This window comes from Mesorhizobium sp. M0991 (genome assembly GCF_040318915.1).
GTDB lineage: Bacteria > Pseudomonadota > Alphaproteobacteria > Rhizobiales > Rhizobiaceae > Mesorhizobium.
The window spans coordinates 169355-226070 of record NZ_JAMYNE010000007.1 but is presented as its reverse complement, the minus strand read 5'-3'; the positions used below and the strand labels follow the sequence as shown (position 1 = coordinate 226070).

Here is a 56716-nt window from a genome sequence, read left to right as displayed (position 1 = left end):
GCTCCCGCCAGCGGACGCTGCCCGGCAAGGGCAAGGAGTTGCGCGAGCGTTTTGCTTCGGCCGCGGCGGCCCGCAAAAAAGGCTAGCCTAACGGAACTCGGCGACAAGCTCAATTTGGCCGACGATTGCATCGTTGAAGGCGGACAGGTCTTCGGCCGGGATCCAGTATTCCAGATGCGCCCGGCTGCCGGCATGCTGGACGCTGTAGCGGTTCAGAAAGCTGCGACGCACCTCGAAACGCGTCACGAAACCTGATCCGCTCGCGGGCACGTTCCAGTCCCGGGCGATCTGGGTGGCATAGGCCTCGCTTGTAACCGGATAGAAGATCGGCTGATCGGCGAGTCGAGGCGGAAAGGCGCGCATCCCTGACTTCTGGATCAACTCCAGTTCGCGTGGCCCAACCGGACGCCAAAGCGTCACCGTCTCAATTCGTTCGTTCATAGCCGCATCGTGTCTTTGACTGATTTCAGGAGCCGTTGAGCCGAGATAGGATACATAAGCGGAGAAACTGAGCAATTGCAGTAACCTGATTGCAAGTGGGCCCTGTCATGGTGCATCTGTGCAGGATAGTCCGGCTGATACCGGACGAAATGGAATGTGATTTTTCGCGGCAGCCCGGCAGTCTCTAAATAGCGCCGGGTTTGAGGTCGGAATCGGGGGCAAGCGCCATGTGCGGTATCGTTGGAATTGTCGGTAACTCGCCGGTCGCGCCGCTTATCGTCGATGCGTTGAAAAGGCTCGAATATCGCGGCTATGACTCGGCCGGCGTCGCCACGATCGAGCACGGCAGGCTTGACCGCCGCCGCGCCGAGGGCAAGCTGGTCAATCTCGAGCGCCGGCTGAAGGACGAACCGCTCGACGGCATGATCGGCATCGGCCACACGCGCTGGGCCACGCATGGCGTTCCGAACGAGAGCAATGCGCATCCGCATTTTTCCGACGGCGTCGCCATCGTCCATAACGGCATCATCGAGAATTTCGCCGAATTGCGCGACGAGCTGATGCGCGACGGCTACAGCTTCGCCTCGCAGACCGATACCGAAGTCGTCGCGCATCTGGTGGCGCGCGAACTGGCCAAGGGGCTGAAGCCGGTTGAGGCGGCGCACCAGGCGCTGAAGCGGCTGGAAGGCGCCTTTGCGCTCGCCATCATGTTCAAGGGCGACGAGGATCTGATCGTCGGAGCCCGCAACGGCCCGCCGCTCGCCGTCGGTCATGGCGACGGCCAGATGTTCCTTGGCTCCGACGCCATTGCGCTTGCCCCTTTCACCAATTCGATCACCTATCTGGAAGACGGCGACTGGGCGGTGGTGCGCCGCAACGAGGTCGATATCTTCGATATGGGCGGCAACAAGGTCGACCGCAAACGCCAACAGTCGCTCAGCACGAGCTTCATGGTCGACAAAGGCAACCGCCGCCATTTCATGGAAAAGGAGATCCATGAACAGCCGGAAGTGATCTCGCACACGCTGGCGCATTATGTTGATTTCGTGGGCGGCGTCTCGAAGCCGCTCGACCTGCCGTTCGATTTCGCCAAGATCGACCGGCTGGCGATCTCGGCCTGCGGCACCGCCTATCTCGCCGGGCTGATCAGCAAATACTGGTTCGAGCGCTATGCGCGGCTGCCGGTCGACATCGATGTCGCCTCGGAGTTCCGTTACCGCGAGATGCCGCTGTCGAAGACTGATGCCGCTTTCTTCATCTCACAATCGGGCGAGACCGCCGACACGCTGGCGTCGCTACGCTACTGCCGCAAGGCCGGCATGAAGATCGGGGCGGTCGTCAATGTGCGCGAATCGACCATGGCGCGCGAATCCGACGTCATCCTGCCGACGTTGGCCGGCCCGGAGATCGGTGTCGCTTCGACCAAGGCGTTCACCTGCCAGCTTTCCGTGCTGGCCTCGCTGGCGGTGCGGGCGGGCGTGGCGCGCGGAACGATTTCGCATGAGCAGGAGAAAACGTTGATACGCGAGCTGTCGGAAGCGCCGCGTTATGCCAACCAGGTGCTGAAGCTCGACGGACAGATCGAAAAGATCGCGCGCGACCTCTCGCACTACAAAAACGTGCTCTATCTCGGTCGTGACACCAATTTTCCGCTGGCCATGGAAGGCGCGCTGAAGCTCAAGGAGATTTCCTATATCCATGCCGAGGGCTATGCCGCCGGCGAGCTGAAGCACGGGCCGATCGCTCTGATCGACGAGAACATGCCCGTAATCGTCATCGCCCCTCATGACCGCATCTTCGAAAAAACGGTGTCGAACATGCAGGAGGTGGCGGCGCGCGGCGGCAAGATCATCCTGATCACCGACGGCAAGGGCGCGGCACACGCTACGGTGAAGACGATGGAGACGATCGTTTTGCCGGACGTGCCGGAAATCATCTCGCCGATCATCTACGCGCTGCCGATCCAGATGCTCGCCTACTTCACCGCCGTGTTCATGGGCACGGACGTCGACCAGCCTCGCAACCTGGCGAAATCGGTAACGGTGGAATAGGTCTCGTTTAAAAACTTCGCCATTCCAAAGCGCCTTCGGGTTCAGTAGTGTCGCGCTGCAAACACACGCTGCGGTGAACCATGTCGGATGCTCTCAAGACCTCAGGCATGACCCGGCTGAGAAACTATTTCCTGACCGGCTTCGTCGTTTGCGCGCCGCTCGCGATTACCGCCTACATTGCCTGGTCGCTGATCGGCTGGGTCGATTCCTGGGTGAAACCCTACATTCCGGTACGCTACAATCCGGACACTTACCTGCCGTTTCCAGTGCCGGGTTTTGGGCTGATCGTTGCCCTGATCCTCATCACCTTCATCGGGTTTATGACCGCCAATATCGTTGGCCGCGCCATCGTCAATTTCGGCGAGCGCCTGCTTGGCCGCATGCCGCTGGTGCGCGGCATCTACCGTTCGCTGAAGCAGATTTTCGAGACCGTGCTGTCGAACAAGGGCGACATGTTCCGCCAGGTCGGGTTGGTCGAATATCCGCGCAAGGGGGTCTGGTCGCTGGTTTTCGTCGCCAGCGAGAAGGAAACCGAGATCAACCAGAAGCTCGACCGGGAAGGCGATCCGCTGATTGCCGTATTCATGCCATGTACGCCCAACCCGACGACGGGCTTTCTGATGTATGTGCCGAAATCCGACATTGTGCTGCTCGACATGACAATCGAGGACGGAGCCAAGCTGATCGTGTCGGCCGGCCTGGTGGCGCCGGCGGTCAAAATGGTGACCGTGAACGGCGAGCAGATCCACGGCGCGCTTGCCAATCCTCCGCTCGACGCGATGCCTCAGCCGGCACGCAGGAGCCGCACGGCCTCATCGCGGCCGAACAGATAGAGCAGCAGGCGCAGCGCCGCGCCGCGTTCGGACTGCAGTTCGGGATCGCGCGACAGGATCAGCCGCGCATCGTCGCGAGCGGCCTCGAGCAGGTCGGCATGCGCCTCGATGCGCGCCACCTGGAAGCCCGGCGTGCCGGACTGGCGGGTGCCGAGCAACTCGCCTTCGCCGCGCAGCTTCAGATCCTCTTCGGCGATGCGAAAGCCGTCCTCGGTCTCGCGCATCACCGACAAACGGCGTTTTGCCGTCTCGCCAAGCGGGTCCTTGTAGAGCAGCACGCAGGACGATGGCTTGTCGCCGCGCCCGACCCGGCCGCGCAATTGGTGCAACTGGGCAAGGCCAAAACGCTCGGCATGCTCGATGACCATGATTGTCGCGTCCGGCACATCGACGCCGACCTCGATCACTGTGGTGGCGATCAGGATGCGCGTCTCACCCTGCTTGAAGGCGCGCATCGCCTCGTCCTTATCGATGCCCTTCATGCGGCCATGCACCAGGCCGATCCGATCACCGAACAGCGGCTTCAGCGAGGCAAAACGGTCCTCGGCCGACATCAGCTTGATCTCCTCGGATTCTTCGACCAGCGGACAGATCCAGTAGATTTTCTGGCCATCGGCGACGGCGTTGAGCATGCGTCCGATCAGTTCGTCGAGCCGTTCAAGCGGCAAGGTGACGGTGCGGATCGGCTGGCGGCCCGCCGGCTTTTCCGTCAGCTTCGACACGTCCATGTCGCCAAATGCAGTCAGCACTAGCGTCCGGGGTATCGGCGTTGCCGTCATCACCAGCATGTCGGGCGCATCGCCCTTGGCGGTGATCGCAAGGCGCTGGTGGACGCCGAATCGGTGTTGCTCGTCGACGACGGCGAGCACGAGGTCATGGAACGTCACCGTTTCCTGGAACAGCGCATGGGTGCCGACGACGATGTCGATGTCGCCATTGGCCAGCCCGGTCAGCGTGTCGGCGCGCTCGCGGCCCTTTTCGCGGCCGGTGAGGATGGCGACGCGCAAGCCGGACCGTTCCGCCAACGGCGCAATCGTTGCGAGATGCTGGCGCGCCAGGATTTCGGTCGGCGCCATCAATGCCGCCTGGCCGCGGGCCTCGACGGCACGCGCCATGGCAAGCAGCGCGACTACCGTCTTGCCGGAGCCGACATCGCCCTGCAAAAGGCGCAGCATGCGTTCGGGGTCGCTGAGATCGGCGTTGATTTCGGCAAGCGCCATTTCCTGCGACATGGTCAGCGAATAGGGGAGTACCGCGCGCAGTTGTTCGACTATGCGGCCGTCGCCGACGAGTGGCCGGCCCGATAATCGGCGGACCTTGGCCCGCACCAGCGCCAGCGATACCTGGCCGGCCAAGAACTCGTCATAGGCAAGGCGCCGCCACGCTGCGCCGTCGACAGAGACGTCGATCGGGTCGGCAGGATTGTGGATGCGGTTGAGCGCATCGCTGAAAGCAGGAAAGGCATGGCGGCGCCGGAACTCACCGTCCTGCCATTCGGGCAGCACCGGCAGGCGGGCCAGCGCCTGGCCGATGGCCCGGCGCAGCACCTTGCCCGAGAGCCCGGCGGTCAGCGGATAGACCGGCTCGACCAGCGGCAGGTTTTCCGCGTCGCCGGCAAGTGCGATATGGTCGGGGTGAACCATGGTCGGGCGGCCGTTGAACCATTCCATGCGGCCTGAGACGACGACATGCTCGCCTACGGGCATTCCTTTTTCGAGATAGGCGGCATGGGCATGGAAGAAGGTCAGCGCGATCTCGCCGGTGTCGTCATGGGCGTAGACCCGGTACGGGACCGACCTGTTGCCGCGTGGCGGCGGCTGGTGGCGGTCGATGCGGACGTCGAGCGTAACGATGGCGCCTTCCGCCGAGCCGGCGATGCCAGGCCGGTTGCGGCGATCGATGACAGTATGCGGCAGCACGAACAAGAGGTCCCCGGCGCGCGCTGCCCGGTCGCCGAGATCCGCCGCCACGACTTTTTCGATCAGGGCGCCAACTTTTGGCCCGACCCCGGCAAGCGAGGTGATCGGGACAAACAGCGGATCGAGGAGGGAGGGACGCATGATGTCAGCTTATGTTGCGGCGACTGTAGCGCAAGGCTGACACCGCCTTCTATCCACGCTATATGCGCCGCCTGGGCAAGGATGTTGCAAGATGACGGGAACGAAACGATCAAGCGAGGGCCTCGATGCCCGCCGCCGCAAGCTTCTGTTTCGTTCGTGGCACCGCGGCATGCGCGAGATGGACCTTATCCTCGGCAGCTTCGCCGATGCCGAGATCGGCGCCTTGACCGGCGACGAAATCGACCAATATGAGAGGCTTCTCGACATTCCCGACACTGAATTCCTGCCCATCGTCACCGGCGAGTGCCCGGTTCCGGCGGATATCGCCTGTGCCGTCCTGCAAAAAATCCTGGCTTCGCGCCGGGCGATGACCTTCTGAACAACGTGTAGCCATGAGCCTTATTCCTACGATCGGTCTGCCGAAAGGCCGCGCCGGCCAGTTCATCGTCGATGGCGTCGCCGACGGCTACGAAGCCTTTGCGCTGGTGCAGGCTGCCCACGAAATCGCACCGGACAAGTCGGTGCTGTTCGTGGCACGCGACGGCCAGCGTCTGCCGGCGATCGTCGAGGCGCTTGCCTTTGCCGCGCCGGGCCTGCCGGTGCTGGAACTGCCGGCCTGGGATTGCCTGCCTTACGACCGCGTCTCGCCCGGCGCTGACGCCGCCGCAAGGCGGCTCGATGCGCTGGCAGCGATGATCGCGCTGGCGAAGAAGCCGCACCGCGCCGTCATTCTCACCACCGCGAATGCCTTGCTTCAGCGCATTCCGCCGGCGGAACTCGTCGAGGCGCAGACCTTTCACGCCAAGCCCGGTAACCAGATCGACATGAACATACTGGTGTCGCGGCTGGAGACTTCTGGCTTCGAGCGGGTGCCGACGGTGCGCGGCATCGGCGAATTTGCGGTGCGCGGCGGCATTCTCGATCTCTTCGCGCCGGGATGGGCGGAGGCGCTGCGCCTCGATTTCTTCGGCGATACGCTGGAATCGATCCGTGTCTTCGATACGGCAACACAGCGCACCACCGGCCAGCGCAAGTCGATGGCGCTACAGGCGATGAGCGAGGTGGCGCTGACGCCAGAGACAATCAGCCGCTTCCGTCGCGCCTACATCGACGCCTTTGGCGCGCCCTCGCGCGACGATGGGCTCTATGCGGCGGTCAGCGAGGGCAGGCGGTTTGCCGGCATGGAGCACTGGCTGCCGTTCTTCTATGAGCGGCTGGAAACCGTGTTCGATTACCTGCCTGATGCGCCCGTGGTTTTCGACCATCTGGCGCATGAGGCACTGGCCGAGCGCCATGCGCTGATCCTCGATCATTACGAGGCGCGCAAAAAGCAGGCCGACGGCGCCTTGAAGGATGCCGTGCCCTACAAGCCGGTGCCGCCGGATTTGCTTTATCTGTCGCCCGAGAACCTGATTGCCTCCCTTGGCCCGCGGGAAGCGATCGACTTCACCTCCTTCGACGCGCCCGATGCCGGCGCGAAAAAGGTGTTCCATGCCGGCTCGCGCCATGGTCGCAGCTTCGTCGAGGAGCGCGCCGACCCTAACGCCAACGTCTTCGACGTCGTCGTAAAACACATTTCCGACGAGCGCGCTGCAGGCCGCCGTGTCATCGTCGCCGGCTGGACTGAAGGTTCGCTCGACCGGCTCGGCCAGATCCTGGCCGAGCATCACCTTGGCAACCTGAAGCCGGTGGCGACGCTTGCCGAAGCCGAAAAGCTTGAGCCAGGGCAGGCGGGACTGGCCGTGCTGCCGCTCGAATCCGGCTTCGAGATGGAGAAACTGGTCGTCGTCGCCGAGCAGGACATTCTCGGCGACCGGCTGATCCGGCGCTCGAAGCGCAAGAAGCGCGCGTCTGACTTCATCGCCGAGGCTTCGGCATTGTCCTCAGGCGACATTATCGTCCATGCCGACCATGGCATTGGCCGCTTCATCGGGCTGCGCACCATCGAGGCGGTCGGTGCGCCGCACGATTGCCTCGAAATCCACTATGCCGGCGACGATCGGCTGTTCTTGCCGGTGGAAAACATCGAGCTGCTGTCGCGCTACGGCTCGGATTCGGCCGAGGCGACGCTCGACAAGCTTGGCGGCGGTGCCTGGCAATCGCGCAAGGCACGGCTGAAGAAACGCCTGCTCGACATGGCCGGGCAGCTGATCCGCATCGCCGCCGAGCGGCAGATGCGGGCCGCACCGGCGCTGATGCCGGCGGAAGGCGTCTATGGCGAGTTTGCAGCGCGTTTCCCCTATGAGGAAACCGACGACCAGCAAACGGCGATCGATTCGGTCATGGATGATCTGGGCGCTGGAAAGCCGATGGACCGGCTGATCTGCGGCGATGTCGGCTTCGGCAAGACCGAAGTCGCGCTTCGTGCCGCCTTCGTCGCGGCGATGGAAGGCTTTCAGGTCGCGGTGGTGGTGCCGACGACATTGTTGTCGCGCCAGCATTTCAAGACCTTCTCGCTGCGCTTCTCCGGCCTGCCGATCCGCGTCGCCCAGGCCTCGCGGCTGGTCGGCGCCAAGGAACTGGCCGAGACCAAGAAGGGCGTCGCCGAAGGCCAAGTCGACATCGTCATCGGCACGCACGCACTGCTCGGCTCCTCGATCTCGTTCAAGAATCTCGGCCTGCTGATCATCGACGAGGAGCAGCATTTCGGCGTCAAGCACAAGGAGCGGCTGAAGGATCTCAAGACCGACGTCCACGTTCTGACGCTGTCGGCGACGCCGATCCCGCGAACGCTGCAGCTTGCCTTGACCGGTGTGCGTGAGCTGTCGCTGATCGCCACGCCGCCGGTCGATCGCATGGCCGTGCGTACCTTCATCTCCCCCTTCGATCCGCTGGTCATCCGCGAGACGCTGCTGCGCGAGCGCTACCGTGGCGGCCATTCCTTCTATGTCGTACCGCGCATCAGCGATCTCGCGGAAATCCATGATTTCCTGCGCGAATCCGTGCCTGAGCTGAAAGTGGCCGTGGCCCACGGCCAGATGCCGCCCGGCGAACTCGACGACATCATGAACGCCTTCTATGACGGCCAGTACGATGTGCTTTTGTCGACCACAATCGTCGAATCCGGCCTCGATATACCGACCGCCAATACGCTGATCGTGCACCGCGCCGATATGTTCGGACTGTCGCAGCTCTATCAGCTGCGCGGCCGCGTCGGCCGTTCGAAGGTGCGCGCCTATGCTCTGTTCACGCTGCCGGCCAACCGCAAGCTCACCGATACAGCCGAGCGTCGACTGAAAGTGCTGCAGTCGCTCGATACGCTCGGTGCAGGTTTCCAACTGGCCAGCCACGACCTCGATATCCGCGGCGCCGGCAATCTGCTTGGCGAAGAGCAGTCGGGCCACATCAAGGAGGTCGGCTTCGAGCTCTACCAGCAGATGCTGGAGGAGGCCGTGGCCGAAGTGAAGGATTCCGGCGAGGTGCAGGACGGCGGCTGGTCGCCGCAGATCGCCGTCGGCACGGCGGTGATGATCCCGGAAAGCTATGTCCCGGATCTGCAGCTCAGGCTGGCACTCTATCGCCGTCTTGGCGATCTCGAAAATACGGAAGAGATCGATGCTTTCGGCGCCGAGCTGATCGACCGGTTCGGGCCGCTGCCGGAAGAGGTAAAGCATCTGTTGAAGATCGTCTTCATCAAGGCGCTTTGCCGCAAGGCCAACGTCGAGAAGCTCGACGCCGGGCCGAAAGGCGTCGTCATCCATTTCCGCAAGCGGGAATTCCCCAATCCGGTCGGGCTGGTCAAGCTCATCGGCGAACAGGGCTCGCTGGCCAAGATCCGGCCCGACCAGAGCGTCGTCTTCAGCCGTGACTGGGCGACGCCCGAAAAGCGGCTGGCGGGCTCAGCGGTTGTCATGACGCAGCTGGCGCGGCTGGTGGAGAAGGCGGCGGCGTAGCCGGGTGTCGCTGGTGCTCTGAACAACAACCGCGCCGGCACTTTCGCCGCCGGCCGTCATTCGCCAGCGCTGAGATTCCGGTCTAGAATAGGAAATCGGCTTCGTGTATGGAGCCGCGACCCCATATGGGGCGGATTGGCGGGCGATGGCGTCCGCCTGAAAGAGCGTTGGGTGCTTCGATGACGAAATGGTCGCCGAATTCGTGGAGAGCTAAGCCGATCCAGCAGGTTCCTGCCTATCCGGACCTTGTCGCGCTGAGGAACACGGAAACCCAGCTCGCTACCTTTCCGCCGTTGGTTTTTGCAGGTGAGGCACGCAAGCTGAAGAAGCAGCTTGCAGCCGTCGCTGCCGGTGACGCATTTCTTCTGCAGGGCGGCGATTGCGCCGAGAGCTTCGCCGAGCATGGCGCGGACAATATCCGCGACTTCTTCCGCGTCTTCTTGCAGATGTCGGTGGTACTGACCTTTGCCGGCGCGCAACCGGTGGTGAAGGTCGGCCGTGTCGCCGGCCAGTTTGCCAAGCCGCGCTCGTCCGACAATGAGACCAAGGGCGGAGTGACGCTGCCCAGCTACCGCGGCGACATCATCAACGGCATCGAATTCGATGCCAAGTCGCGCATTCCCGATCCTGCAAGGCAGGAGATGGCGTACCGCCAGTCGGCGGCGACGCTCAATCTTTTGCGTGCCTTCGCCCAAGGTGGCTACGCCAGCCTGGAGAACGTGCATCAATGGATGCTCGGCTTCGTCTCCGACAGCCCGCAGGGGGAGAAATACGAATCGCTCGCCAACCGCATTACCGAGACGATGGACTTCATGAAGGCCGTCGGCATCACCTCGGAGACCAATTACGCGCTGCGCGAGACCGATTTCTACACCAGCCATGAGGCGCTGCTGCTCGGTTATGAAGAGGCGCTGACCCGCGTCGATTCGACTTCGGGCGACTGGTACGCCACCTCCGGCCACATGATCTGGATCGGTGATCGCACGCGCCAACCCGACCATGCGCATGTCGAATATTGCCGCGGCATCAAGAACCCGCTCGGTCTCAAATGCGGGCCGTCGCTGACGCCGGACGGCCTGTTGCAACTCATCGACCTGCTCAATCCGGAGAACGAGCCCGGCCGGCTGACGCTGATCGCGCGTTTCGGCTCCGACAAGGTTGCTGACCACCTGCCGAAGCTGGTGCGCGCGGTGCAGAAGGAAGGCCGCAGCGTTGTGTGGTCGTCGGACCCTATGCATGGCAACACCATCGAAGCCGCTGGATACAAGACACGGCCGTTCGATCGCATCCTGAAGGAGGTGCAGACCTTCTTCGAGGTGCATCGCGCCGAAGGCACGCATCCCGGCGGCATCCACATCGAGATGACAGGCAAGAACGTCACCGAATGCACAGGTGGCGCTCGCGCCATCACCGCCGAAGAACTGCAGGATCGCTACCACACCCATTGCGATCCGCGTCTCAACGCCGACCAGGCGATCGAGTTGGCGTTCCTGGTGTCCGATCTGCTCAAGAAGAGCCATCCGGTCCAGCACAAGCAGGCCGTCAACGGCTGATTAGAACGTATTCGATCATCGAGCTGGTCAGCGAAACGCGTCCGGCCGGTGTCGCATTTGCTCGTGCCTAATGCGCGCAAAACTGGAATCCTGCCAAGCGATGGCAATTGCATCGGGAGAGCCGACATGGCTGACACTCACACCGGATCATGCTTGTGCGGGGCAGTGCGGTTCCAGACACGAGGACCGCTACGCGGTGTCATCTACTGTCATTGCTCGCAGTGCCGGAAGCAGAGCGGGCATTTTTATGCGGCGACCAACGTTGCCGACCGAGACATCACAATCACCGGCACGGAGAGCATCACCTGGTACGAGGCTTCTTCGTTCGCCAGGCGCGGCTTCTGCAAGACATGCGGCTCTCTGCTGTTCTGGAAGCCGAGCGACGATGGCTATGTTTCGGTCATGGCAGGCCTGTTCGACGCGCCAACCGGGCTTCAGGGAGAATGCCATATCTTCGTCGGCGACAAGGGCGACTATTACGCCATCGACGACGCGCTGCCGCAGTTCGAGAAGTCGACGCCGTCGATCAAGGTGGCAGGCGACTAATTTTTGAAGAGGTCGCCTTATTCCCTTGGTCCAGCCATTGCGCTAATCCCCTGCCGGTGATTCCGAAGGGTTTTGGCATGCAGCGGCTGATCGACGCTTTTTACAATTCGGTGCGGGCGTTTCGCAAACTGGCCGCCAGCGAGGAGGCCTTCCAGCTGGAGCTGGTTCTGCTCGTGCTTGCCTTGCCGCTCGGCTGGTTCCTTTCGGAATCGTGGCGCGGCTATGTGTTGCTGATCGGCGCGGTGCTGCTCATGATCATGATCGAGGTGTTGAACACCGGCATCGAGGCGGCATGCGACGCGTTCAGCCGCGAATTCAACATCGATATCCAACTGGCCAAGGATTGCGGTTCGCTGGCGGTGCTGATTTCGGTGGTGATCGCTGCCGGCGTCTGGGGCGTCGCCGTCATCGAGCGGATCCTCGGGGTACCGATCTGAGGTTTCAGACACTACATGCCGTCACTGCATTTCTCGTTTTGACCATGATCTTTTCCGAAAACCGGTACCACTTTTCGGGATCATGGTCTGAGGAAACCGACATGGCCGATGCCGCCGGATTTCTGCTGCTTGAACGTGAGGGCCTGCCGGACGATCTGCGCTGGCTGATCGAGAAATATCCGCGCGAGGATTGGCAGGCGCATGCCAACATCCACGGCATGGCCAATATGTGGCTGCGGCGGCACGACATGTTCCGCGAGCTTGGCGGCATGCTCACCAATGGTATTGGCGATTATCGGGAAGGTAGGCTGGAGGCGCCGGAATTCGCGCGCTGGTTCGCGCCGCGCCTCAACCATTTCCTCGGCAATCTCGACGGCCACCACAATGTCGAGGACCATCATTATTTCCCGGTCTTCGCAAGGGCCGAGACCCGTCTGAAGCGCGGCTTCGAGATTCTCGATGCCGACCACCACACAATCCAGGAGGGACTGGAGCGCAATGCCGAGGCGGCAAATGACTTCATCCGCACGCTTCAAGAGAGCGAAGACAAACAGCGTTTCGCCGCCGATGCCTATGCCGACGAGAACAGCCGGCTGATCGCCATGTTGACCCGGCATCTTGCCGACGAGGAAGACCTGATCATTCCGCTGATCCTCGAGAAGGGCGACGCCGCGCTCGGCATTGATTGACGATCAGCTTCCCTTGCGAAGCTCCTTCTTGGCGACGATATGGGCCGCGAGCCAGCCGAGGATGGCCACGACGAGGCCGATTGCCAGAGCGATCAGCAACCGCTCGTGGCGGGCCAGCGCCTGGCCAACGATGCGCTCCGCGCCCAGCCCGAACACATAGCCGACAGTGCAGAACAGCGCCGCCCAGACCACCGATGAGATGGCGTTGAGGATGACGAAACGCGCCGCGGCGATGCCCGACAGCCCGGCCGCGATACCACCGACCAGGCGCAGGCCATAGATGTAGCGGTTCGACAGCACGAAAATGTTGGGATGAGAGGTGACGAGGCGATAGGCGTGACTGAAGCCCGGCCGGGCTCGGAGCCTGATTACGAATTTACGGTCGGCGAAGCTTCGTCCCAGGATGAAGAAGAACGTGTCGCCACCGAAGGCGCCGAGCGCGGCTGCCAGAAATGCCTGCCACGGGACGAAGACATGCTGATGCGCGAAAAAACCGCCAAGGATGGCGGCGCTTTCGCCCTCGGCCACGCAGCCCAGAAAAACCGCGATCAACCCATATTGCTCAATGAGGCGATGGATGGCTTCCGTCATGAAGACGTCCGCTGCTTCGACAGAATGTCGTCGATGCGCTTCACCTGCTCGGCCAGCCGAGCGATCTCGTCGCGCATGCCGATGATTTGGCTGTGGCGCAGTTCGTCGAGTTTTTCGTGCAATGCCATGATCTCGATCTCGGCCTTGAGATTAACCTCATAGTCGTGGGCGGCGTCGATACGATCGCGCTCGGTCTGGCGGTTCTGCGCCATCATGATCACTGGCGCCTGCAGGGCAGCAACCATGGAAAGCACGAGATTGAGGAAGATGAAGGGATAGGGATCGAAGGCGGCGCGCGACAAGAGCCAGACATTGCCTGCCGTCCACAGGATCAGGAAGCCAATGAATGTCAGGATGAAGGACCACGAGCCGCCGATCCGGGCGATGGTATCGGCCAGGCGATCGCCAAACGTCTGGTGAAAGGCGACGGCCTTGTTGGTGTCCTTGGAGATCGTGGTGCGCTCGAGCGTTGATTGCAGCACCCGGCTTTCGAGCGCGCTGAGGCCGTCCGGCTTTCGCTTCAGCCAGCGGTTTGCCATGTCCTCGATCGTTTTATTCATCGTCGCCTCCGTCGTCAGCGATAGAGGTAGAAGCTGCCGGTTCAAACGGGAAGTGGTAGATTGACGCGATGGGTCAGGAAACAATGGTGGATTTTCGGAAAATTCGCGCCCGTGCAGCGAAACGCAAAGGCGGTGAGGCAGCGCTTACGTCGCTGCTGGGCCCTATGCCCGACAATGCCGCGGTGGCAAAGATTGCGGACGACCGGATCCTGTCGACCATGGCCGAGCGGGTCTTTGCCGCCGGCTTCGTCTGGCGTGTTATCGAGCAGAAATGGCCGGCTTTCGAGGAAGCGTTTCTTGGCTTCGAGCCGAAGCGGCTGCTGTTCCAGCCTGACGATTTCTGGCACGATCTCACCGCTGACAAGCGCATCGTCCGCAATCCGCAGAAGATCAAGTCCGTACGCGACAACGCGGCCTTCGTCGAGCGCGTGTCGAAGGAGCATGGCAGCTTCGGCAAGTTCCTGGCCAATTGGCCGGCGGATGACCAGGTCGGGTTGATGGCCTATCTCGGCAAGCACGGCAGCCGGCTCGGCGGCAATACCGGCCAGTATTTTCTGCGCTGGCTGGAGTGGGACGCCTTCATCGTCGCGGCCGACATGGCGGCAGCGCTGCGCGACGCTGGGCTCGACATTGCGGAGAGCCCGACATCGAAGAAGGACCTGGGCAGGATCCAGGTGCAGATCAACGCCTGGGCGGCGGAAACCGGGCTGCCGCGCCGACACATTTCGCGCATTCTGGCAATGTCGATCGGCGAGAACCATCCACCGGAAGCCTTGCGCGAATATATGGGCGAATAGGACCTATTGGTTGGTCCAAACGAACGCCATTGCCCGACGAATTTTGCCGCGCTAAACCCACGGGCATGACAGACAAGACCGCTCCAGACATATTGCGCATCGCCGTTGCCCAGCTCAACCCGACGGTCGGCGACGTCGCCGGCAATCTTGCCAAGGCACGCGAGGCGAGGGCGGATGCCGCCCGCCAGGGCGCCGACCTCGTGCTGTTCACCGAGCTTTTCCTTGCCGGCTATCCGCCCGAGGATCTGGTGCTGAAGCCCGCCTTCCTGAAAGCCTGCGAACGGGCGGCGGAGGATTTCGCCGGCGATACGGCCGACGGCGGCCCGGGTTTCATCATCGGCACGCCGCTGAAGCGCAAGACCGGCACGCACAATTCGATCATCTTTGCCGATGGCGGCAAAATCCTTGCCGAACGCTACAAGCTCGATCTGCCGAATTACGGTGAGTTCGACGAGAAGCGCGTCTTCCAGGCCGGCCCCGAGATCCAGGGGCCGGTCAATTTCCGCGGCGTGCGCGTGGGAGTGCCGATCTGCGAAGACATCTGGGGCGAGGTTGCCGTCTGCGAGACGCTGGCCGAAAGCGGCGCGGAAATCCTGCTGGTGCCGAACGGCTCGCCCTATTATCGCGGCAAGGTCGATGTCCGCCACCAGATCGTCATCCGCCAGGTCATCGAATGCGGCCTGCCGATCATCTATGCCAACCAGCTCGGCGGCCAGGACGAGCTGGTCTTCGACGGCGCGTCGTTTGCAATTGGTTCTGACAAGACGCTGGCCTTCCAGATGAGCCAGTTCGAGGAGGCGGTCAACGTCACCACCTGGAAGAGAAGCCGCGCCGCCGCAGGGGCGCAAAATGGAAATAATTCCGATGGTTGGGTCTGCGCTGACGGACCGATGTCGAAAATCCCGGAGAAGGAGGAGGCCGACTATCGCGCCTGCATGTTGGGCCTGCGCGACTACGTCAACAAGAACGGCTTCAAGAATGTCGTGCTCGGCCTTTCCGGCGGCATCGATTCGGCGATCTGCGCGGCACTTGCCGTCGATGCGCTCGGCGAGGAACGGCTGCGCGCCGTGATGATGCCTTACCGCTACACTTCGAAGGACTCGCTCAAGGACGCCGAGGACTGCGCCCGCGCGCTCGGCTGCCGCTACGATATCGTGCCGATCTTCGAGCCGGTCGAGGGCTTCCTGCACACACTGACGCAGCTTTTCGAGGGCACCAAGGAAGGCATCACCGAGGAAAACCTGCAGAGCCGGGCCCGTGGCACCATCCTGATGGCGATTTCCAACAAGTTCGGCTCGATGGTGGTCACTACCGGCAATAAGAGCGAGATGTCGGTAGGCTACGCCACGCTCTATGGCGACATGAATGGCGGCTTCAACCCGATAAAGGACCTCTACAAGATGCAGGTCTATGCGTTGTCGCGCTGGCGCAACGCGCATGTGCCGCCGGGCGCGCTCGGCCCGTCCGGCGAGGTGATCCCGAACAACATCATCGACAAGGCGCCCTCGGCGGAGCTCCGTGAGAACCAGACCGACCAGGATTCGCTGCCGCCCTATCCAGTGCTCGACGACATATTGGAGTGTCTGGTCGAAAACGAGATGGGCGTCGACGAGATCGTTGCGCGCGGCCATGACCGGGCGACGGTGACGCGCGTCGAGCACCTGCTTTACGTCGCCGAATACAAGCGCCGGCAGGCGGCGCCCGGCGTGAAGATCACCAGGAAGAATTTTGGCCGCGACCGCCGCTATCCCGTTACCAACCGGTTCAGGGATGGCGGGTAGGCGATTGGCTGCATAACGGTTTAGCCATGGCCAACTTTGAGATCAGCTTCGACCTGTCGCAGATCGACTTCCGGGCGACGTCCGACATTTTGAAGGAGAGCTATTGGGGCAGCGGCCGCAGCGATGAACTGCACCGCCGCGCCTTTGCCAACTCACTGTGCGTCGGCGCCTATGTCGGCGGCAATCAGGTCGGCTTCGGCCGGGCGATCACCGACCGTACGGTATTTGCCTATCTCGCCGACATCATTGTCTGGCCTGGGTATCGCGGGCAAGGCATCGGAACCCGGCTTGTCCAGGCGCTTATCGGTCATCCGGATTGCAAGACTGTCACGCATTGGAGCCTGTCGACCAACGACGCCCACGCGGTTTACGAGAAGCTCGGCTTCAGGCCTTCCACCGACGGCCGCTATATGCGCTTCGACCGTATCCCGGCAACCTGAACAGAGGCAGCGCACAACCCGCGATTGTTGCAAAATCGTCTCACTGCTTGGACCAGATGCGCTTTGGGCTATCTACTGACTTGGCGCGGCGTTGAGGCGTCTCTATAAACGCCTTTCCGCGATCCCCTTGGGGAGGACCGAAATGCCAGGATTTGACATCGTTATGCGAGGCCGCGAAGCCTAGGTCTCAATCGGCAAGCCAGAAGGTTCTTACCTTTGCGGCAAAGCCGAGCTGAGAACAGGCGTTCGTCGATGCCGGTCGCCGCCCGTATTCGGGCGAGCCGCCAAATGTGCCGAACCTCCGCATTCCTTGGGTGTTAATTCGCCCGACGCGGTTTTTTCAATTTTCGACCTTTTCCGGGATCGGGCTCGTTTGCGCCCGAATGACATCATGGCTCGTTTTCGAATAGATTTGCGCGCGGGCGCATTTCGCAGCGTTCTTGGCTTCACGCTCAGCCATTGGCGGCGTCAGCCGTGGCGGCTTGCCGGCATTATGGGCACGTTCCTGCTGTCGACCTTGGCCGACGTGCTGACGCCGCTCTATTCCGGCCGGCTGGTCGACGCCGTTGCCAGCAGTGCTGCGGCCGACGATGTCGCATGGAATGCGGCGATGGCTGCCTTTTCGATGCTGGTTGCCCTGGCGCTCACCGGTGTCGTGCTGCGCAATCTCGCCTTCATGGCCATTGTCGAGCTGACGTTGAAGATGATGGCGGATATCGCCGCCGACGCCTTCCACCGCGTCCAGCGCTTCTCCACCGATTGGCACGCCAACAGCTTCGCCGGATCGACGGTGCGCAAGATAACGCGCGGCATGTGGGCGCTCGACCTGCTCAACGACACGATCCTGATCGCGCTGCTGCCGTCGGTCGTCATGCTCGTCGGCTCGACGCTGCTGCTTGGCTTGTTCTGGCCGCTGATGGGCGCGATCGTCGCCACCGGTTCGGTTCTGTTCATCGCGGTGACGACGATGCTGTCGCTTGGCTATGTCGCGCCTGCGGCAAGGCTTGCCAACGCGTGGGATACACGGCTTGGCGGCTCGCTGGCCGATGCGGTGAGCTGCAACGCGGTGGTCAAGGGTTTTGGCGCCGAGGAACGCGAGGAGACACGGCTTGCCGAGGTCGTTGCCAAATGGCGCGGCCGCACGCGGCGCACCTGGGTGCGCGGCACCGTCAACGGCACCACGCAAGGCACGATGCTGCTGCTTTTGCGGGCAGCGGTCATCGGATTCTCCCTGCTTTTGTGGTCGTGGGGGCAGGCAAGTGCCGGCGACGTCGCCTTCGTGCTGACCTCATTCTTCGTGCTGCAAGGCTATCTGCGCGACATCGGCACGCATATCCGCAATCTGCAGCGCTCGATCAACGACATGGAGGAACTGGTCGACTTCCAGTCCGAACCACTCGGCATCGAGGATCGGCTCGGCGCCAAACCGATCCGGATCACCGATGGCCGCATCACCTTCGACAACGTCACGTTCCACTACGGTAGCCACCGCTTGCCGCTGTATCGTGACTTTTCGGTGGATATCGCGCCGGGCGAGCGGGTCGGGCTGGTTGGCCATTCAGGCTCCGGAAAGACGACGTTCGTCAAGCTGATCCAGCGCCTCTACGACGTGACTGCGGGAAATATCCTGATCGACGGCCAGGATATTGCAGATGTGGCGCAGGCGTCGCTGCGCGCACAGATCGCGATCGTCCAGCAAGAGCCGATCCTGTTCCACCGGTCGCTGGCCGAAAACATCGCCTATGCCCGGCCGAGCGCCACGCAGGCCGAGATCGAACACGCGGCGCGGTTGGCCAGCGCGCATGACTTCATCGCCAATTTGCCGAAGGGCTATGGCACGCTGGTCGGCGAGCGTGGCGTAAAGCTGTCGGGCGGCGAGCGTCAGCGTGTTGCAATCGCACGCGCCTTCCTCGCCGATGCGCGCATCCTCATCCTGGACGAGGCAACGTCGAGCCTCGATTCGGAATCGGAGGTGCTGATCCAGCAGGCGATGGAGCGCTTGATGGTCGGCCGCACGACGCTGGTCATTGCCCACCGGCTGTCAACGGTGCGGGCGCTGGACAGGCTTTTGGTGTTCGATCGCGGCCGCATAGTCGAGGAGGGCTCGCATGACCAGCTGATCCGGCTGCAAGGCGGCATCTACCGCCGGCTGTTCGAACGCCAGGCGCTTGAGCTGACCAAAGGCCTGGTGATCTGACGGTTACGGCGCCGCGCGCCTTAATAGACGCGCGGCGCTGCCGTCTTTTCTTCGTCTTCGTCATGTTCTATGTCTGCCGCAGAGCGCGGGGGCGCGTCTTGTCAACAGCAAAACCATCCGGTACGCCCCGCTCATGACAGTTACCGTCCGTTTCGCCCCGTCACCGACCGGCCGCATTCACATCGGCAATGCGCGCACCGCTTTGTTCAACTGGCTGTTCGCCATCAAGAACAAGGGTCGCTTCATCCAGCGCTTCGACGACACCGACGTTACCCGTTCGACGCAGGAATTTTCCGACGCCATCCTTTACGACCTGCATTGGCTGGGCATCTTCCCCGATGCCACGGAGTATCAGTCGCGGCGGGTCGAAATCTATGATGCCGCACTGGAAAGGCTGAAGGGGGCCCGCCTCGTCTATGCGTGCTATGAGACGCCTGAAGAGCTCGACCTGAGGCGCAAGGTGCGCCGCACGCGTGGCCTGCCGCCAGTCTATGGCCGCGAGGCGCTGACGCTGACGCCTGGGCAGGTCGCGGAATATGAGGCCGATGGCCGGCGGCCGCACTGGCGCTTTCTGCTACCCAACTTCAGCAGCGATCCGCTGCAGCCGGAGCGCACCGAAATCCACTGGAACGACCTGGTGCGCGGCGAGGAGACCGTCGACCTCGCCTCGCTTTCAGACCCGGTTCTGCGGCGCGAGGACGGCACCTACCTCTATACATTGCCTTCGGTTGTCGACGACATCGACATGGGCGTCAGCCATGTCATTCGTGGCGACGACCACGTCACCAATACCGGCGTCCAGATAGCCCTGTTCCGGGCGCTCAGCGCCGAGCCGCCGGTGTTCGGCCACCACAATCTTCTGACAACGGCATCAGGCGAGGGGCTCTCCAAGCGCACCGGCGCGCTGTCCATACAGAGCCTGCGTGAGAGCGGCATAGAGCCAATGGCGGTCGCTTCGCTGGCGGTGCTCGTCGGTACCTCGGAAAACGTCGTGGCGGTGCCGACGATGGCTGAACTTGCCGAGCGCTTCGATCCGGCGGCAACATCGAAATCCGCCGCCAAATTCGATCCGGACGAGCTCTTCGTGCTCAACCGCACGCTGCTGCACCACATGCCGTTTTCCGAGGCGCGCGACCGGCTGATCGTGCTCGGCATCTCTGGCGAACAGGCCGAGCCTTTCTGGGTGGCGGTGCGCGGCAATCTCGACAGGCTGGCCGATGCGGCGATCTGGTGGCGTACGCTTCGAGACGGTCCCGAGGAGCCGGCGGAGTTTTCCGACGATGACCGCGACTTTCTTCGCCAGGCGTTCGAACTGCTGCCGGAGGAGCCTTGGAACGGCACGGTCTGGAAGGACTGGACCGGCAAGATCCGAGCGGCGAGCGGCCGCAAGGGCAAGGCGCTATTCATGCCGCTCAGGCTGGCGCTTACGGGACAGCCTTCGGGTCCGGAGCTTGCAGATCTGTTGCCGCTGCTGGGTCGGGAAGGAACGTTGGCCCGACGACCCTGACCTTGCGCTGCTCAGGCGGCGGCAGCGATGTCGGCGAGGGCACAGGTTTGACAGCAAGCCGTTTGATCGCCTCACGGTCGAGGCCGCCTTGCGCATTGGCCAAGGTCTCCGGGTCGGCACCGGGATCAGGCCTGGCAACCGGTAGCGGAATGAACGGGGTGGTTGCCACGTTCGCCTCAGATTGTTCCGGGGTTGGCGGGTTGCCGGCGATGATCTCGAAATTCTGCCCGGCATTGCAGCCGCAGGTCGGCGGCAGCGGTATATCGGACTGCTTGTAGAGGTAGGCCGTCGGCAGTTCGATATAAGGCCTGCCGGTCACCGAAGACGTCATGGACGCCGAATCGCCGTTCATGCTGCGCGTGTAGAAAACCTGCATCTCGGTGCCGGGGCAGCTCGATTCACAATTCTTCTGGTCGCGCTCGAAATCGCCCAGCGAGGCAGCATTCGACATCGGGAAGAAATAGCCGTCGCAGGTCCGCACACACATAGTGCGGAATTCGCCTCGGGGCTGGCCCAACTCGTCGGCGTTGTTGAGCATGCTGCGGATGTTGCGCGGCTGACTTAGTTCTTCAGCCTGGTCGGGCTCGTCAGGCTGGTCGGGCGCACCGGGTTCACTGCCCAAAAGCTGGTCGAGCAGGTTTCCGTTGCCGTTTTCACCGCTGGCTTCGCGAACCGGTGCGAGCGTCGGCGGCGCCGCATCATCGCGGCAGCCATTGGCGTCGAGCGAGGCCAATATGCGCGCGCGATCGCGTCGCGAACCACCGCTGTCAAGCTCAGCGCGCTTGGCCTGCAAGGCGTCGAGATTGGCAGCCATGCGATCGATGGTGGCGTCGAGTGCTGCGCATACGTTGGCGTTGCGGCGAGATAGCGAAAAGCCGCAGCCGGCGCTGCTGGATTGGCTGACGGCCTTTGAAATCTGCTGGCGCTGCCGGGCGATCGCGTCGTCATATTTCCTGAGCAAGGCCGGCTTGCCGCCGCCACCGCGAGCAGCGGCGGCAAGATCGGCTTCAAGCTGGCGGCAGAGGCGGGAAGCGGCCTGCGCCTGAGTGACGGCAATGTCGCACAGTAGCAGGGCACCGAGCAGCGCGGCGGCCCGCGTCAGCTTCCAACGTGCGCCCGTCATCCCTCCGGAACTCCGCCTGTCTGCCGTTCTGAAAGCTACCGCGCTTGCGGTTAAGCGTTTGTTTAGCATACCGCTGATTCCGGCTTCAGCCCAAATCGGCGATGGCTTGCGCCTTGTGCGCGGCTTCGACCACGACCAGCGCGTCATGTCGACCACGCCGCACGGCATACTCGGACATTGTCAGGACCGCGACATCCTGGCGTTGCACGAAAAAGGCGTATTCGCCCAGAAGAATGCCTGGATCCAGCAATGCCCGGAGGCTTGGCATGACCGCGATTACCCGTCGAGCCGCACTGCAATTTGGTCTTTTGTGCCTGGCGATGCCGGTTGCCATGGCGCGGGAAAAGCCCATCACGCCGGATTGGGGCACCAAATTGGTCGAAGCCGCCCGTGAGCAGATCGGCGTCACCACGCTCTACGATCCGACCTATACACGGCTGGCCTATCCGGGCGGGGACGTTGAGCCCGAGCGAGGTGTGTGCACTGATGTCGTGATCCGCGCCTATCGCCGCGCCTTCGATCTCGATCTGCAAGAATTGGTGCATGAGGATATGCAGGCCAATTTTGCCGCCTATCCGAAGGCTTGGGGCCTGAATGCGCCGGACCGCAACATCGACCACCGCCGTGTGCCCAATCTTGCGGTCTATTTCGAGCGGCGAGGTGCCGCCGTGCCCGTCAGCCAAGACCCCGCCGACTATCGGCCTGGGGATCTCGTCGCCCAGATGCTGCCCGGCAATCTGTCGCATATTGCCATCGTGTCGTCCAATCGCTCCAGTTTGGTGCCGACAAGAAGGCTGGTCATTCACAATATCGGCGGCGGCGCCAGGGAAGAGGACACTTTGTTTGCCTTCAGGCAGACAGGGCATTTCCGGTTCAGGCCAATCTGAGAAAGCCAGCGGCTACCCCAGATCGACAATGGCTTGCGCCTTGTGCGCGGCTTCGACCACGGCCAGTGCCGTCATATTGACGACGCCGCGCGAGGTGACCGACGGCGTCAATATGTGCGCCGGGCTGTCGGTGCCGAGCAGGATCGGGCCGACATGCAGCGCGTCCATCATCGTGCGCAGCGCGGTCAGCGTGATGTTCGCCGAATCGAGATTGGGGAACACCAGCAGATTGGCTTCGCCCTTCAGCCGAGAATGCGGATAGACGCGCTGGCGCAGCTGCTCCGATAGCGCCGAGTCGGCATGCATCTCGCCGTCGCATTGCAGGTCGGGCGCGATCCGCGCCAAGATCGCCGCCGCCTGCCGCATCTTCATGGCGCTTGGCGAATCGCGGGAGCCGAAATCCGAATGCGACAGCAGCGCTGCCTTGGGCTCGATGCCGAAACGCTGAATTTCCTCGGCCGCCAAAACGGTCATCTCAGCAATCTCCTCGGCGGTCGGATCGACGGAGACATGGGTGTCGGTGAGGAAAATGATGCCGCGCTGCGAAATCAGCATGGAAAGTGTCGACAGGTCGCGATCCCTAATGCCGGCGCGCGGCCCGATGATCAGCGTCACGTTGCGCAAATGGCGCTCGAAACGGCCTTCGAGGCCGCAGACCATGGCGTCGGCGTCGCCGCGCTTCAGGGCAAGGGCGGCGATCACCGTATTGTCGGTGCGCACCATGGTGCGCGCCGCTTCCGTCGTCACCCCACGCCGGCCGGCAAGCTCGATCAAAAGGTCGACATAGTGGCGGTAACGCGGATCGTCTTCCGGGTTGATCAAGCCGAAATCGACGCCCGGCTTGATGCGCAGCCCGTAGCGCTTCAGCCGCACCTCGATGACATGCGGGCGGCCGATCAGGATCGGTTCGGCAATGCCTTCCTCGAGCACGACTTGCGCGGCGCGAAGCACGCGCTCGTCCTCGCCGTCGGCGTAGATGACGCGCTTGGCGCTCGACGTCTTGGCCATCGAAAACACCGGCTTCATGACCAGGCCGGAGCGGAAGACGAAGCGGTTCAGCTTGTCGATATAGGCGGCGAAATCGGTGATCGGCCGGGTCGCGACGCCGCTCTCACAGGCTGCCTTGGCGACGGCAGGGGCAATGCGCAGGATCAGCCGCGGATCGAAAGGCGAGGGGATCAGGAACTCCGGACCGAAGATCGGCGTCTCGCCGGAATAGGCACGGGCGGCGACGTCGGATGGCTCTTCGCGGGCAAGCGCTGCAATCGCTCGCACGGCGGCCATTTTCATCTCTTCGTTGATGGCGCTTGCGCCGCAATCCAGCGCGCCACGGAAGATGTAAGGAAAACAGAGTACGTTATTGACTTGATTGGGGAAATCGGAGCGGCCCGTGCAGATCATCGCGTCGGGCCGTGCTGCCCGTGCCGCTTCCGGCATGATCTCGGGATTGGGGTTGGCCAGCGCCAGGATCAGTGGCTTGGGCGACATGTGGTGGAGCAGTTCCGGTTTCAGTACGCCGGCGGCAGACAGGCCGAGAAACACGTCGGCGCTGGGCAGAACGTCGGCCAGCGTACGCGCTTCCGTGTCCTTCACATAGGGGTCTTTCCAGCGGTCCATCTCCTCGACGCGGCCCTTATGGGCGACCCCGAACCGGTCGGTGACCCAGATGTTTTCGACCCGCGCGCCGAGCGAGACCAGAAGGTTGAGGCAAGCAAGCGCCGCAGCGCCGGCGCCTGACGTGACGATCTTGATGTCGGAGATGGACTTGCCGGCGAATTCCAGCCCATTGAGCACAGCGGCGGCGACGATGATGGCGGTGCCGTGCTGGTCGTCATGGAAGACCGGTATGCCCATGCGGGCTTTCAACTGCTCCTCGACTTCGAAGCATTCGGGCGCCTTGATGTCTTCCAGGTTGATGCCGCCGAAGGTCGGTTCCAGCGCCGAGATCGTCTCGACCATGCGCTCGATGCCGGGTGCATCGATCTCGATGTCGAAGACATCGATGCCGGCGAACTTCTTGAACAGCACCGCCTTGCCTTCCATCACCGGCTTGGAGGCGAGCGGACCGATATTGCCGAGGCCCAGCACCGCCGAACCGTTGGTGACGACGCCGACAAGATTGGCGCGGGCTGTATAATCGGCGGCGGTTGCCGGGTCGTCGCGGATTTCAAGGCAGGGGGCGGCGACCCCCGGCGAATAGGCAAGCGCCAGGTCGCGCTGATTGCCGAGCGGCTTCGTCGCCTGGATTTCAAGCTTTCCGGGACGGGGGTGCTTATGGAAATAGAGCGCTGCTTCGTCGAGGTCGGATCGGGCCGCCTTCTTGCTTTCGCCTGTCATGACGGCCGCCTCCTCAGTTCAGTCCGTTTGGTGTTTTGAGTCTCTTAGCATGCAGCCGAGGCTTTTCGAGAGGTGATATGTCGCAAGCGCGAGCTTACGGCTTGCACCACCCGCCGGCCTGTACGGTCTGCCATTGAAATGTTGGGACGATAGGCGCGTTGCTGGAGCGAGCTGCGAGCCGAATGTCTGCTTCAGGTGGTTTGCGGACGATTAGGTATTCTTTCGGTAGTTCGCTGTGGGGCTGTTGCTCCTATAAAGTGCACGAAAGAAACTCTTGGAATAGCGGTCGTACCAAGCGGCAGCCCACTCGCCGACAAGTCGCTCTGTCGACGACACCCTACGCCGGTAGTCGACTGTTCGGCGGATGCCTCCTTCTTCCTCAAGCTCGATGTCCAGGTGCGTAAACTTTGGGGCCGCATCCGAAAACCTGAGATACATGTACGCAAACACCGCGATATGGCGTTTACCCATTGATAAGCAACGATTTTCAATCGCCACCACCGCAGACTGGACTGTGGCGAAATCCTCTAGCCTAACCGCTCGTTCTAGACGAACGAAGTCAAGGAACAATCTCCTGTCGGTAATTGCAAGGTTGCCGTCGGCCGTGTCTCGAACCCTGTGCGACAGCAGTTTTTGCGTAACAAAGCGATAAATAGACGCCATTCGCCGGTCTCATTTCCATGTGCGAGGCAGGACATAACATGCGGACTAACCCTAGTCCTTGTGAACTGGCGTTTTGAGCATAATGTTGCCTTACCTCGGCTGGCCTGAGGGCGCCCGTTTTCCGCCATTCCCAGCGGATACTAAGCGGTAGATTTTGCCGCTAGAACGCGCTGACGTAGAGGCCGCCGTCGACCGGTATGTTCTGTCCGGTCAGGTAGCCGGCGTGAACCGAGCACAGGAAGGCGCAGATCTGGCCGAATTCCTCCGGCGTGCCGAGCCGCTTGGCCGGAACATTGGCTGCTGCTTGCGCCTTGCGTGCGGCAGCGGCGGCCGGATCTTCGGGCGTGCCGGCCTCGTGCGGGCCGCGCAGCCGGTCGGTGTCGAGCTTGCCCGGCAGCATGTTGTTGATCGTCACATTGCGGTCGATCACCGTGCGCGCGACGCCGGCGAGGAACGAAGTGAGGCCGGCGCGGGCGCCGGACGACAGGTCGAGGCCGGGGATCGGCACGTAGACCGACAGCGAGGTGATGTTGACGATGCGGCCGAAGCCGCGCGCCGCCATGCCGTCGATCACGGCCTGAACCAGCTCGACAGGGGTCACCATGTTCTGGGTGACGCCTTCGAGGATCTTTGCCCGATCGAGCGCACGGAAATCGCGAAACGGCGGACCGCCATTGTTGTTGACGAGGATGTCGGGATCGGGGCAGGCGGCAAGCAGCGCCTTCTGGACATCGGGCTTGGATATGTCGCCGACGATCTCGGTCACCTTGACGCCGAATTTCTCGCGCAGTTCAGCGGCGGTTTTGGCCAGCACGTCGGCGTTGCGGCCGTTGACGACCAGATCGCAGCCTGCCTCCGCCAGTGCCATGGCGCAGCCGCGTCCCAGCCCCTTGCTCGAGGCGCAGACTATGGCCGTCTTGCCGCGAATGCCGAGGTCCATGGTGATTTTCTCCTCTGATTGCCGCGGCAACCTACCCGTATGGCTGGACCAATCGCAACCGTCATACGGTTGTTGCATGAATCGGGGCATAGCCTCAGGCGAAAGCAACGGTGACAAATGATGTCCGGCGCAGAGCCTCGCACTTTCCGCAGCATGTTCATCTCCGACGTCCATCTCGGATCGAAGGCGGCGAAGGCCGAGTTCCTGATCGATTTTCTGCGCCATCACGATGCCGATATCATCTATCTCGTCGGCGACATCGTCGACGGCTGGCGCTTGAGACGGAGCTGGCATTGGCCGCAGAGCCACAACGACGTGGTCCAGAAATTGCTGCGCAAGGCGCGCAAGGGCGCCAGCATCACCTACATCGCCGGCAACCATGACGAGTTCGCGCGCCAGTTCCAGGGCGTGCATTTCGGCGGCATTGTCGTTGCCGATCGCGCCATCCACGAGACCGCCGACGGCAAACGCCTTCTTGTCATCCATGGCGACCAGTTCGACACCGTCGTCCATAATGCGCGCTGGCTGGCCTATCTCGGCGACTACGCCTATGACGCGGCCATGCTGCTCAACCGCGTCATCACGCGCCTGCGCCAAGTGCTTGGCCTGCCTTACTGGTCGTTCTCGTCCTGGGCCAAGGTCAAGGTCAAGAAGGCGGTGAACTTCATCGGCTCGTTCCAGACCGTGCTGACCGAGGAGGCGCGCCGCTCGCATGTCGACGGCGTGATCTGCGGGCACATCCACCATGCCGCGATCGAAAGCTATGAGGACGTGCAATACATCAACACCGGCGATTGGGTAGAGAGCTGCACGGCGGTGGTCGAGCATTTTGACGGCCGGATGGAGATCCTGCACTGGGCGCATGTCCTGCCGGAGACTCCGGTCGGCAGCGAGGTGCTCGTGCCGATCGACATCAAGGGCAGGGCAGTCCAGGCGGCTTGACCAAATCCGGCCTCATCTCGCTTTAATCGGTTAGTCCAGCGGTTTCATCGACTTTTTCGCCGTGTTAAGCAGCGGCAGGTGTGGCGGGCCGACCCGGCTGAATGCCGTGCCGACGGATCGCCTGTTAATGTCCTCCCTGCCGCCGCTCTCGCCCGAACAGCTCGTCAAGCCACGCCATTTCGAACTGCGCATGAGCTTGATCTTCTTCACGCTCTTCGTTCCGCTCGGAACGCATGTGCCGTATTTTCCGCTGTGGCTGCAGGCGAAGGGGTTCCACGCCGAGCAGATAGCCGTGATCCTCGCCGCGCCGATGTTCCTGCGCGTGGCGACGACGCCTTTTCTTACCGCGCTGGCAGACAAAGCGAGCGACCGCGCCAATGTCTATGTCGCGCTGGTCGCCGCATCGCTGATCCTGTCCGCCGGTTACTTCCTGCAGCCGACCTACGCAATGGTACTTGCCGTATCGTTGACGCTGACGGTCGTCTGGACGCCGCATTCGCCGATTGCCGATTCGCTCGCCCTTTCAGGTGTTCGCCGCTTCGGCTCGAACTACGCCGGCATGCGCAAATGGGGCTCGATCTCTTATCTCTGCGCCAATCTCGCCGGCGGTTTCATCCTCTCGGCAAGCGGTGCCGAGGCTGTTCCGGTGATCATCTTCGCGGCGCTGTGTGCCGCGCTAGTCGCCGGACTGATTGCGCCGCGCCTCGGCCGTCCGCGCCGCGCCTCGCCGCTTTCGGCCGCCGATATCCAGCAATCGGCACCGAAACTCCTGAACCCTCATTTCCTCTTTTTTTCGACGGGCGTCGGCGTCATCACCGCCAGCCACGCATTTCTCTACGGCTTCGTGTCGATCTACTGGAAGTCGATCGGCATCAGCGATTCGGTTGTCGGGCTTCTGTGGGGATGGGGCGTTGTCGCCGAGATATGCATGTTCGTCGTCTTCACCCGGGCTTTTGCCTCTTTCTCGGTCGTCTCGATCATGCTGATTGCCGGGATAGGCGCGATCGTGCGCTGGATCGCCTTCCCCTTGATCTGGCCGCTTGGGCTTGGCGTTGGCGGGTTTTTCGCGATCCAGACGCTGCACGCGGTTTCGGTGGCGCTGGTGCTGATCGGCCTACAAAAGATGATCGGTGAGACGGTTGCGGAAGAACGCACCGGGGCGGCGCAAGGCATCGCCTATTTTTCCAACGGCTTCTTCATGGCGGTGGCGACGCTGATTTCAGGTCCTCTTTACGACCGGTTCGGCGCGAATGGCTTCTTTGCGATGATCCCCATCGCCCTGACGGGCCTAGCGCTGATCGGGCTTGCGGCGCGTTCAGCCCCACAGCGCCGGCTCGGGCGGTGACACCAGCGAACCTTGGTAGACGAGACCGGGAACGCGGTCGCGGGCCAGCAGCAACGGACCGTCGAGATCGACGAAATCGGCATCCTGCGCCAACAGCACGGCCGGCGCCATCGCAAGCGATGTGCCGACCATGCAGCCGACCATGACGCCAAGACCCAGTTCGCGGGCGCGGTCGCGAAGCACGAGTGCCGCGGTCAGGCCACCCGATTTGTCGAGCTTGATGTTGATGGTGTCGTAGAGGCCGACAAGCGCTTCAAGATCCTTCGCCTCGTGCACGCTTTCGTCGGCGCAGATCGGCACCGGATGCGCGATGTGGCGAAGAATACCGTCATGTCCCGCCCGCAGCGGCTGTTCGATCAAGGCGATCCCATGCTCGGCGGCAAAGGCGAGGTTTGCGACGATATTGTCGTCATTCCAGCCCTCATTGGCGTCGAGAATGATTCGGCTGTCAGGTGCCGCCGCCGTCACTGCACGGATGCGTGCGATGTCGTTGTCGCCGCCGATCTTGACCTTGAGTAGCGGGCGCTGGGCGTTGGCGCGGGCTTGCGCCGCCATCGCCATCGCCTCCGGCTCGGCGAGCGACAATGTGTACGCCGTCTCAAGCGGTCGTAACGGAACGGTTCGTATCGTATGCGCCACCGGTGTTCCGCTGATCTTCGCTTCCAGGTCCCAGAGCGCGCAGTCGATGGCGTTGCGTGCCGCGCCGGCAGGCATGGCACCGAGCAGGGCGATGCGGCTGATGCCGTGCGCGATCTCACTGCGCATCGCCTCGATCGCGCCGCGCACACCCTCCATGGTCTCGCCATAGCGCTTGTAAGGGACGCATTCGCCGCGCCCTGTACGGCCGTTTTCGGCAATGGCGCAGGAAATCACCTCAGCTTCGGTCTTCGAGCCGCGCGAAATGGTGAATGTCCCGGCGATGGGAAAGCGCTCGGCCTCGACCGAAATGACACGCGCCATATTTTTCTGCTCCGGCTGTGCAACAAGGAGGATGTTGGCAAATCGACAGGTCGGCCCCGTCAGGCTAAACAGGACGCCATGTTGACCATCCGCAAACGCGACGCAAGCGGCCCTGCCAAGGAGCCCGACCACCAGCCGCGCATCGCGATCGGCGAGGAGGGCGACGTTCTCGGCTGCGCTTTCTCGGGAACCTGGACGACACGTACCGTGGCGCTGGTCGATGCCGAGATGCGCAAGATCGAGAAGCGCGGCGGCTTCAAGACGCTGGCGCTAGACCTTTCACAAATCGAGAAGATGGACACTGCCGGGGCCTGGCTGATCGACCGCCTGGTCAGCAGCTTCGAAAAGAAGGGCGTCGAGATCACGACGCAGGGGCAAAGCGAGATTGCCTCGATCCTGCTTGGCGCCGTCGGTGATGCGGTTCGACGCGAGCCCGAATCAGGTCCGGCAAAGCCGCCCAACTTCATCATTCGTGGGCTCGAGGCGGTTGGCCGGCGTGTTTATGAGATGCGCGACGATTTCCTGGCCGCAATGAACATCCTCGGCGCCACGATACGCGGCTCGCAGATGAAGCTTGGCCGCGGCCATGGCGTCAATATGGCGGCGATCTTCAACCAGATCGATCGCATGGGCGTCGGCGCCATACCAGTGGTGGTGCTGATGTCGGCTATCGTTGGCGCAATCGTTGCCCAGCAAGGCGCCTATCAGCTCAGCTATTTCGGCGCCGACATCTTCGTCGTCGACCTGGTCGGCGTGCTGATCCTGCGCGAGCTCGGCGTGCTGATGACGGCGATCATGATCGCCGGCCGCTCCGGTAGCGCGATCACCGCCGAGATCGGCTCGATGAAAATGCGCGAGGAGGTCGATGCGCTGAAGGTCATTGGCCTCAATCCCATCGGCGTGCTGGTGTTTCCGCGGTTGGTCGCGCTGGTGATCGCACTGCCTTGCCTGACGATCATCGCCAACTTTGCCGCGCTCGGCGGCGGCATTCTGGCTGCATGGCTCTACTCCGATATTGCTCCGGCAGCGTTCATCGACCGGCTACGTGTCGCAATCGACCTCAGCACCATCTTTGCCGGCCTGATCAAGGCGCCGTTCATGGCCATGATCATCGGCATAATTGCCTCGGTCGAGGGCATGAAGGTTGGCGGCAGCGCCGAATCACTTGGCCAGCATGTGACCGCCTCAGTGGTGAAGTCGATCTTCGTGGTCATTATCCTCGACGGGCTTTTCGCCATGTTCTATGCAGCGATCGAGTTCTGACATGGCGCTGCCGGGCACAAACACGACCAAGGTGGCGGCGAAGGCCAAAGAAGACGAGATCGTGCTGTCGGCGCACGACATCACGGTATCGTTCGCCGACCAAGTCGTTCTCGACAAATTGTCGCTCGATATCTGGCGCGGGGAGATTCTCGGCTTCGTCGGTGCCTCGGGTGCGGGCAAATCTGTTCTCTTGCGCACCATTCTTGGCTTGACGCGCAAGCAATCGGGAACAATCAAACTGTTCGGCGTCGACGTCGAGAAGGCAACCGAAAGGGAGCGCCTTCGCATCGACATGCGGCTTGGCGTGCTGTTCCAGCATGGCGCCCTTTTCTCGGCGCTGACGGTCCTCGAAAACGTCCAGGTGCCGATGCGCGAATATCTCGATTTGCCGAAGAAGCTGATGGACGAACTTGCCATGCTCAAGGTCGAGCTGGTCGGACTGCCGCCGGATGCGGCGCAGAAATTCCCCTCCGAGCTCTCCGGCGGGATGATCAAGCGTGCTGCGCTGGCGCGCGCCCTGGCACTCGACCCGGATATCGTTTTCCTCGACGAGCCGACGTCCGGGCTAGATCCGATCAGCGCGGCTGAGTTCGACGAATTGGTCGTCAAGCTGCGCGATACGATGGATTTGACCGTGTATATGGTCACGCACGATCTCGACACGCTGTTTACGGCGTGCGACCGCGTGGCGGTGCTTGGCAACAAGAAAGTGCTGGTCGAGGGCACGATTGACGACATGCTCAGGAGCGAGGAACCCTGGGTAAAATCCTATTTCCGCGGAAAACGCGCCCGGCAACTTGATCTTGCGACGCGCGCATAGCCATAAGTGAGCAATGGAAACCAGGGCCAACTACGTCATTGTCGGCATTTTCACGCTGGCCGCGATCCTGGCGGCCTTCGCGTTCGTCTATTGGACGGCCGCGATCGGTGACAGGGGTGAGACGGCGATGCTGCGTGTGCGCATTCCAGGCTCGGCTTCCGGTCTTGGCCGCGGCAGCTTCGTGCTGTTCAACGGCGTCAGGGTTGGTGAGGTCAAGCGTGTCTATATCGACCTTGACAATCCGACCGCGGCCATCGCCGACGCTGAAATCGGCAGGAATACGCCGATCACCAAGTCGACGCAGGCCGATATCGGGATCGTCAGCCTCGCCGGCCAGGCCAGTATCGAACTCAAGGGCGCCGACCCCAAGGAGCCCAAGCTCCTCGACGAGGCGGAAAAGCAAGGCCGTGTCGCCGAGATCGTTGCCAACCCGTCGGCGGTCACCAACCTGCTGCAGACGGCGCAGAACATCTTCACCCGCGCCGACAAGGTCCTTTCGGAGCTCGAAGGCTTCACCAAGGATGTTCGCGGGCCGCTGACGCAGACCGTCGCCAATGTCCAGACCTTCTCCGATGCACTGGCCAGGAATTCGGACGGCGTCGACAAGTTCCTGGCCAGCGTCAGCTCGCTGGCCGACGAATTGAAGGGTGTTTCGGGCAAGCTCGACGGCACCCTGAAGGCGGCGGAAGGGCTACTCAACGCCGTCGACAAGGACCAGATCAAGAGCATCGTCGCCAACGTCGACACGGTCACCGCCAATCTCAAGGAAACCAGCAAGCAGTTCGACACGGTCATCAAGAACGTCGACACGGCGGTCGGCTCGATCAACGACTTCGCCCAGAAGACGCAAGGCACGCTGGCCAAGGTCGACGGCGTGCTCGACGGCATCGATCCGGCCGAGGTTCGCACCGCGCTGGCCAATATCCAGAAGGCCAGCGAAAACGCCAACGAGGCTGCCGCCGATATCGCCAAGGTGACCAACAAGTTCGCCAACCGAGCCGACGACATCGACGAAACCATCAAAGACGCGCACCAGCTCGCAGGACGCCTCAACGATGCCTCGGTGCGAGTCGACGGTATCCTTGCCAAGGTCGACAAACTGCTCGGCTCCGGCCAGGCCGACGGCGTCATGGCCGACGCGAGAGCGACGCTGAGATCATTCAAGCAGGTCGCCGACACGCTGAACGCCCGCCTCGGTACCATCACCGACAATCTGGCGCGATTCTCGGGACAGGGGCTGCAAAACGTCGAAGCGCTGGTCCAGGACAGCCGTCGTTCGATCACCCGCATCGAAGAGGCGGTAACCGATCTGAGCCGCAACCCACAACGGATCTTGTCCGGCGGCGAGGGCGAGGTTCGGCAGTTCGACGGCAGGGTGCGCCGTTGACTTCGATCCCCGACCACCGCAAGAACATAGCTTGCAGATGCGCGTTGTTTCCACGATCCGGGGGGGATCGCGTTTGAAGTCGATCAGTTCAGGCAGCATCACATCGGGTGGGTCTAAGGTTGGGGCGGTGTTGCTGGCGCTTTCGCTAGCAAGCTGCGCGGCCTTGCCTGGCGGCGGACCGGCGCCGCTGGATACGTTCGAGCTTTCGGCGCCGTCGCTGGAAGCGCGTGCCCACAGCCGTCGCCAGATACTCATCGCCCAGCCATCGGCCCTCAAGGCGCTGGATAGCCAGAACATCGTCATCAAGCCATCGCCGCGATCGATCCAGTATCTCAAGGGCGCGCAATGGGCCGACCGGCTGCCGATGATTGTACAGGCGCGGCTGGCAGAGACGTTCCAGCGCTCGGGAAGCTTCACCGGTGTCGGCAAGCCAGGCGAGGGGCTGGCGATCGACTATCAGGTGATCGTCGAGATCCGCTCGTTCGAGGTGCGTGTCGATGGCGGCCAACATGCCGAGGTCGAGCTGTTCGTGCGCCTGTTGAACGACCGCAACGGTGAAGTGCGCGCTTCGAAGACGTTTAGCGCCATCGCGCCCGTTTCGGGCAATGGCAACCAGGCCTATGTTGGCGCGCTCGATGCCGCGTTCGGCGATGCGGCCGGGCAAATCGTGCGCTGGACCGACACTGTGATCTAAACCGGGCTAGCTGCTATGAAGCGGCCAAAGACCGAAGCAACTCACGGAGCATATTCGACGAGCGTGTGATCTTCGCCCGCAAGCTCGTCATCGATGATTAAGCCTATGATTTCCCAATCACCTCCAGCCAGCCCCGCACCAATTTTCGGGTAGCCGATTCTTTTGCCCGCGAATCTGCCTTTGACTGCCTGCATGACTTTTCGGATTGCCTGGTAGTCAGCCTTCACGCCTTTGCCCTGCCAATGGAACTGAGTGTAGCCGTTGACGACGTGGAAAATGCGGCTGCCTCGCTTGATTTCGGCAACGGATATGCTTCCCAGCTTGGCTGGGTCGCCCTTCAATGTCGCGCAATCCGCAGCATATGCTTCGGGAAAACGCTGCTTTATGGAAAGAGCAATTCCTTTGCCCATTTGGCACTGGCAGTTGCATCCATGCACAATGACATCGAACGTTCCGTCGAGCGCAAGCTGAAGCAGATCACCGCGAATTGTCTGCATTGCCACGAGATCCCAGCCTCTGCTCCTAGGCGCAAACATCCGGCCAAATCAAGAGATTTGCGCAGTGGAACTATCTTTTCAGTATCGGGTCTAAACTGAAAGGGCAGAACGCCCTTTCAGTTTTCCTGTCGCCCGCTTAGTGCAGGCGGCCGCTGGCGTGGGCCAGCATGGTGTAGACCTTGCCGGTATCCGAGGTCAGGTAGGTCTGTGCCATGATGTTGTCGCGGTCGTTGCGCGACACGTCCTTGAGCAGCTTTTCGAAATCGTCGCAGTAACGATCGACGGCGGCGCGGAACTCCGCCTCCGACTGATATTTGCGACGGATCTCATCGAACGTCTGCTGGCCCTTCAGCGTGTAAAGACGGCGCGTGAAGACGTCGCGCTCGCCGCGCCGGTAGCGGTTCCACAGTTCGATCGAAGCATCGTGATCGATGGCGCGTGCGATATCGACGGAGAGCGAGTTCAGCGATTCCACCACATGAAGGGGCGAACGCGCAGCGGGAGCCGGGCGCGGCGCTTCGGCAGGCGCTGCCGGCTTGGCGTCGTCTTCGCGCGATGCACCGGTCAGGAGGTCACGCACCCAACCGCCCTGCGGCGTGCGGCCGTTGGGATCGCGCTGGCGCGGCGCTTGGTCTGCGGGACGTTCGAGGTCGAGCGTGCCGCGCAGCGCCGTCTCGCCCGAAGGCGCCTGCGGTGCACGGCGCTGTTCGAGAGCCGGAGCCGGACGACGTGGCGGTTCGGCGGCGCGTGCGGCAGGCGCTTGCGGCGCCGGACGCAGGTTGCGCTGTTCCGAACTGTCGGTGCCGCGCCCAGATTTGGCAACGATTTCAGAAAGTTCCTTCAGCGCGTTGATCTGCTCGGAAACGGCACGGCGGATAGCCGTGGTTGATTCCTTTGCCTCTTCCGGCATCTCGATGACGCCTTTCTTGAGCTCAGCCCGGGTGAGGTCGAGCTCGCTCTTGATCGAGCCAGCGGTACGCCGCATCTCCTCGGTCGCATCGGCAAAGCGCTTGGTGGCCGAATCGACCACTTCGGAAATCGCGGTACGGATCTTGTCGGCGGATTCCAGCGTCTTGCCTTCGGCGTTCTGCAGTGTCTGGCCGACCAGATTCTCGAACGAGCGCATGACCCTTTCGAGATCTTCCGACTTCTTGACAAGGCCGACGGCGAGGTCCTCCAGCGACGATTGCCTTTCGAGCGTGTGCTCTAGATTGCTCTGGGCCGAGCTCAACAGGTCCGAGGCACTGGAAAGCAACCGGCTGTGCTCGTCGAACTTGGTGGCGATTGAAGCAACCTCGCGCAAGGTCGACGACGACAGCTCGGTGAGCCGCGTCGTGTTCGAATCGACCAGGCGCGCCGAACTGGCGAAGGTCTGCGCGGTCTTTTCCGTGGTCGCGGCGAAGCTTTGCGTGCTGCCGGTCAGGCGTTCGTCGACCTGGCCGAGATTGGTCGCCGCCTGCTCGATCAACTGACCGAGCTGCGAGCTGGAGGTGGTCATGCGGCCGATGAGGTCGGCAACGCTGTCGGCAAGCGTCGAGCGCGCACCTTCGACGGCCGACAGGGTTTCGGCCGTACGGCTGGCGAGGGCGTCAACGAGGGCAGCGTTTTGAGTGCGCAGCTTCTCGGTCGCACGTTCGGTGACCTCTTCCATGCTCTTTTGCAGCTCGGAGCCGCCCTGGGCGAAGCGCTCGACCAGAGGCCGTGCCGTCTCGTCCAGGATTTTCGATATTTCGGCCGAACGTGCCGCAAGCATCGTACTGAGCTCGCGAGTATTGGCACCGATGGTCTTTGCAGCGTCGTTGGTGCTCTGGCCGATATGCTGGCCGACCGCGGTGAAGGTTTCGGCGATCGTGTTGGCACGCGAGACCAGCTGCGCCTCGGCATTCGAAACCTGTTCGTTGAGCCTTTGGCCCATTGTCTCGGCGGAGTAGGCGAGGCGGTTCTCGACGCTGGCGACCTGCTCCTCGACGCGGGCGGCTGTAACAGCAGCACTCGATGCCAGGCGTTCGTCGGCACCGGCAAGCACCTGCTCGATTTCACGGGCATGGACGGCGAGTTCCTGGCCAGTCTGCCTGGCGCGTTCGGCAACCCGCTGCTCGGTGCTGGTGAAGGCGCCGACAATGGTGTCGGCATGTTCGCCGATGGCGGTGCTGCTGTCGGCGATACGGGACACCAGGCGATGATCCGCCTCCTCGAAGATGCGGCCGATCTCGGACGCGCGGGCCGAAAGTGCTTCGGACCCTTCGGCAATACGCGAGATAAGTTGCTGGTCGGCGGCATCGAAAATGCGACCGAGGTCCGACGCGCGTGCCGCGAGAGCTTCGGCGGATTCGCCGATGCGCACGCCCAGCCGCTCGTCGGCTGTTTCGAAATTGCGCAGGATGTCGCCGGCACGTGCAGCCAGCGACTGGGCCGTTTCGATGGCGCGAGAGACCAGCCTGTGGTCCGCCGCGTCGAAGGTGCCGGCAATCTCACTTGCTCTGGCTGCCAGCTGATCGGTCGTCTCCTGGGCACGCGCAAGCAAGGTGTTCGACGTGTTGTCGACGCGGGCAATCAGTGCGCTCGACGTATCCTCGGCGCGCGCGGCAAGGCGACGATCCGCCTCTTCAAAGGTGCGGGCGATGTCCTCCGCCCTGGCGAGCAGGGCCGCCGAGGTCTGCTCGGCGCGCTCGGCGATCTTGCGGTCGGCATCGCTGAATGCCGCGCCCGCCTGCTCATGCAGCGCACTGGTGACTTCCATGACCTTCTCGCGCAGCGCCCCGGCGACGAAGACCGCGCTTCTTTCGAGCACACTGCGAACGTTGTCGACACCCGTCGACAGCGCCCGCTCCATGGTGCTGGCGCGCTCCTCGATGACGCCTGTCTGCCGGCTGAACACCTGCTCGATCTTTTCTACGTCGGCAGCGATTGCATCGGAGATGTCGGTGCTCCTGGCGGCGATCTGGTCGATATGGCCGGACAGCGAACGGTCGACATCCTTGCGCGTTTCGGCGAGCCTGGAGAGATCGTCCTGCAATGCGCGGGTCAGCATGTCGCGGCCCTCGCTCAGCTTGCCGACATGACCGGCGACGATCTCGTCGACCTCGCTGCGGCTCATTGCAAGCCTCTCCAGGTCGGCTTCCAGCGCGCGCCTGAGGATGTCGCGGCCTTCCGCCAGCTTCTCGACCTGGCCGGCAACCAGCCCATCGATGCTCGAGCGGCTTTCGGCCAGCTTGGCGAGATCGTCCTCGAGCGCCTTGGACAGGGTCGAGCGGTCCTGGACGAGCTTCTCCGCGTGGGTTGCGACCAGGCTGTTGACGTTGCCGAGATCGGCTTCCAACGCACGCGAAAACTGGGCGCGATTATCGGTCAATAGTTGCGACTGGTCGGCGATGGCGCCCCTGATCGTGTTGAGATCGGCCTCCAAGGCGCGCTTGAGGATATCGCGGCCTTCGGCCAGTTTCTCGACCTGGCCGGAAACCAGTCCGTCGATGCTCGAGCGGCTTTCGGCCAGCTTGGCAAGGTCGTCTTCGAGCGCCTTGGTCAAGGTTGAGCGATCTTCCGCCAGTTTCTCGGACTGGCCCGCAATAACATCCTTGATGGTGTTGAGATCGGCCTCCAAGGCGCGCTTGAGGATATCGCGGCCTTCGGCCAGTTTCTCGACCTGGCCGGAAACCAGCCCGTCGATGCTCGAGCGGCTTTCGGCCAGCTTGGCAAGATCGTCTTCCAGCGCGCGCTTGAGGATGTCGCGACCCTCGGCCAGCTTCTCGACCTGGCCGGAGACCAGCCCGTCGATGCTCGACCGGCTCTCTGCCAGCCTGGCGAGATCGTCCTCGAGCGCCTTCGAAAGGGCCGAACGGTCCTCGGCGAGCTTGTTCATATGATCGGAGACGACGCCCCGCACGGCCTCGAGATCGGTCTCCAGCGCCCGCGACAGCTGACCGCGATCCTCCGCCAGCTTCTCGGATTGACTGGCGATGACGCCCTTGACGGTGCTCAGATCGGCTTCGAGCGCGCGCTTGAGGATGTCGCGGCCCTCGGCCAGCTTTTCGACCTGTCCGGCAACCATCACATCGATGCTCGAGCGGCTTTCGGCCAACTTGGCGAGATCGTCTTCGAGCGCCTTCGAAAGGGTCGAACGGTCCTCTGTGAGCTTGTTCATGTGATCGGAGACAACGCCCCGCACAGTCTCCAGGTCGCTCTCCAGTGCCCGTGACAGCTGGCCACGGTCTTCCGCCAGCTTTTCGGACTGGCTGGCGATGACGCCCTTGATCGCGTTAAGGTCCGATTCAAGCGCGCGCTTGAGGATGTCGCGGCCTTCGGCCAGCTTCTCGACCTGGCCGGCAACCAGCCCATCGATGCTCGACCGGCTTTCCGCCAACTTGGCAAGATCGTCTTCAAGCGTCTTCGAGAGCAGGCTGCGGTCATCGGCGAGCCTGCCAGAATGATCGGCGATCAGGCTCCTGATGTCGGACAGGTCGTTATCGAGCGACTGGGAAAGGCCGCTGCGGTCTTGCGCCAATTTGGCCGAATGCGCCTCGATGAGGCCATTGATGCCGGCGATATCGGCTTCCAGCGCACTGGCGAGTATGGCGCGGCCCTCGGCGATCTTTTCGACTTGACCGGCGACGAGGCCGTCGATGCTGGCGCGACTCTCTGCCAGCTTGCCGAGGTCGGCCTCCAGCGCGCGCGAAAGGATGCTGCGGCCTTCGGCGAGCTTGCCGACGTGCCCGGCAACCATTTCATCAATTATCGTACGAGCTTGCACGAGTTTTCCAGAGTCTTCGTTCAAGGCCTGGGCAAGCCTGTTGCGACCCTCTTCAAGGCTTTCGAGATGGCTGCCCAGCGAAGCGTCGATCGCTGCGCGTGATTCGTTTACCTTGCGCAGATCCTCCTCAAGGGCGCGCGAGATCAGGCTGCGGCCTTCGGCAAGCTTCTGCACCTGGTTGGCCACCGCTGCGTCGATTTCGGCGCGACCCTCGGCGAACTTCGCCAGATCGGCCTGCATTGCCGCCGCCATCCGGTCGCGGCTTTCGGAAAGCTTGTGGCTGTGGTTTTCGACGGCTTCCTCGATGCCGGCGCGAGCCTCGGCAAGCCGCTGGATGTCTGTATCGAAGGAACGCGATACGACATGGCGCGCCGCCTCCATGCGCCCGGCGAAATCGCCGGCGCGGGCTTCAAGCATGGTCGAGGTCGACGAAATGATGTCGGCCATGTCGGCGCCGATCTGGGTCTTGCCCTGATCGATCATCGCCGACAGCGTCTCCTTGCTATCCTGGAAGGTGTGGGCGATTTCGCGCGCGCGCTCGACCAGCGTCTCGTTGATCTGGCGTGCGCGAGCCTCCAGCGCGGCGTTGAGCTTCTGCGTACCGGTGTCGAGCGCCTCGGCGCGGGTCTGGAACTCGCTGATAAGCGCCTGGCCACGTTCAGCAAGCGTCCGCTCGATGCCGTTAAGGCTGGCTTCGAATTCGGAATTGAGCGTACGCGCGGCACCGCCGAGCAGCGACACCATGCCGGTCGTGCGGTCGTCGAGCAGGTCGGTCAGCGACCGCGTCAGGCCATCGGTGGTGTCCGTCAGTTTGGCGATGCGGGTGTCGAGCAGGCTGGCGAAGGCCTCGCCCGACGTCGACAGCCGGTCGGTGATCGATTCGAGCCGGCCTTCCACCGAATCGAAGATCGACATCGAGCTCCCGTTGATCCTGTCGATCAGCGTGTCGCCGGATTCGTTGATCGTCATCGACAGCTTGGTCGAGGCGTTGAGAATGCTGTCGCGAATGATATCGCTGGCGGCGTTGATCTCGTCCTTCAGCGTCTCGTGGGCGCCGGTGATCGAGGCGCGCACGCGCTCGGCATGGGTGACGACCGCTTCGCGCTCGCTGCCCAGCCCGTCGACCAGCGAGCGGATGCGGGACTCGTTCTCGGAGTAGGAGCGCTCGATCTGGTTCACCTCGCCGTGAACCAGCGTTTCGAGCTCGACGGCACGCGCAAGCGTGCGTTCGATGCCTTCGCCCATGGCCGCCACCTCGCGGCGAACCGCTTGGCCGATCATCATGACGCGATCCTGGGCAAGATTTTCCGGCTCGGCCAGACGGAAGGCCACCTCGGTCATCGACTGCGCGGCAAGGCGCATCTCCTGAGCGCGGCGAATCATCACGGCGAATGCCCAGAACAGGATGACGGGCACGATTGCCGCGACCGCCAGGCCGATCAGCTCGGGACGGGCGAAAAACTGATCGAAGGTGCGGATGTTCCAGATGCCAGGTCCGAACAACAGGTTCGCAAGGCCACCAGCGCCGGCGATCCAGGCCAGCGAAACGAAAGCCACGACCCAATAGATCGTGTTCGAGGCGCGCCGATTGAGGGTGTGCAGGAGCGTCTTATAGTCTTTTTGACGATCGTCGTTGGCCGGCGAGAAAGCGGCCGGCTGCGAGCCATTGCGCGTTGCGACAGGACGCAACTCGGCCGGCTTGGCTTTTGGCGCGGGATTTGCGTTCTGGCTTTGATTGGCGGCAGGTGCCGCGTTCTGGGCTTGGTCGGGGGCAGGTGCTTCGTTCTGGCTGCGACCTTCGCGCGCCAGTTCGTCGGCGGCTTGCGATATTTGCGCTTCCAGATCTTCCATGGATGCCGCGATGTCGAAGTCGCCGCCGGCATCGCCGCTCAGATCGATATCAAGTGCCTTTTCGAGTTCCCTGGCTACGTCGCTGTCGAGCGTTCTTGTCGTCGTTGGTTTCTTCGCCATGCCTTCGCTACCCTGTACAAGCTGCCGCGGGACTTATGGTTCTGCTTATTGATTCTGCCTAGCGTGTCCCGCGCAGGAGGCTGAAAATGGACCTGTCGTATCGTAATGACACAGCCGGGTAAAGAAAACATGCATTCCGCCCGATACGTAAAACTTTAAATATAAGGTTAACACAGCCGTGATTCCGGCGCCGTTATCGCGACATTTTTCCGGGCCAATCATTAACCCGTTGTCCACCGGATACGCCTAGTTTTTGCGGCGGTCGAAGAACGGAGTCTCAAAGTGATACGTGGCGAAAACGGCATTGCCTTCTCGATGCCCGGCGGCGACGTGTCGGGGACAGCCGGGGCGCGGCCGATCGACCTGGCGCATCTTGCGCGCCAGACGATGGGCGATCGGAGCCTCGAGCAGGAGGTGTTGGCTCTGTTCGTGCAGCAGGCGCTGTCGGTGCGCGACAAGATCGTCGATGCGGATGTCAGGCAGCGGCTGCTATTGGCACACGGGCTCAAAGGCTCGGCGCGCGGGGTCGGCGCCTTCGCCATTGCCGATTGCGCCAGTGCGATCGAATGCCGGCCCGAAGACGCCAGCACGCTGAAGCGGCTTGGCTCGCTGATCGAAGAAGTACGCGACTTCGTCGCCGCCATCAGCCGATAGAACTTATTCCCAAAACGCCACGCAGCGGCGCTTTCGCGCCGCAGTTGACTTGTCCGGCAGAGTGATTATGTCGGCTCAGACTCCCTTCAGGTGACAAATGACCAAGCTGACCTTCATCGCCCATGACGGCACGCATTTTGACGTGGATGCCGAAAACGGCTCGACCGTCATGGAAAATGCGATCCGCAATGCGGTGCCGGGAATAGAAGCGGAATGCGGCGGCGCCTGCGCCTGCGCGACCTGCCATGTTTATGTCGACGAAGCCTGGACGGCGGAGGTCGGCGAGCCGGAAGCCATGGAAGAGGACATGCTGGATTTCGCCTACGAGGTCCAGCCGAACTCACGGCTGTCATGTCAGATCAAGGTGCGCGACGCCCTCGACGGGCTGGTCGTGCGCGTGCCGGCTCGCCAGGGCTGACGCCGATTTTTGCCGCTGCCGCTTGGCAGCGGGCCAATGGTCATGCAGTGTCGCGCCGTTTTCCCATAAAGGCGCATGCTTCATGACAGCTCTCACCAAGACGGACGTACTCATTGTCGGGGCAGGGCCTGTCGGCCTGTTTGCCGTATTCGAGCTCGGCCTCTTCGACATGAAGTGCCATCTGATCGACATACTCGACCGGCCCGGCGGGCAGTGCGCCGAACTCTATCCGGAAAAGCCGATCTACGACATTCCGGGTTGGCCCTCGATCTCGGCGCAAGGTCTGGTCGACAAGCTGCTTGAGCAGATCGCGCCGTTCAAGCCCGAATTCACCTATAGCCGCATGGTTTCGAGCCTGGAAAGACTGGAGGACGGCAGTTTCCGCGTCACTTCCGACGAAAACGAGGTGTTCGAAGCCAAAATAGTAGTGATCGCCGCCGGCGGCGGCTCTTTCCAGCCGAAGCGGCCGCCGATTCCGGGCATCGAACCCTATGAAGGCAAGAGCGTGTTCTACTCGGTGCGCCGGATGGAGGACTTTCGCGGTCATGACCTCGTCATCGTCGGCGGCGGCGATTCGGCGCTCGACTGGACGCTGAATCTGCAGCCGGTGGCCAAGAGCGTGACGCTGGTGCACCGGCGGCCCGAATTCCGGGCAGCGCCCGACAGCGTCAACAAGATGTATGCCATGCAGGAGATGAAGGAGCTGGAATTCCAGGTTGGACAGGTGACTGGCCTGACCGGCAACGACGGCCAACTCGCCTCCGCCATCATCAAGGGGCCGGAGGGCGATATCGAAGTGCCGTGTACGCGGATGCTGCCGTTCTTCGGCCTGACGATGAAGCTCGGCCCAATCGCCGAATGGGGCCTCAATCTCCACGAGAACCTGATCCCGGTCGACACCGAAAAATTCCAGACGTCGGTGCCCGGCATCTTCGCCGTCGGCGACATCAACTGGTATCCCGGCAAGTTGAAGCTGATCCTGTCGGGCTTCCATGAGGTCGCTCTAATGGCGCAAGCAGCCAAGCGCATCGTCAGCCCCGGCGAGCGCATTGTATTCCAGTATACGACCTCGTCGACCAGTCTGCACAAGAAGCTCGGCGTGGTCGACTGAACCTCACTATACGCTCGTCGGGCCGGTCTACTCCGCCAAGGCTGGGGCCACAGCCTCGGCATGGCCGCGAAGCGTTTTTTCCGGCATCAGCCAGAGCGTGATGAACGACAGCAGCAAGGTCGCGGCCGCGGCAAGAAAGATCATCACGAACGGTATGGCGGAGGCGATATGGCCGGCCGGCTGCGTGCCTTCGCTGGCCAGCGGCAGCCCGTAACCAAGGGCGACGGCACCAAGCATGGCGACGCCAAGCGCGCTGCCCAGCGAGCGCAGGAAGGTGAGCACGCCGGTCGCTACGCCAAGGTGCATGCGATCGACGGCGTTCTGGACCGAGACGGTGGCAACGGGAAAGGTCGTGCCTGTGCCCAGCCCTATGCAGGTCGTCAACACCTCGACAAGCAATAGCGAGGCATTCCCGGCGATCAGGCTGAGCACGCCGAGGCACAGGATCGAGAAAACGGTGCCGATCATGGCAATGCGCTTATAGTGGAAAAAGCGCGGGATCATTCGCGCGCTGAACGTCGCACCGGCCACCGTGCCGAGCATCAGCCCAAGCAACGCGGTGCCCGATTCGCTGACTGACAGGCCGACGACCGATTGCAGGTAGACCGGCAGATAGACCGACAAGCCGACATTGGCGGCCTGCAGCAGGAACATCGACAACGTGCCGGCGAGAACGATCGGATTGCCGAGCACTTCGAGCGAGATCAGCGGTTCGGCCGCGCGCATCAGCCGCAGCGCGAACGCGCTCCAGAACACCGCCGAGCAGGCGAGCAGCCCAAGGATTTCAGGTGACAGCCACGGATACTCGCTGCCGCCCCAGTTCAAGGCAAGCAGCAGCAGCGAGGTGGCCGCGACCAGAAGCAGCGCGCCGAGGCCGTCGATGCGGTGATGCTTTGCGGCGATCGGCAGCTTCTTGAGCGGGTTGTTGATGATCGCCATCGCCAGCAGCCCGAGCGGAATGTTGATCCAGAAGATCAGCGACCAATGCAGATGTTCGGCGAAGGTGCCGCCGAGCAGCGGCCCGGCGATGCTGGCGACAGCCCAGGTGCCCGAGATCCAGGCGGCGTAGCGAGCCCGCTCGCGCGGCGGCACGAGGTCGCCGATCACGGTCTGCGTCAGGGCGAAAAGACCGCCGCCACCGGCGCCCTGGATCGCCCGGCCGACAACCAGGACCAGCATGTTGGGCGCCGTGGCGCTAACCAGCGACCCGGCGAGAAAGATCAGGATTGCCGCATAGACGGTCGGCCGGCGGCCATAGATGTCGGAGATCTTGCCGTAGAGCGGCGCCACGGCGGTCGCGGTCAGCAGATAGCCGGTCACGATCCACGGCAGATATTCGGCATGCCCGAGCAGACGTGCCATCGTCGGCATCGCCGGCGCAACGATGGTCTGGTCGAGCGCCGCCAGCAGCATCGACAAAAGCACGCCGCCGATAATGGCGTTTTTCTCGGTTTCGGTCAGCGGCGTGCTGGTTTCCACCATCGCTTGCTTGTCAATAGCCTGGTCCATATCCATTCATCCATTACACTTGCATGCACGTCCGGGACGGCTGGAGTGCGTCGAGTGTGCAGATTGGCCCGTGTACTCGTGCCTTTGGGACTGAGCCTTGCGAACTTGACATATGTCGTTCGCTATAGGCCGATTTCGACAGCGGCTCGAAAGTTTTTCGAAGCTGGCACCATGCTTCGGCAAAATTGGCTTTGTTCCAAATTGGCTTTGTCCAACGACGCGGAGTTCAGCCGGGAGCGAGCCGGCCGTTCTCAATGCGCTCGATGCGATAGTGCAAGAGCCGCAGGATACGGCTTTGGAAATTGACGCTTTCGACACGATCGAAGCGCATCTGCTCCTGGTCGTGCTTGGCAAGCATGACCGCTGTAATTTTCGCGGCCTTGGCCTTGGCCAGTTCGCAGGTCTTTTCCGGGTAGCTTGCCTTCAGGGCGTCTTCGAGTTCGCGGCCATGGTTCTTGGCAATCTCGACGTGGCGCTCCTCATGGCGCTTGATGTCGGCGGATAACGTATCCCAGAACAGCCTGACGCCGGCATCGGCTTTGCGCGGACGGCGCCACTGCGGAAGGATCACCTTGACCTTGACGGTGACGACAGCGTCGGCAATCCAGCACGAGCCCGGGTTTTGCGCATAGCTGACGCGGGTGGTGAACGCCATCTGGGTAGCGCCTGGATGCCGCGACCCGGTGCTTTTCACCTGAGGCCCGAGTCTCGACAGCTGGCTCTCGATGTCGTCGAGCGTCCTGCCGCCGATCGGGAAATAACTATATGTCTTGACGAGAGTTGCAGCGCCGGCCGGGAATGCGGTCAGCGCGAACATCAGCGCGCAGAGGAGGGATCGTTTCATCGTGTTGCCTCTTTCCCCACCTTGCTTTACCGCCGTCCTCGGCGCAACGGAATTGATCCCCGGCCACGCCGCGGGATCGAACATGGTTGATGGGCAATGATGACAGGGCGATGGCAGCTGGCGCATGGGCGCCATCTCGACCTTGGCAGTAAGGCCGTGGTCGTCGGCATCCTCAACGTCACGCCGGACAGTTTTTCCGACGGCGGCCTGTTCGATGTGCCGGAAAAAGCGGCGGCCCAGGCGCGCCGCATGGTGGAGGAGGGGGCCTCCGTCATCGACATCGGCGGAGAATCGACACGTCCCGGGGCGTCTGGGGTCTCCGCAAAGGAAGAGCAGGCCCGCATATTGCCGGTCATCGAGGCGCTCGCGACGTCTGGCGGAATGCTGATCTCGGTCGATACCTATCGCGAGGATACGGCCCGGCTTGCCGTCCAAGCCGGCGCACATATCGTCAATGACGTCTGGGGCCTGCAGCGCGAACCGGGCATTGCCCGCGTCGCGGCCGAAACAGGCGCTGGGCTTGTCGTCATGCACACGGGACGGGACCGGCAGAAACTGCCCGACGTGATTGCCGATCAGCTCTTCTTCCTCAGAAAGTCGCTGGAAATCGCGCGGAGGAGCGGTGTTGCCGACGATCATATCGTGCTCGATCCGGGCTTCGGCTTCGCCAAGGAGACGGCCGCGGAAAATCTTGACCTGATGGCACGGTTTTCCGAGCTTCGTGCGCTGGGTTTTCCACTGATGGCCGGCACATCGCGAAAGCGCTTTATCGGCACCGTCACCGGCCGCGACGCGGCCGCAAGGGCCGCCGGAACCGCGGCCACCAGCGTAATCCTGAGGCTCAAAGGCGCGCATCTTTTTCGCGTACACGATGTCGCAATCAACGTGGACGCGTTGGCCATCGCCGATGCTATGCTGGCACGTGAGATCGGGGAAAGCTGAGCCATGTATGTCATCCGCATGAAGAACTGCGCCTTCTTTGCCCGGCATGGTGTGCTGGACGAAGAAGAGACGCTCGGCCAGCGCTTTTATGTCGATGCGGCACTCACGGTGGATCCCGGGCGGGCACTGGTCGAGGATTCCATCGAGGACACCGTCAATTACGGCATCGCCTTTGCAGTCATCGAAAAGATCATTACCGGCGAGCGGCGCTTTCTGATCGAAGCGCTGGCGCTCGAAGTGGCGAGGGCGCTGACGGCGCGGTTCCCGCAGATCAAAAAGGCCGAGATCACGGTGCGCAAGCCGAACGCCCCGGTGCCGGGTGTGCTCGATCATGTCGAGGTGACCGTTGTCTGGCCAGAATAATACCGTCTATCTCAGCCTTGGCGGCAATCTCGGTGATCCGGCAAAGTCGATGGCTGCGGCACTGGGCATTCTGGATGCCGACGAGAGCACGCGCGTCATTGCCGTTTCGTCGCTCTACCGCACGCCGCCCTGGGGCAAGCTCGATCAGCCGGATTTCCTCAACGCGGCGGCCGAAATCTCGACCGCGCTCGCGCCGCGGGCTTTGCTCGACCTTTGCCTCGACGCCGAGCGAAAACTGAAGCGGGTGCGCGAGGAGCGCTGGGGTCCACGCCTGATCGATATCGACATTCTGGTGTTCGGCGACCGCATCATCCACGAGACCGGACTGGAGGTGCCGCATCCGCGCATGCTGGAGCGCGCCTTCGTGCTGGCGCCGCTGGCAGAAATTGCGCCAGAGCTTGTGGTCGACGGCAAGAGCGTGTCGGAGCGGCTGGCCGCCGTCGACACGTCGGGCATTGAACGGCTACCGTCGGGCCAGGATTGGTGGAAGACCTGACGCTGCCGCCATCGGTGCCTGAATCAGCCGGAAAACCCACCTCCGTCGAGGAACATTTGTTCGTCTGGTGTCGTCTCGCGGCCAAGCATCCTGTTTCGATGCGGAAAGCGGCCGAAGCGCTGGATGATGTCGCGATGCTCGATCGCATATTTCAGGTAGGAGGGGGCTTTGGCGGCGGTAAGCTCCATCGATCTGAGCTGATCGGCGAGGTCCTCCGAATGCTCATAGGGCAAATAAAGAAAGACGCGGAGGTTTTCGTCGAGCGCCAGGTCATGGCCGGCGGCGATCGCTTTCCGGGCGAAATGCCGCGCCAGCGGGTCCGTGGCGTACATGTGGCCGGTGCCGCGAAAGCAGTTTCGCGGAAACTGGTCGAGCAGGATCATCAGTGCCAGCGACCCTTCGGCGTGTTCAGACCAGCCGTCGCATTCGCAGCGCGCGGCGGCGAAGTGCAGATCGAAAAACCGGGTGCGGAAGTCGGTATCAAAGGCGTCGTTCTTCTCGAACCACGCGTCCTCCCCCGCGTCGCGCCAGAATCCGGCGACGGAGAGAGCGCGCTCGTCCAGTTCGTTCATCATTCGCGTCGTTCCAAGGTTTAATCGGCCGGTTCGGATTTCTGCAGCACGCCGGCGGTCTCTTCGTTGAGCGCCTGGCCCGCGCGCCGTGGCGTGCTGAGCGGCGTCGGGATGGGCGTGCCGATATTGCCTTTGAGGAAACGCCGCCCGGCGCGAATGCCTTCGGCCTGTTGAAGTTCGAAACGGGCAGCATCGCGGCGGCGGACGTCCTCGACTACCTCGGCGACCTCTTCCGGGTCGACGCCGAGGGCTTCCAGGGTCGAGCCGCCGAAGACAAGCGCCGATTCGAACGTCTCGCGGAGCTGATAGTCGACGCCGGCACGAATGAGCTGCAACGCCGTGCCGCGGTCGAAGGCCCGTGCCAGCACTGTCAGCAAGGGAAACTCCGCCTTGATCAGTTCCGCGATGCGCACGGCGGCATCGGGCTTGTCGACACAGATCAACACGGCGCGTGCCCGCCCGGCTCCCGCGGCCCGCAGGATGTCCAGCCGCGTGCCATCGCCATAATAGACCTTGAAGCCGAAATCGGCTGCCGCCTGGATCATTTCGACCTCATTGTCGATGATCGATACGTCGATCCCGCGCAACAAAAGCGGCTGGCTGGCGATCTGGCCGAACCGGCCAAAGCCGATGATCAGCACGCTGCCGGTCAGGCCGTTGGCGACATCGACGCCCTCGAGCGACTGCTCGTCGCGCGGCGTCAGATACCGCAGGGCTATGATTGCCAACGGCGTCAGCACCATGGAAATGATGACGATGGCGGTCAGCATCGCATTGGCCTGGCTATCGATGATGCCCACCGCCGCCGCTGCGGAATAGAGGACGAAGGCGAATTCGCCGCCTTGCGCCATGAAGACCGCGCGTTCGAGCGCTTCCCGGTGGCCGGTTTTGAGGACGCGGGCAACGATATAGATGCCGATCGCCTTCATCAGCATGTAGGCGACGACATAAATGGCAATGAGCTGCCAGTTGACGACGACCACATGCAGGTCGAGCGACATGCCGACGGCGAGGAAGAACAGCCCGAGCAAAATGCCGCGGAACGGTTCGATGTCGGCCTCCAGCTGGTGGCGGAAGGTCGATTCCGACAAAAGCACGCCGGCCAGGAAGGCGCCCATTGCCATCGACAGGCCGGAAAGCTGCATGGCAAGCGCTGACCCGAGAACGACCAGGAGGGCGGCAGCGGTCATCACCTCACGGGCGCGCGCATCCGCCAGGATACGAAAGAACGGATTGAGCAGATAGCGCCCGGCAAGCACCAGCCCGACGATCGCGGCAAGGCCGATGCCGACCTCCGTCAACCGATCCGACAGGCTCATATCGGCGCCGCCCGGCGCGAGGAAGGCGATCAGCGCCAGCAGCGGCACGATGGCCAGGTCTTCCAAAAGCAGGACCGAAACGATGCGCTGGCCCTTGGGCGTGGCCAGTTCGCCGCGTTCTTCCAGCAATTGGATGACGATGGCCGTCGAGGTGAGCACGAAACCGGCGCCGGCGACGAAGGATTGCGCGATCGGAAAACCTCCCGCCAGCCCGACGCCGGTCAGTAGGACCGCGCAGACGCCGACCTGCAGCGCGCCAAGCCCGAAAATCTCGCGGCGCAGGCCCCATAGCCGTGACGGCTGCATTTCCAGCCCGATGATGAACAGGAACATGACGACGCCGAGTTCGGCGACATGAAGAATGGCTTCCGATTCGGAAAAAATGCGCAGTCCGAACGGGCCGATCACGACACCGGCCGCCAAATAGCCGAGGATGGAGCCGAGTCCCATGCGCCTGAAGATCGGTACCGCAACGACGCCGGCGGCAAGCAGCGCCACCACCTGAATCAGATCGCCGTTGGATGCCTCTGCCGCCATGCCTGCCGTTCCGCTCTCTTGGGAGTCAAGCGGCCAAGATAGGGGCTTCGGGGCGGATCGAACAGTGCGAATGCGGCGCATTGTGAAGGCGATATTGCAGGCGCACTGCACAGGATAATGGGGTGCCTGGCGTTGCTTGTTCCAGCGATCCGGCGCTAAGGACGCCCGGCTTCGGCCAGTGGAGGGTGAGCGACGATCAAGTCGCAGCCCTTTTTGAGGAGATGACTGACATGAAGACGTTTTTGCTGGTTGCCGTTGGCATCGCGGCGCTTGCCGGCTCGGCCTGTTCGAAGGCACCCGAGTGCACGACCGAGATACTGACCAAGAAGGCTCAGGACATGACTGCGGCACTTCAGGCTGCGATTACCAAGGATCCAGCCAAGGCAGCCGACCTCGGGGCCAAGGTCCAGGCGGTCACAACCAAATATCAGGGCGGTACGACAGCGGCCGAGGCCTGCAAGGCCTATGACGAGGTGATTGCCGCGATCAAGGGCTGAGCACTTAATTGCAAATCAAAAGAGGGCGGCGCCGTCTGGCCGCCGCCTTTCTCACGCTAAAAGTCAGTTCGGAGTTACGGAGCCGACCTCGACTGCATCGATCCGCTTCAACTTCATGCCGATGACCGGTACCAGCTGCTGGTCGACGCGCACGGCAACGGTCACCGTCATCGAATTGTCGTCGGGGACAAGCGCCTGCATAACGCCGCGCAACTGATTGCGATTTATGGTGAAAACCACCTTGTGCGCATCGACGACATTGCCACCGATAATGTCGAGGCCGGACCCGGCGGCCCCGCCCATAAAGCTGCCCTTGTAGCCCTGCCGGCCCTTGTGTTCGATCGTTGCCGACATCTGCTGGGTGAACATGCCTACCCGGCAGCCGCCGTCGAGCGACATGCCAACCTTGCCGTCAGGCGTCGAGCCGATGAAGCTGCAGGTGAATTTCGTGCCCTTGTATTTGCCGGCAACGATTTCCCCTGGGCCGACCCATTTGCCTTCGACCGATCGAAAGAACTGCTTGTCCGGTTCCGCCGCCGAGGTCTTTCCGGCAATGCCGACGGTTGCGACAAGCGCGAGCGCCACGGGCAGCCCGCTGGACAGAATAACGCTTTTCATCGACGACACCCGGCAACAAAGAGACTGGTTTGGACGCTTCCGACCATGGACAAGATTGGTTAATGCTTTGTCACCCCAAGGCGATAGTCACGTTCCGGAAGCGGATGTTTCTTTTTCTTTCTTTGCTGCAAAGGAGGTCAGCGCGGAGAGGAAATCGCCCAATCCGGGCCGCCTGACAGCGTAAAAGGGCAGGGGCCTTGCGGTTTCCATCGCTGCAATGCCGATGCGCGCAGTCATCATGCCGTTGACGACGCCTTCGCCGAGCTTGGCCGAGAGCCTGGCGGCAAGGCCGTGGCCAACAATCTGCTGGACGAAACTGTCGCCGACGGCGATCGACCCGGTGACCGCGAGATGGGCGAGAACGCTGCGCGCCAGGCGAAAAAAGCCAAGCGTGCCGGGGCGACCGCCATAGAGCTCCGACAGGCGGCGAATCAGCCGGCCGGCTTCGAACACGACGTAAGCGACGTCGACCAGCGCGCGGGGGCTGACCGCGGTCACCAGGGAGACGCGCTTCGCCGCTTCGAGAATCATCACCCTGGCGCGGGCATCGAGCGGGCCGAGGATCTCGCTCTCGGCCAGCCGCACCAGATTGCCGCCGTCAATGATCTCGCCGCGCAATTCGGCCAGCGAGCGCCTGCCGGCCGCGGTTTCGGGCTTGGCCGCGACAAATGCCGACAACTCGTCGACCACGGCGCGGGCGGCCTTCGGATCGTCACGGGCAATCGCATCGAGCGCCCGCTTTTGCAACTTTTCGACCTCGGCAAGGCGGGCAATCGCCATGAACTCGCGCACGAGGATGATCAGAAGCGCCAGGATGGCGATCGCGGCCATACCGGCAGCCAGCCAGCCCAGCCACTCGGCGCGCTCGAACAGGTCGCGAATCAGCTGGTCGGTCCAGAGGCCGACGGCGAGCGAAACCAGAACGCCCAGCGCGCCAAAGAACAGGCTGCCAAGCAGCGAACGTTTTCGCGGCGCAATCGCCGGCGGCGGTTCGGCAGCGACGATGTCAGGCTCGTCGAAGACGTCGATCTCCGCCGGTGTGACCACGGCTAGATCCGCCTTCAGAGTACGCGGCTTTCGCGCCGGCGCGGCCTCGGACGCAGCATGGCGAGCCGTCGAATCTTCCTTTTGCTGGGGCTCCGGCTCGATGCGAAAGGCCGCCGGTCTGCGGGGCACACTCATGCGAGATGATCTCCGATCAGGAACTGCAGCGCGCGGTCGAGCCTGATATGCGGCAGCGACAGTGTCACGCCCTCGGCCGTGCGCTCGAGTTTCGGCGGGCGAAAGCGCACGAAGCGGATCGCGGGGTCGTCATTTTTCTGCCGGCGGGCCGATTCGGAAACGTCGAACACCGCATCAACTTTCTCCGGCAAATCTCCGGGAAATATGGCTGTTTCGGTCTTTCCGTCAAAGGTTTCGCCATTGATTTTTTCGCCACGCAATGGCGTGCCGATAATGACCGGCAAAGTCTCGCGGCCCTGCTTGACCGTGCCTTCACGGGTCGCGCGCATGGCCGCCAAGGCCACGACGTCGACGTCGGCGCCGGTGAAATTCGCTCGCGCCACGGCGCGGTCGGCTAGCCGCCGCACGATCGCCTGCAGCCGGTCGTGGCTTTCGTGGTGCAGATGGTCGGCCTTGGTCGCGGCCACCAATATGCGGTCGATGCGTCTTGAAAACAGGTCGGTCAGGAAGTTGCCCCGGCCGGGGCGGAAACAGGACAGGATTTCGGTGACCGCACGTTCCAGATCGGCCATCGCGCCGGGGCCGGCATTCAATGCCTGCAATGCGTCGATGAGCACGATCTGGCGGTCGAGACGCGTGATGTGTTCGCGAAAGAACGGTTTGACGACATGCGTCTTGTAAGCCTCGTAGCGCCGCTCCATCATCGCCTGCAGCGATCCCGAGCGGGCGCGCCGGCCGTCCAGATTCGGCAGCGGCGCGAAGGTGAGAGCGGGCGAGCCTTCAAGATCGCCGGGCATCAGGAAGCGGCCGGGCGGCAAGGTCGAAAGCGCCCGCTCGTCGAGCTTGCAGGCCTTGAGATAGGCGGCGAAGCTCTCGGCGAGACGGCGCGCCGTCATCTCGTCGGCCTCGGCGTTCGGGTCGACCGGATTGGAGAGCGCCCGCCATTCCCGCGAAAGATCGACACGCACCGGCAACACGGCCATCTCGAAGGCCTCACGCGAAAAATCGGCGTAGGACTTGCCGAGCAGCGGCAGGTCGAGCAGCCATTCGCCGGGATAGTCGACGATGTCGACCGACAATTTGCCGGCGGAAAACATGCGGGTCCAGCCAGAGGCCGATTCGTATTCGATGGTGAGCCTCAGTTCGGAAATCGCACGCGTCGAATCCGGCCAGACGCGGTCGTCGACAAGAGCCGCAATGTGATCCTCGTACTGGAAGCGTGGTACGGCGTCGTCCGGCTGCTCTTCGAGAAAGGCCCGGGCGACGCGCCCCGATTTTTGTGCCTCAAACAGCGGCAAGCGCCCGCCATGGACCAGATTGTGCACAAGGGCCGAGATGAACACCGTCTTGCCGGCGCGGGACAGCCCAGTCACGCCAAGACGCAGCGACGGAGCGAAAAGCCCGGCAGCGCGGCCTGACAACGTGTCCAAGGCAATCTTCGCCTCGTCGGTGAAAGTCGTCAGCGATGATGCCAAAATCTGTTCTCGCGGGCCGCTCAGGAACCGATATAGGCTTTGATGCGCGGCTTTGAAATGGCCTCAGATATCGGCAGGCGTCAGGAAGGCTTCGAGATAGCCGGCGCCCGGCGCAGACTCGGCAAGACTGCCGTTGAACCGGACCACCGCAAGTGCGGAGGCCGGGAAGCCGTGGTTCAGCATGGCCCGCGCGGTCTCCTCGCCGTCGCCTGAGAGCGCCATGGCGAGATCCTCAATCATCGGATTGTGGCCGATGACGAGCAGGGCATCCAGCCCGCCATTCTGCCGGATGGCGGCGAGGTACGCGGCGGCATCGTCGCTGTAGAGCGTGTCAAGGAACAGCACCCGGCCCGTGTCGGTGTGGCCAGCCAAGCTTTCCAGCGTCTGGCGGGCGCGCCTGGCGCTTGAGCAAAGGGTGAGGCCCGGTACGTATTTGCGGGAACGCATCAGCACGCCCATCGCTTCGGCGTCGGCGAAGCCGGATGCGTCGAGCGGGCGGTCGAAGTCAGCCACGCCAGGCAGCGCCCAGCCGGCCTTCGCATGCCTCAGCAGGTAAAGTCTGGTCACCGGATCCCCGTTGTGCCGGGCACCGAACCCGTCAACACGCCGCAGGATTTGCCATCAGAAGAGCTCCGTGCGCAATGGCAAGCGCCCCTCAAGCATAGCGAATCATGTACGGATTCGGTCGTATTCTTCGCAAAAGGGCATCGCAGATGCTGGTTTGTCCGGGACTAACAATTGCGTGAAACTGTCGTCGATTGATCTTGTGCAGTTTTCGGTCCGCGAATATATAGGCGCCAAATTTGGGGCTTGTTGGGTGAGTCGAATGAACGACATCGTTACCGCCGATTACGTACCCTCCGAAGACGAGCCGTTCATGAACGAGCGGCAGAAATCCTACTTTCGCATGAAGCTCGTCACCTGGAAGAACGACATCTTGCGCGAAGCGCGCGAAACTCTCGAAATCCTGCAGCAGGAAAACGCTAACCACCCCGACCTCGCCGATCGCGCCTCCTCGGAAACCGACCGCGCCATCGAACTTCGCGCCCGCGATCGCCAGCGAAAACTCATCTCGAAGATCGATTCCGCCCTCCAGCGCCTTGACGAAGGCACTTACGGTTATTGCGAGGAGACGGGCGAGCCGATCGCGCTGAAGCGGCTCGACGCGCGCCCGATCGCCACGTTGTCGATCGAGGCGCAGGAGCGCCATGAGCGGCGCGAGAAGGTCTACCGCGACGACTGAGTCGGCGGGAAAAGCAGCGGCATCGGTAAAGCGTTCAAAATGGCCGGTTTTCCGGCCATTTTCATTGGCCGTTCGCTATCGGCCTATCTTTTCTGATTGGACAACTCGCCGAGGAGCTTCGTCATCTCGTCGTCGAGAGAGGGCGATGCCTTCGCCACCGGCTTGCTCGGCGTTTGGCTGAAGCGTGGCTCGTCGAGGGAAACCTCCAGCTCCTTCATCAGCGCATCGTCGATCGACTCATGCTGTGCCGGCGGCTCGTATCTTGCCGGGGAGTCCTGTTTTGCCGGCGGCGGCGCATGTCGCGAGGCATTGGCGTTGACGGATCCATAACTTGGCAACGGTGTGACGTTCGATGCCGGTTTCGGCGCCGGTGCCGGCATTGTTGCTGTCTGGCGGGCTAGGACAGGGGTTGCGGCCACGCTTGCCGGCTGCGGCGGCGCTTGCCTCGCCGGCGCGGCTGTGGTCGAAGCCGACCTTGCTGCCGGCTGGTGGCTGTTGTCTCCGGTCAATGCCGGGCGCCGCAGCGCCGAGAGCCTGATGTCGCGCTCGACGACGACATCGGTCGGACCACCGATCAAGAGCAGGTGCTCGATGTCGTCGCGACGCACCAGCACTAGCCGCCGGTGACTGTCGACCGCTGTGGCATCCATGACAGCCAGCCGCGTCTTGCGGTTCCTGCCGCCGGCGACGAATGTTCCGAATGTCAGGCTGCGGACAAGCCTGATGATAAGAAGAATGATGAGCAGAAGGACAAGTACTGCAAACGTCCATAGGATTGCTGCGGCATAACCAGGACCCGCCACGCCATCCAGCCATTGCAGCATTGGTTCCCCCAAAATCAGCTTTCGAAGAGTGGCGACACTAGACTGTTGCGGCAGGCCACCGCAAGTTGCCTTTCACGCTTCGTGAACAGCTTGAAACGCCGGGAGCCGAACGGCGTCATTTTTAGCGGACATCTGCAGCCGGGCCTTTTCCCGACCCTGAGAATATGATTCAACCGACACCGGAATTCACGAGCAGGGGGCACATGGCCAAGGAAGCGCGCGGCGATTTCTATCCGGTACCTATCGTCGACCAGAACACGCGACCGGGTGCGGTCACCCGGCTGATCGTCTTCATCGTCGTCCTGACTGGGGCAGCGATCGTCTTCGGCCTTTTCCGTGAGCGACTTGGCGATCCATTCCTGCTCGGCATGCTTGGCGTGCTGGCGATGATCGGTGTCGGCTTTCTATTCGCCACTGCGATCGGCTTCGTGCATATCACGCCGCGCTCGACAAGCGACGAACTGTCGAAAGCTTTCGTCGATTCGATGTCGCAAGGTCTCCTGGTCACCGACACCAAAGGCCGTATCATCTACGCCAACCGGACTTATGCTGATATGACGGGTGCCGAGTCGGCCGCCGACCTCAAGACGGTCGAAGGTTTGCTTTCAGACGTTCCCGAGGCCTCGGTGACCATATACCGGCTGGCGTCAGGCCTGCGCGACGGCCAGCCCGGCGACGGCGAGTTTCGGCTCGCGCAGTCCATTCGGCTAGGCGCCGAACCGGGCGCGCGCTGGTACCGCGTCCGGGCCCGCGCCTTCAGCGTTCCCGGCCAGCGGCTGCCGATGCTTGCCTGGCAGCTTGCCGATATCTCGCGGGAACGGGCCGAGCAGGAGCGGTTCTTTCTCGACCTGCAAAAGGCCATCGATCACCTCGACCATGCGCCGGCCGGTTTCTTTTCCGCCGACCAGGAAGGCCGCGTCACCTATATCAACGCGACCCTCGCGGAGTGGCTGGGCATCGACCTGGCCAGCTTCACCCCCGGCGCCATCACGCTGCCGGAGATCGTCGCCGGCGACGGCATGGCGCTGGTCCGTTCGGTCAAGGCCGATGCGGGTACCACGCGCAATGCTGTTATCGATCTCGATCTGACGACGATGACCGGCGAGGCGCTGCCGGTGCGCTTCATGCATCGTGTCTCGGCCAGTCGAGAGGGCCTCAAC

Annotated in this window: 51 protein-coding genes (2 of these 51 cut by a window edge); 30 read left to right on the top strand and 21 right to left on the bottom strand. The window is 62.7% G+C overall.

Going from position 1 to position 56716, the window contains the following annotated elements:
• Positions 1-86, top strand: the final stretch of a protein-coding gene (gene glmU, locus NKH70_RS13760) for a bifunctional UDP-N-acetylglucosamine diphosphorylase/glucosamine-1-phosphate N-acetyltransferase GlmU (RefSeq protein WP_352720944.1). 1276 nt of this gene lie to the left of the window's left edge; only the last 86 of its 1362 coding nucleotides appear in the window; its start codon lies beyond the left edge, outside the window; it ends in the stop codon at positions 84-86.
• Between the two features lies 1 nt (position 87).
• On the opposite strand, the gene NKH70_RS13755 is transcribed toward glmU, so the two are convergent.
• Positions 88-441, bottom strand: coding sequence for an ADP-ribosylation/crystallin J1 (locus NKH70_RS13755; RefSeq protein WP_352720998.1), 354 nt, complete (start codon positions 439-441; stop codon positions 88-90).
• Positions 442-668: 227 nt separating this feature from the next.
• On the opposite strand from NKH70_RS13755, the gene glmS reads away from it, so the two are divergent.
• The gene (gene glmS / locus NKH70_RS13750; RefSeq protein WP_352720947.1) at positions 669-2492 is read left to right on the top strand and encodes a glutamine--fructose-6-phosphate transaminase (isomerizing); all 1824 of its coding nucleotides are present in this window, start codon (positions 669-671) and stop codon (positions 2490-2492) included.
• A gap of 80 nt (positions 2493-2572) precedes the next feature.
• Positions 2573-3325, top strand: a complete 753-nt coding sequence (locus NKH70_RS13745; protein ID WP_352720949.1) for a DUF502 domain-containing protein — start codon at positions 2573-2575, stop codon at positions 3323-3325.
• On the opposite strand, the gene recG is transcribed toward NKH70_RS13745, so the two are convergent.
• Positions 3277-5385, bottom strand: a complete 2109-nt coding sequence (gene recG, locus NKH70_RS13740; RefSeq protein ID WP_353025443.1) for an ATP-dependent DNA helicase RecG — start codon at positions 5383-5385, stop codon at positions 3277-3279. The genes NKH70_RS13745 and recG overlap by 49 nt on opposite strands.
• A gap of 91 nt (positions 5386-5476) precedes the next feature.
• Between recG and NKH70_RS13735 the strand changes: the two genes are divergently transcribed.
• From NKH70_RS13735 to NKH70_RS13710, 6 genes are all read left to right on the top strand, one after another.
• The gene (locus NKH70_RS13735; protein WP_352720953.1) at positions 5477-5764 is read left to right on the top strand and encodes an FAD assembly factor SdhE; all 288 of its coding nucleotides are present in this window, start codon (positions 5477-5479) and stop codon (positions 5762-5764) included.
• A 13-nt stretch (positions 5765-5777) separates the two neighbouring features.
• Positions 5778-9278, top strand: a complete 3501-nt coding sequence (gene mfd, locus NKH70_RS13730; protein WP_352977148.1) for a transcription-repair coupling factor — start codon at positions 5778-5780, stop codon at positions 9276-9278.
• Positions 9279-9457: 179 nt separating this feature from the next.
• Positions 9458-10831 (top strand): class II 3-deoxy-7-phosphoheptulonate synthase, encoded by a 1374-nt coding sequence (locus NKH70_RS13725; protein WP_352720957.1) that lies wholly within the window; start codon positions 9458-9460, stop codon positions 10829-10831.
• A gap of 126 nt (positions 10832-10957) precedes the next feature.
• Positions 10958-11377, top strand: a complete 420-nt coding sequence (locus NKH70_RS13720) for a GFA family protein (RefSeq protein WP_353025441.1) — start codon at positions 10958-10960, stop codon at positions 11375-11377.
• Positions 11378-11454: 77 nt separating this feature from the next.
• Positions 11455-11814: a diacylglycerol kinase gene (locus tag NKH70_RS13715; RefSeq protein ID WP_353025440.1), complete on the top strand. Its 360-nt coding sequence runs from the start codon at positions 11455-11457 to the stop codon at positions 11812-11814.
• Positions 11815-11915: 101 nt separating this feature from the next.
• Positions 11916-12503: a hemerythrin domain-containing protein gene (locus NKH70_RS13710; RefSeq protein WP_353025439.1), complete on the top strand. Its 588-nt coding sequence runs from the start codon at positions 11916-11918 to the stop codon at positions 12501-12503.
• A gap of 3 nt (positions 12504-12506) precedes the next feature.
• Here the strand turns inward: NKH70_RS13710 and NKH70_RS13705 are convergent, their stop codons facing one another.
• Positions 12507-13094: a DedA family protein gene (locus tag NKH70_RS13705; RefSeq protein WP_353025437.1), complete on the bottom strand. Its 588-nt coding sequence runs from the start codon at positions 13092-13094 to the stop codon at positions 12507-12509.
• Positions 13091-13654: a DUF1003 domain-containing protein gene (locus tag NKH70_RS13700; RefSeq protein ID WP_352466385.1), complete on the bottom strand. Its 564-nt coding sequence runs from the start codon at positions 13652-13654 to the stop codon at positions 13091-13093. The genes NKH70_RS13705 and NKH70_RS13700 overlap by 4 nt, the downstream gene beginning before the upstream one ends.
• An 83-nt stretch (positions 13655-13737) precedes the next feature.
• Between NKH70_RS13700 and NKH70_RS13695 the strand changes: the two genes are divergently transcribed.
• From NKH70_RS13695 to NKH70_RS13675, 5 genes are all read left to right on the top strand, one after another.
• A complete protein-coding gene (locus NKH70_RS13695) occupies positions 13738-14451 on the top strand; it encodes a DNA-3-methyladenine glycosylase I (RefSeq protein WP_353025435.1) in 714 nt (237 codons plus the stop codon).
• Between the two features lie 65 nt (positions 14452-14516).
• Positions 14517-16232, top strand: coding sequence for an NAD+ synthase (locus NKH70_RS13690; protein ID WP_353025433.1), 1716 nt, complete (start codon positions 14517-14519; stop codon positions 16230-16232).
• 26 nt (positions 16233-16258) lie between these two features.
• Positions 16259-16672, top strand: a complete 414-nt coding sequence (locus NKH70_RS13685) for a GNAT family N-acetyltransferase (RefSeq protein ID WP_292657866.1) — start codon at positions 16259-16261, stop codon at positions 16670-16672.
• Positions 16673-17063: 391 nt separating this feature from the next.
• Positions 17064-18869, top strand: a complete 1806-nt coding sequence (locus NKH70_RS13680; protein WP_353025431.1) for an ABC transporter ATP-binding protein — start codon at positions 17064-17066, stop codon at positions 18867-18869.
• A 133-nt stretch (positions 18870-19002) separates the two neighbouring features.
• A complete protein-coding gene (locus tag NKH70_RS13675) occupies positions 19003-20376 on the top strand; it encodes a glutamate--tRNA ligase (RefSeq protein WP_353025430.1) in 1374 nt (457 codons plus the stop codon).
• Here NKH70_RS13675 and NKH70_RS13670 read toward each other — a convergent pair.
• Positions 20294-21499, bottom strand: a complete 1206-nt coding sequence (locus tag NKH70_RS13670; RefSeq protein WP_353025429.1) for a DUF2865 domain-containing protein — start codon at positions 21497-21499, stop codon at positions 20294-20296. The two genes, NKH70_RS13675 and NKH70_RS13670, sit on opposite strands and share 83 nt — an antisense overlap.
• A gap of 85 nt (positions 21500-21584) precedes the next feature.
• Positions 21585-21767 (bottom strand): hypothetical protein, encoded by a 183-nt coding sequence (locus NKH70_RS13665; protein WP_353025428.1) that lies wholly within the window; start codon positions 21765-21767, stop codon positions 21585-21587.
• Here NKH70_RS13665 and NKH70_RS13660 point away from each other — a divergent pair.
• Entirely contained in the window at positions 21766-22386 is a 621-nt protein-coding gene (locus NKH70_RS13660; RefSeq protein ID WP_353025427.1) for a DUF1287 domain-containing protein, read from the top strand. The two genes, NKH70_RS13665 and NKH70_RS13660, sit on opposite strands and share 2 nt — an antisense overlap.
• A 12-nt stretch (positions 22387-22398) precedes the next feature.
• On the opposite strand, the gene NKH70_RS13655 is transcribed toward NKH70_RS13660, so the two are convergent.
• The 3 genes from NKH70_RS13655 to NKH70_RS13645 form a co-directional block, all read right to left on the bottom strand.
• A complete protein-coding gene (locus NKH70_RS13655) occupies positions 22399-24723 on the bottom strand; it encodes an NADP-dependent malic enzyme (protein WP_353025426.1) in 2325 nt (774 codons plus the stop codon).
• 210 nt (positions 24724-24933) lie between these two features.
• The gene (locus NKH70_RS13650; protein ID WP_352914193.1) at positions 24934-25386 is read right to left on the bottom strand and encodes a hypothetical protein; all 453 of its coding nucleotides are present in this window, start codon (positions 25384-25386) and stop codon (positions 24934-24936) included.
• A 160-nt stretch (positions 25387-25546) separates the two neighbouring features.
• Positions 25547-26326, bottom strand: a complete 780-nt coding sequence (locus tag NKH70_RS13645; protein WP_352720981.1) for an SDR family oxidoreductase — start codon at positions 26324-26326, stop codon at positions 25547-25549.
• Between the two features lie 120 nt (positions 26327-26446).
• On the opposite strand from NKH70_RS13645, the gene NKH70_RS13640 reads away from it, so the two are divergent.
• Positions 26447-27268, top strand: a complete 822-nt coding sequence (locus NKH70_RS13640; protein WP_352720983.1) for a UDP-2,3-diacylglucosamine diphosphatase — start codon at positions 26447-26449, stop codon at positions 27266-27268.
• A 127-nt stretch (positions 27269-27395) separates the two neighbouring features.
• Positions 27396-28613 (top strand): MFS transporter, encoded by a 1218-nt coding sequence (locus tag NKH70_RS13635; RefSeq protein ID WP_353025424.1) that lies wholly within the window; start codon positions 27396-27398, stop codon positions 28611-28613.
• Here the strand turns inward: NKH70_RS13635 and dgcA are convergent.
• Positions 28584-29573 (bottom strand): N-acetyl-D-Glu racemase DgcA, encoded by a 990-nt coding sequence (gene dgcA / locus NKH70_RS13630; protein ID WP_353025422.1) that lies wholly within the window; start codon positions 29571-29573, stop codon positions 28584-28586. The two genes, NKH70_RS13635 and dgcA, sit on opposite strands and share 30 nt — an antisense overlap.
• 78 nt (positions 29574-29651) lie before the next feature.
• Between dgcA and NKH70_RS13625 the strand changes: the two genes are divergently transcribed.
• The 4 genes from NKH70_RS13625 to NKH70_RS13610 are packed head-to-tail and all read left to right on the top strand — an operon-like array spanning position 29652 to position 33737.
• Positions 29652-30836, top strand: a complete 1185-nt coding sequence (locus NKH70_RS13625; RefSeq protein WP_353025421.1) for an ABC transporter permease — start codon at positions 29652-29654, stop codon at positions 30834-30836.
• 1 nt (position 30837) lies between these two features.
• Positions 30838-31656, top strand: coding sequence for an ABC transporter ATP-binding protein (locus NKH70_RS13620; protein ID WP_353025419.1), 819 nt, complete (start codon positions 30838-30840; stop codon positions 31654-31656).
• A 13-nt stretch (positions 31657-31669) separates the two neighbouring features.
• Positions 31670-33043 (top strand): MlaD family protein, encoded by a 1374-nt coding sequence (locus NKH70_RS13615; protein WP_353025418.1) that lies wholly within the window; start codon positions 31670-31672, stop codon positions 33041-33043.
• 37 nt (positions 33044-33080) lie between these two features.
• Positions 33081-33737, top strand: a complete 657-nt coding sequence (locus NKH70_RS13610) for an ABC-type transport auxiliary lipoprotein family protein (protein ID WP_352666609.1) — start codon at positions 33081-33083, stop codon at positions 33735-33737.
• A gap of 41 nt (positions 33738-33778) precedes the next feature.
• Here NKH70_RS13610 and NKH70_RS13605 read toward each other — a convergent pair whose 3' ends face one another.
• Positions 33779-34234, bottom strand: a complete 456-nt coding sequence (locus NKH70_RS13605) for a macro domain-containing protein (RefSeq protein WP_353025416.1) — start codon at positions 34232-34234, stop codon at positions 33779-33781.
• Positions 34235-34370: 136 nt separating this feature from the next.
• Positions 34371-40952, bottom strand: coding sequence for an apolipoprotein A-IV repeat region-like domain-containing protein (locus NKH70_RS13600; protein WP_353025415.1), 6582 nt, complete (start codon positions 40950-40952; stop codon positions 34371-34373).
• A 285-nt stretch (positions 40953-41237) separates the two neighbouring features.
• Between NKH70_RS13600 and NKH70_RS13595 the strand changes: the two genes are divergently transcribed.
• The 3 genes from NKH70_RS13595 to NKH70_RS13585 all read left to right on the top strand — a co-directional run bounded on the left by NKH70_RS13595 (position 41238) and on the right by NKH70_RS13585 (position 43135).
• Positions 41238-41606, top strand: coding sequence for an Hpt domain-containing protein (locus NKH70_RS13595; protein WP_292660938.1), 369 nt, complete (start codon positions 41238-41240; stop codon positions 41604-41606).
• 97 nt (positions 41607-41703) lie between these two features.
• A complete protein-coding gene (locus NKH70_RS13590) occupies positions 41704-42024 on the top strand; it encodes a 2Fe-2S iron-sulfur cluster-binding protein (RefSeq protein WP_023674833.1) in 321 nt (106 codons plus the stop codon).
• Between the two features lie 82 nt (positions 42025-42106).
• A complete protein-coding gene (locus NKH70_RS13585; protein WP_352720107.1) occupies positions 42107-43135 on the top strand; it encodes an NAD(P)/FAD-dependent oxidoreductase in 1029 nt (342 codons plus the stop codon).
• Between the two features lie 27 nt (positions 43136-43162).
• Here the strand turns inward: NKH70_RS13585 and NKH70_RS13580 are convergent, their stop codons facing one another.
• On the bottom strand, positions 43163-44644 hold the full coding sequence (locus NKH70_RS13580; protein WP_352720109.1) for an MDR family MFS transporter: 1482 nt from the start codon (positions 44642-44644) through the stop codon (positions 43163-43165).
• Positions 44645-44870: 226 nt separating this feature from the next.
• Positions 44871-45488: a DUF922 domain-containing Zn-dependent protease gene (locus NKH70_RS13575; RefSeq protein WP_352720111.1), complete on the bottom strand. Its 618-nt coding sequence runs from the start codon at positions 45486-45488 to the stop codon at positions 44871-44873.
• Positions 45489-45584: 96 nt separating this feature from the next.
• Here NKH70_RS13575 and folP point away from each other — a divergent pair, with 96 nt between their 5' ends.
• From folP to folK, 3 genes are read left to right on the top strand one after another with little or no spacing between them, the layout of a single operon-like run.
• Complete coding sequence (gene folP, locus NKH70_RS13570; RefSeq protein ID WP_352977154.1) at positions 45585-46430, top strand: dihydropteroate synthase; 846 nt, start codon at positions 45585-45587, stop codon at positions 46428-46430.
• Positions 46431-46433: 3 nt separating this feature from the next.
• Complete coding sequence (folB, locus tag NKH70_RS13565) at positions 46434-46793, top strand: dihydroneopterin aldolase (protein ID WP_023674838.1); 360 nt, start codon at positions 46434-46436, stop codon at positions 46791-46793.
• On the top strand, positions 46777-47289 hold the full coding sequence (gene folK, locus NKH70_RS13560; RefSeq protein ID WP_352720115.1) for a 2-amino-4-hydroxy-6-hydroxymethyldihydropteridine diphosphokinase: 513 nt from the start codon (positions 46777-46779) through the stop codon (positions 47287-47289). The genes folB and folK overlap by 17 nt, the downstream gene beginning before the upstream one ends.
• 23 nt (positions 47290-47312) lie before the next feature.
• On the opposite strand, the gene NKH70_RS13555 is transcribed toward folK, so the two are convergent.
• Positions 47313-47864 (bottom strand): DUF924 family protein, encoded by a 552-nt coding sequence (locus tag NKH70_RS13555; protein ID WP_502908354.1) that lies wholly within the window; start codon positions 47862-47864, stop codon positions 47313-47315.
• A 17-nt stretch (positions 47865-47881) separates the two neighbouring features.
• Complete coding sequence (locus NKH70_RS13550) at positions 47882-49717, bottom strand: monovalent cation:proton antiporter-2 (CPA2) family protein (protein ID WP_352914209.1); 1836 nt, start codon at positions 49715-49717, stop codon at positions 47882-47884.
• 230 nt (positions 49718-49947) lie between these two features.
• Here NKH70_RS13550 and NKH70_RS13545 point away from each other — a divergent pair, with 230 nt between their 5' ends.
• Positions 49948-50214: a hypothetical protein gene (locus tag NKH70_RS13545; RefSeq protein ID WP_292660884.1), complete on the top strand. Its 267-nt coding sequence runs from the start codon at positions 49948-49950 to the stop codon at positions 50212-50214.
• A gap of 63 nt (positions 50215-50277) precedes the next feature.
• On the opposite strand, the gene NKH70_RS13540 is transcribed toward NKH70_RS13545, so the two are convergent.
• The 4 genes from NKH70_RS13540 to NKH70_RS13525 form a co-directional block, all read right to left on the bottom strand.
• Positions 50278-50832 (bottom strand): hypothetical protein, encoded by a 555-nt coding sequence (locus NKH70_RS13540; protein WP_352720119.1) that lies wholly within the window; start codon positions 50830-50832, stop codon positions 50278-50280.
• 87 nt (positions 50833-50919) lie between these two features.
• On the bottom strand, positions 50920-52014 hold the full coding sequence (locus NKH70_RS13535; protein ID WP_352720121.1) for a YcjF family protein: 1095 nt from the start codon (positions 52012-52014) through the stop codon (positions 50920-50922).
• The gene (locus NKH70_RS13530) at positions 52011-53489 is read right to left on the bottom strand and encodes a YcjX family GTP-binding protein (protein ID WP_352720123.1); all 1479 of its coding nucleotides are present in this window, start codon (positions 53487-53489) and stop codon (positions 52011-52013) included. Before NKH70_RS13530 ends, NKH70_RS13535 begins: the two co-directional genes overlap by 4 nt.
• Before the next feature lie 63 nt (positions 53490-53552).
• Positions 53553-54056: a SixA phosphatase family protein gene (locus NKH70_RS13525; RefSeq protein WP_352720124.1), complete on the bottom strand. Its 504-nt coding sequence runs from the start codon at positions 54054-54056 to the stop codon at positions 53553-53555.
• Positions 54057-54315: 259 nt separating this feature from the next.
• Here NKH70_RS13525 and dksA point away from each other — a divergent pair, with 259 nt between their 5' ends.
• Entirely contained in the window at positions 54316-54732 is a 417-nt protein-coding gene (gene dksA / locus NKH70_RS13520; RefSeq protein ID WP_023674847.1) for an RNA polymerase-binding protein DksA, read from the top strand.
• Positions 54733-54815: 83 nt separating this feature from the next.
• Here the strand turns inward: dksA and NKH70_RS13515 are convergent, their stop codons facing one another.
• Positions 54816-55556, bottom strand: coding sequence for a hypothetical protein (locus tag NKH70_RS13515; protein WP_353025412.1), 741 nt, complete (start codon positions 55554-55556; stop codon positions 54816-54818).
• A gap of 203 nt (positions 55557-55759) precedes the next feature.
• Here NKH70_RS13515 and cckA point away from each other — a divergent pair, with 203 nt between their 5' ends.
• Positions 55760-56716, top strand: the start of a protein-coding gene (gene cckA / locus NKH70_RS13510) for a cell cycle histidine kinase CckA (protein ID WP_352720127.1). 1617 nt of this gene lie beyond the right edge of the window; only the first 957 of its 2574 coding nucleotides appear in the window; its start codon is at positions 55760-55762; its stop codon lies off the right edge, out of view.

What these genes read in the sequence shown, in the direction of transcription:
- NKH70_RS13725 (WP_352720957.1), top strand. Translation starts at nt 9,458, where the DNA reads ATGACGAAATGGTCGCCGAATTCGTGGAGAGCTAAGCCGATCCAGCAG.
- glmS (WP_352720947.1), top strand. Translation starts at nt 669, where the DNA reads ATGTGCGGTATCGTTGGAATTGTCGGTAACTCGCCGGTCGCGCCGCTT.
- NKH70_RS13620 (WP_353025419.1), top strand. Translation starts at nt 30,838, where the DNA reads ATGGCGCTGCCGGGCACAAACACGACCAAGGTGGCGGCGAAGGCCAAA.
- mfd (WP_352977148.1), top strand. Translation starts at nt 5,778, where the DNA reads ATGAGCCTTATTCCTACGATCGGTCTGCCGAAAGGCCGCGCCGGCCAG.
- NKH70_RS13685 (WP_292657866.1), top strand. Translation starts at nt 16,259, where the DNA reads ATGGCCAACTTTGAGATCAGCTTCGACCTGTCGCAGATCGACTTCCGG.
- NKH70_RS13555 (WP_502908354.1), bottom strand. Translation starts at nt 47,864, where the DNA reads ATGATGAACGAACTGGACGAGCGCGCTCTCTCCGTCGCCGGATTCTGG.
- NKH70_RS13715 (WP_353025440.1), top strand. Translation starts at nt 11,455, where the DNA reads ATGCAGCGGCTGATCGACGCTTTTTACAATTCGGTGCGGGCGTTTCGC.
- NKH70_RS13665 (WP_353025428.1), bottom strand. Translation starts at nt 21,767, where the DNA reads ATGCCAAGCCTCCGGGCATTGCTGGATCCAGGCATTCTTCTGGGCGAA.
- NKH70_RS13580 (WP_352720109.1), bottom strand. Translation starts at nt 44,644, where the DNA reads ATGGACCAGGCTATTGACAAGCAAGCGATGGTGGAAACCAGCACGCCG.
- NKH70_RS13600 (WP_353025415.1), bottom strand. Translation starts at nt 40,952, where the DNA reads ATGGCGAAGAAACCAACGACGACAAGAACGCTCGACAGCGACGTAGCC.
- NKH70_RS13735 (WP_352720953.1), top strand. Translation starts at nt 5,477, where the DNA reads ATGACGGGAACGAAACGATCAAGCGAGGGCCTCGATGCCCGCCGCCGC.
- dksA (WP_023674847.1), top strand. Translation starts at nt 54,316, where the DNA reads ATGAACGACATCGTTACCGCCGATTACGTACCCTCCGAAGACGAGCCG.
- NKH70_RS13745 (WP_352720949.1), top strand. Translation starts at nt 2,573, where the DNA reads ATGTCGGATGCTCTCAAGACCTCAGGCATGACCCGGCTGAGAAACTAT.
- NKH70_RS13585 (WP_352720107.1), top strand. Translation starts at nt 42,107, where the DNA reads ATGACAGCTCTCACCAAGACGGACGTACTCATTGTCGGGGCAGGGCCT.
- NKH70_RS13755 (WP_352720998.1), bottom strand. Translation starts at nt 441, where the DNA reads ATGAACGAACGAATTGAGACGGTGACGCTTTGGCGTCCGGTTGGGCCA.
- NKH70_RS13615 (WP_353025418.1), top strand. Translation starts at nt 31,670, where the DNA reads ATGGAAACCAGGGCCAACTACGTCATTGTCGGCATTTTCACGCTGGCC.
- NKH70_RS13610 (WP_352666609.1), top strand. Translation starts at nt 33,081, where the DNA reads ATGCGCGTTGTTTCCACGATCCGGGGGGGATCGCGTTTGAAGTCGATC.
- NKH70_RS13720 (WP_353025441.1), top strand. Translation starts at nt 10,958, where the DNA reads ATGGCTGACACTCACACCGGATCATGCTTGTGCGGGGCAGTGCGGTTC.
- NKH70_RS13605 (WP_353025416.1), bottom strand. Translation starts at nt 34,234, where the DNA reads ATGCAGACAATTCGCGGTGATCTGCTTCAGCTTGCGCTCGACGGAACG.
- NKH70_RS13635 (WP_353025424.1), top strand. Translation starts at nt 27,396, where the DNA reads ATGTCCTCCCTGCCGCCGCTCTCGCCCGAACAGCTCGTCAAGCCACGC.
- NKH70_RS13640 (WP_352720983.1), top strand. Translation starts at nt 26,447, where the DNA reads ATGTCCGGCGCAGAGCCTCGCACTTTCCGCAGCATGTTCATCTCCGAC.
- NKH70_RS13540 (WP_352720119.1), bottom strand. Translation starts at nt 50,832, where the DNA reads ATGAAAAGCGTTATTCTGTCCAGCGGGCTGCCCGTGGCGCTCGCGCTT.
- NKH70_RS13680 (WP_353025431.1), top strand. Translation starts at nt 17,064, where the DNA reads ATGGCTCGTTTTCGAATAGATTTGCGCGCGGGCGCATTTCGCAGCGTT.
- NKH70_RS13660 (WP_353025427.1), top strand. Translation starts at nt 21,766, where the DNA reads ATGACCGCGATTACCCGTCGAGCCGCACTGCAATTTGGTCTTTTGTGC.
- dgcA (WP_353025422.1), bottom strand. Translation starts at nt 29,573, where the DNA reads ATGGCGCGTGTCATTTCGGTCGAGGCCGAGCGCTTTCCCATCGCCGGG.
- NKH70_RS13700 (WP_352466385.1), bottom strand. Translation starts at nt 13,654, where the DNA reads ATGAATAAAACGATCGAGGACATGGCAAACCGCTGGCTGAAGCGAAAG.
- NKH70_RS13675 (WP_353025430.1), top strand. Translation starts at nt 19,003, where the DNA reads ATGACAGTTACCGTCCGTTTCGCCCCGTCACCGACCGGCCGCATTCAC.
- NKH70_RS13575 (WP_352720111.1), bottom strand. Translation starts at nt 45,488, where the DNA reads ATGAAACGATCCCTCCTCTGCGCGCTGATGTTCGCGCTGACCGCATTC.
- NKH70_RS13710 (WP_353025439.1), top strand. Translation starts at nt 11,916, where the DNA reads ATGGCCGATGCCGCCGGATTTCTGCTGCTTGAACGTGAGGGCCTGCCG.
- NKH70_RS13515 (WP_353025412.1), bottom strand. Translation starts at nt 55,556, where the DNA reads ATGCTGCAATGGCTGGATGGCGTGGCGGGTCCTGGTTATGCCGCAGCA.
- NKH70_RS13625 (WP_353025421.1), top strand. Translation starts at nt 29,652, where the DNA reads ATGTTGACCATCCGCAAACGCGACGCAAGCGGCCCTGCCAAGGAGCCC.
- NKH70_RS13670 (WP_353025429.1), bottom strand. Translation starts at nt 21,499, where the DNA reads ATGACGGGCGCACGTTGGAAGCTGACGCGGGCCGCCGCGCTGCTCGGT.
- NKH70_RS13645 (WP_352720981.1), bottom strand. Translation starts at nt 26,326, where the DNA reads ATGGACCTCGGCATTCGCGGCAAGACGGCCATAGTCTGCGCCTCGAGC.
- NKH70_RS13705 (WP_353025437.1), bottom strand. Translation starts at nt 13,094, where the DNA reads ATGACGGAAGCCATCCATCGCCTCATTGAGCAATATGGGTTGATCGCG.
- NKH70_RS13690 (WP_353025433.1), top strand. Translation starts at nt 14,517, where the DNA reads ATGACAGACAAGACCGCTCCAGACATATTGCGCATCGCCGTTGCCCAG.
- recG (WP_353025443.1), bottom strand. Translation starts at nt 5,385, where the DNA reads ATGCGTCCCTCCCTCCTCGATCCGCTGTTTGTCCCGATCACCTCGCTT.
- NKH70_RS13590 (WP_023674833.1), top strand. Translation starts at nt 41,704, where the DNA reads ATGACCAAGCTGACCTTCATCGCCCATGACGGCACGCATTTTGACGTG.
- folP (WP_352977154.1), top strand. Translation starts at nt 45,585, where the DNA reads ATGATGACAGGGCGATGGCAGCTGGCGCATGGGCGCCATCTCGACCTT.
- NKH70_RS13655 (WP_353025426.1), bottom strand. Translation starts at nt 24,723, where the DNA reads ATGACAGGCGAAAGCAAGAAGGCGGCCCGATCCGACCTCGACGAAGCA.
- NKH70_RS13650 (WP_352914193.1), bottom strand. Translation starts at nt 25,386, where the DNA reads ATGGCGTCTATTTATCGCTTTGTTACGCAAAAACTGCTGTCGCACAGG.
- folB (WP_023674838.1), top strand. Translation starts at nt 46,434, where the DNA reads ATGTATGTCATCCGCATGAAGAACTGCGCCTTCTTTGCCCGGCATGGT.
- NKH70_RS13550 (WP_352914209.1), bottom strand. Translation starts at nt 49,717, where the DNA reads ATGGCGGCAGAGGCATCCAACGGCGATCTGATTCAGGTGGTGGCGCTG.
- NKH70_RS13695 (WP_353025435.1), top strand. Translation starts at nt 13,738, where the DNA reads ATGGTGGATTTTCGGAAAATTCGCGCCCGTGCAGCGAAACGCAAAGGC.
- NKH70_RS13545 (WP_292660884.1), top strand. Translation starts at nt 49,948, where the DNA reads ATGAAGACGTTTTTGCTGGTTGCCGTTGGCATCGCGGCGCTTGCCGGC.
- NKH70_RS13535 (WP_352720121.1), bottom strand. Translation starts at nt 52,014, where the DNA reads ATGAGTGTGCCCCGCAGACCGGCGGCCTTTCGCATCGAGCCGGAGCCC.